At 73.8% G+C, this 55,884-nt stretch carries 49 protein-coding genes, 2 tRNA genes and 1 pseudogene (1 of these 52 running past the window's edge); 18 read left to right on the top strand and 34 right to left on the bottom strand.

The features are described from left to right. The 3 genes in view from purL to purS are tightly spaced (each overlapping or abutting the next) and all read right to left on the bottom strand, a layout consistent with a single transcriptional unit that may run on beyond the window. Window positions 1–2,129 carry the 5' portion of a phosphoribosylformylglycinamidine synthase subunit PurL gene (gene purL, locus ACZ4UX_RS00845; protein WP_329488735.1) on the bottom strand. 127 nt of this gene lie to the left of the window's left edge, so only the first 2,129 of its 2,256 coding nucleotides appear in the window; its start codon is at window positions 2,127–2,129; its stop codon lies beyond the left edge, outside the window. Beyond that, window positions 2,129–2,806: a phosphoribosylformylglycinamidine synthase subunit PurQ gene (gene purQ / locus ACZ4UX_RS00840; protein ID WP_329488736.1), complete on the bottom strand. Its 678-nt coding sequence runs from the start codon at window positions 2,804–2,806 to the stop codon at window positions 2,129–2,131. Before purQ ends, purL begins: the two co-directional genes overlap by 1 nt. Beyond that, window positions 2,803–3,057 carry a phosphoribosylformylglycinamidine synthase subunit PurS gene (gene purS / locus ACZ4UX_RS00835; protein WP_033250393.1) on the bottom strand — a complete coding sequence of 85 codons (255 nt, stop codon included), beginning with the start codon at window positions 3,055–3,057 and terminating at the stop codon, window positions 2,803–2,805. Before purS ends, purQ begins: the two co-directional genes overlap by 4 nt. Before the next feature lie 467 nt (window positions 3,058–3,524). Between purS and ACZ4UX_RS00830 the strand changes: the two genes are divergently transcribed. The 7 genes from ACZ4UX_RS00830 (at window position 3,525) to ACZ4UX_RS00800 (ending at window position 8,175) form a co-directional block, all read left to right on the top strand. Then, the gene (locus ACZ4UX_RS00830; protein WP_238860361.1) at window positions 3,525–3,842 is read left to right on the top strand and encodes a histone-like nucleoid-structuring protein Lsr2; all 318 of its coding nucleotides are present in this window, start codon (window positions 3,525–3,527) and stop codon (window positions 3,840–3,842) included. 130 nt (window positions 3,843–3,972) lie between these two features. Beyond that, window positions 3,973–4,045 (top strand) — tRNA-Gly (locus ACZ4UX_RS00825). Window positions 4,046–4,084: 39 nt separating this feature from the next. Then, window positions 4,085–4,160 (top strand) — tRNA-Gly (locus ACZ4UX_RS00820). Window positions 4,161–4,366: 206 nt separating this feature from the next. Further along, the gene (locus tag ACZ4UX_RS00815; protein ID WP_465704677.1) at window positions 4,367–5,371 is read left to right on the top strand and encodes an ABC transporter ATP-binding protein; all 1,005 of its coding nucleotides are present in this window, start codon (window positions 4,367–4,369) and stop codon (window positions 5,369–5,371) included. After that, on the top strand, window positions 5,368–6,198 hold the full coding sequence (locus ACZ4UX_RS00810) for an ABC transporter permease (protein ID WP_465704675.1): 831 nt from the start codon (window positions 5,368–5,370) through the stop codon (window positions 6,196–6,198). The genes ACZ4UX_RS00815 and ACZ4UX_RS00810 overlap by 4 nt, the downstream gene beginning before the upstream one ends. Window positions 6,199–6,280: 82 nt before the next feature. Next, window positions 6,281–7,558, top strand: coding sequence for a sensor histidine kinase (locus ACZ4UX_RS00805; RefSeq protein WP_465704673.1), 1,278 nt, complete (start codon window positions 6,281–6,283; stop codon window positions 7,556–7,558). Next, window positions 7,555–8,175: a response regulator gene (locus ACZ4UX_RS00800; protein ID WP_465704672.1), complete on the top strand. Its 621-nt coding sequence runs from the start codon at window positions 7,555–7,557 to the stop codon at window positions 8,173–8,175. Before ACZ4UX_RS00805 ends, ACZ4UX_RS00800 begins: the two co-directional genes overlap by 4 nt. A 33-nt stretch (window positions 8,176–8,208) precedes the next feature. On the opposite strand, the gene ACZ4UX_RS00795 is transcribed toward ACZ4UX_RS00800, so the two are convergent. The 4 genes from ACZ4UX_RS00795 to purD form a co-directional block, all read right to left on the bottom strand. Continuing rightward, window positions 8,209–9,108: a phosphoribosylaminoimidazolesuccinocarboxamide synthase gene (locus tag ACZ4UX_RS00795; protein WP_359838594.1), complete on the bottom strand. Its 900-nt coding sequence runs from the start codon at window positions 9,106–9,108 to the stop codon at window positions 8,209–8,211. Between the two features lie 106 nt (window positions 9,109–9,214). Further along, window positions 9,215–10,756 carry a N,N-dimethylformamidase beta subunit family domain-containing protein gene (locus tag ACZ4UX_RS00790; RefSeq protein ID WP_465704671.1) on the bottom strand — a complete coding sequence of 514 codons (1,542 nt, stop codon included), beginning with the start codon at window positions 10,754–10,756 and terminating at the stop codon, window positions 9,215–9,217. Between the two features lie 220 nt (window positions 10,757–10,976). Next, the gene (locus ACZ4UX_RS00785; RefSeq protein WP_465704670.1) at window positions 10,977–12,560 is read right to left on the bottom strand and encodes a hypothetical protein; all 1,584 of its coding nucleotides are present in this window, start codon (window positions 12,558–12,560) and stop codon (window positions 10,977–10,979) included. Between the two features lie 543 nt (window positions 12,561–13,103). Further along, the gene (purD, locus tag ACZ4UX_RS00780) at window positions 13,104–14,351 is read right to left on the bottom strand and encodes a phosphoribosylamine--glycine ligase (protein ID WP_329488745.1); all 1,248 of its coding nucleotides are present in this window, start codon (window positions 14,349–14,351) and stop codon (window positions 13,104–13,106) included. Between the two features lie 473 nt (window positions 14,352–14,824). Between purD and ACZ4UX_RS00775 the strand changes: the two genes are divergently transcribed. Further along, window positions 14,825–15,610, top strand: a complete 786-nt coding sequence (locus ACZ4UX_RS00775) for an SLATT domain-containing protein (RefSeq protein WP_380388881.1) — start codon at window positions 14,825–14,827, stop codon at window positions 15,608–15,610. 144 nt (window positions 15,611–15,754) lie between these two features. On the opposite strand, the gene ACZ4UX_RS00770 is transcribed toward ACZ4UX_RS00775, so the two are convergent. The 3 genes from ACZ4UX_RS00770 to ACZ4UX_RS00760 form a co-directional block, all read right to left on the bottom strand. Next, entirely contained in the window at window positions 15,755–16,402 is a 648-nt protein-coding gene (locus ACZ4UX_RS00770) for a hypothetical protein (protein ID WP_465704669.1), read from the bottom strand. Window positions 16,403–16,516: 114 nt separating this feature from the next. Beyond that, window positions 16,517–17,623, bottom strand: a complete 1,107-nt coding sequence (locus ACZ4UX_RS00765; protein ID WP_465704667.1) for a GntR family transcriptional regulator — start codon at window positions 17,621–17,623, stop codon at window positions 16,517–16,519. 158 nt (window positions 17,624–17,781) lie between these two features. Next, on the bottom strand, window positions 17,782–18,579 hold the full coding sequence (locus ACZ4UX_RS00760; protein ID WP_465704665.1) for a carbon-nitrogen family hydrolase: 798 nt from the start codon (window positions 18,577–18,579) through the stop codon (window positions 17,782–17,784). Between the two features lie 172 nt (window positions 18,580–18,751). Between ACZ4UX_RS00760 and ACZ4UX_RS00755 the strand changes: the two genes are divergently transcribed. Then, the gene (locus ACZ4UX_RS00755; RefSeq protein WP_352288486.1) at window positions 18,752–19,573 is read left to right on the top strand and encodes a maleylpyruvate isomerase family mycothiol-dependent enzyme; all 822 of its coding nucleotides are present in this window, start codon (window positions 18,752–18,754) and stop codon (window positions 19,571–19,573) included. Window positions 19,574–19,648: 75 nt separating this feature from the next. Here the strand turns inward: ACZ4UX_RS00755 and ACZ4UX_RS00750 are convergent, their stop codons facing one another. The 3 genes from ACZ4UX_RS00750 to ACZ4UX_RS00740 form a co-directional block, all read right to left on the bottom strand. Beyond that, complete coding sequence (locus ACZ4UX_RS00750; protein WP_465704662.1) at window positions 19,649–21,094, bottom strand: MFS transporter; 1,446 nt, start codon at window positions 21,092–21,094, stop codon at window positions 19,649–19,651. Window positions 21,095–21,155: 61 nt separating this feature from the next. Next, a complete protein-coding gene (locus ACZ4UX_RS00745; protein ID WP_465704660.1) occupies window positions 21,156–22,388 on the bottom strand; it encodes a M64 family metallopeptidase in 1,233 nt (410 codons plus the stop codon). Window positions 22,389–22,697: 309 nt separating this feature from the next. Next, window positions 22,698–23,930: a benzoate/H(+) symporter BenE family transporter gene (locus tag ACZ4UX_RS00740; protein WP_465704658.1), complete on the bottom strand. Its 1,233-nt coding sequence runs from the start codon at window positions 23,928–23,930 to the stop codon at window positions 22,698–22,700. Between the two features lie 215 nt (window positions 23,931–24,145). Here ACZ4UX_RS00740 and ACZ4UX_RS00735 point away from each other — a divergent pair, with 215 nt between their 5' ends. Then, complete coding sequence (locus ACZ4UX_RS00735) at window positions 24,146–24,535, top strand: hypothetical protein (protein ID WP_465704656.1); 390 nt, start codon at window positions 24,146–24,148, stop codon at window positions 24,533–24,535. Between the two features lie 88 nt (window positions 24,536–24,623). Here ACZ4UX_RS00735 and ACZ4UX_RS00730 read toward each other — a convergent pair whose 3' ends face one another. The 3 genes from ACZ4UX_RS00730 to pdhA are packed head-to-tail and all read right to left on the bottom strand — an operon-like array spanning window position 24,624 to window position 28,182. Continuing rightward, complete coding sequence (locus tag ACZ4UX_RS00730) at window positions 24,624–26,039, bottom strand: dihydrolipoamide acetyltransferase family protein (protein WP_465704654.1); 1,416 nt, start codon at window positions 26,037–26,039, stop codon at window positions 24,624–24,626. A gap of 14 nt (window positions 26,040–26,053) precedes the next feature. Continuing rightward, window positions 26,054–27,028: an alpha-ketoacid dehydrogenase subunit beta gene (locus ACZ4UX_RS00725; RefSeq protein ID WP_329488754.1), complete on the bottom strand. Its 975-nt coding sequence runs from the start codon at window positions 27,026–27,028 to the stop codon at window positions 26,054–26,056. Then, on the bottom strand, window positions 27,028–28,182 hold the full coding sequence (gene pdhA / locus ACZ4UX_RS00720; protein ID WP_380388867.1) for a pyruvate dehydrogenase (acetyl-transferring) E1 component subunit alpha: 1,155 nt from the start codon (window positions 28,180–28,182) through the stop codon (window positions 27,028–27,030). The genes ACZ4UX_RS00725 and pdhA overlap by 1 nt, the downstream gene beginning before the upstream one ends. 379 nt (window positions 28,183–28,561) lie before the next feature. On the opposite strand from pdhA, the gene ACZ4UX_RS00715 reads away from it, so the two are divergent. Together ACZ4UX_RS00715 and ACZ4UX_RS00710 are read left to right on the top strand one after the other, a co-directional pair. Then, on the top strand, window positions 28,562–29,221 hold the full coding sequence (locus ACZ4UX_RS00715; RefSeq protein ID WP_352288504.1) for a response regulator transcription factor: 660 nt from the start codon (window positions 28,562–28,564) through the stop codon (window positions 29,219–29,221). Between the two features lie 67 nt (window positions 29,222–29,288). Next, entirely contained in the window at window positions 29,289–30,377 is a 1,089-nt protein-coding gene (locus ACZ4UX_RS00710) for a phosphotransferase (RefSeq protein ID WP_465704652.1), read from the top strand. 23 nt (window positions 30,378–30,400) lie between these two features. Here ACZ4UX_RS00710 and ACZ4UX_RS00705 read toward each other — a convergent pair whose 3' ends face one another. From ACZ4UX_RS00705 to ACZ4UX_RS00655, 11 genes and pseudogenes are all read right to left on the bottom strand, one after another. Continuing rightward, window positions 30,401–32,146, bottom strand: a complete 1,746-nt coding sequence (locus ACZ4UX_RS00705; protein ID WP_465705388.1) for a protein kinase domain-containing protein — start codon at window positions 32,144–32,146, stop codon at window positions 30,401–30,403. A 183-nt stretch (window positions 32,147–32,329) separates the two neighbouring features. Then, on the bottom strand, window positions 32,330–33,703 hold the full coding sequence (locus ACZ4UX_RS00700; protein ID WP_359808976.1) for a protein kinase domain-containing protein: 1,374 nt from the start codon (window positions 33,701–33,703) through the stop codon (window positions 32,330–32,332). Between the two features lie 322 nt (window positions 33,704–34,025). Beyond that, the gene (locus tag ACZ4UX_RS00695) at window positions 34,026–34,631 is read right to left on the bottom strand and encodes a bacterial proteasome activator family protein (RefSeq protein ID WP_380388862.1); all 606 of its coding nucleotides are present in this window, start codon (window positions 34,629–34,631) and stop codon (window positions 34,026–34,028) included. A gap of 212 nt (window positions 34,632–34,843) precedes the next feature. Beyond that, the gene (locus ACZ4UX_RS00690; protein ID WP_465704649.1) at window positions 34,844–35,740 is read right to left on the bottom strand and encodes a hypothetical protein; all 897 of its coding nucleotides are present in this window, start codon (window positions 35,738–35,740) and stop codon (window positions 34,844–34,846) included. A 162-nt stretch (window positions 35,741–35,902) separates the two neighbouring features. Further along, a complete protein-coding gene (locus ACZ4UX_RS00685) occupies window positions 35,903–36,880 on the bottom strand; it encodes an NAD(P)H-quinone oxidoreductase (protein ID WP_329488761.1) in 978 nt (325 codons plus the stop codon). 112 nt (window positions 36,881–36,992) lie between these two features. Continuing rightward, complete coding sequence (locus ACZ4UX_RS00680) at window positions 36,993–37,556, bottom strand: YbaK/EbsC family protein (protein WP_465704648.1); 564 nt, start codon at window positions 37,554–37,556, stop codon at window positions 36,993–36,995. A 25-nt stretch (window positions 37,557–37,581) separates the two neighbouring features. Continuing rightward, a complete protein-coding gene (locus ACZ4UX_RS00675; protein WP_329488763.1) occupies window positions 37,582–38,634 on the bottom strand; it encodes a potassium channel family protein in 1,053 nt (350 codons plus the stop codon). After that, window positions 38,631–39,839 carry a molybdopterin molybdotransferase MoeA gene (locus tag ACZ4UX_RS00670; protein WP_465704646.1) on the bottom strand — a complete coding sequence of 403 codons (1,209 nt, stop codon included), beginning with the start codon at window positions 39,837–39,839 and terminating at the stop codon, window positions 38,631–38,633. Before ACZ4UX_RS00670 ends, ACZ4UX_RS00675 begins: the two co-directional genes overlap by 4 nt. Further along, window positions 39,836–40,818 (bottom strand): annotated as a pseudogene (locus ACZ4UX_RS00665) (NTP transferase domain-containing protein). The gene ACZ4UX_RS00670 and the pseudogene ACZ4UX_RS00665 overlap by 4 nt, the downstream one beginning before the upstream one ends. 40 nt (window positions 40,819–40,858) lie before the next feature. Next, window positions 40,859–41,836 carry an MBL fold metallo-hydrolase gene (locus ACZ4UX_RS00660; protein WP_465704644.1) on the bottom strand — a complete coding sequence of 326 codons (978 nt, stop codon included), beginning with the start codon at window positions 41,834–41,836 and terminating at the stop codon, window positions 40,859–40,861. A 120-nt stretch (window positions 41,837–41,956) separates the two neighbouring features. Next, window positions 41,957–42,592: an FMN-dependent NADH-azoreductase gene (locus ACZ4UX_RS00655; RefSeq protein ID WP_465704642.1), complete on the bottom strand. Its 636-nt coding sequence runs from the start codon at window positions 42,590–42,592 to the stop codon at window positions 41,957–41,959. Window positions 42,593–42,699: 107 nt separating this feature from the next. Here ACZ4UX_RS00655 and ACZ4UX_RS00650 point away from each other — a divergent pair, with 107 nt between their 5' ends. Beyond that, window positions 42,700–43,107, top strand: a complete 408-nt coding sequence (locus ACZ4UX_RS00650; protein ID WP_329488768.1) for a winged helix-turn-helix transcriptional regulator — start codon at window positions 42,700–42,702, stop codon at window positions 43,105–43,107. Between the two features lie 140 nt (window positions 43,108–43,247). Here ACZ4UX_RS00650 and ACZ4UX_RS00645 read toward each other — a convergent pair whose 3' ends face one another. Then, entirely contained in the window at window positions 43,248–44,012 is a 765-nt protein-coding gene (locus tag ACZ4UX_RS00645; protein ID WP_465704640.1) for a polyprenol monophosphomannose synthase, read from the bottom strand. A 308-nt stretch (window positions 44,013–44,320) separates the two neighbouring features. Between ACZ4UX_RS00645 and manA the strand changes: the two genes are divergently transcribed. Continuing rightward, complete coding sequence (gene manA, locus ACZ4UX_RS00640; RefSeq protein ID WP_465704638.1) at window positions 44,321–45,520, top strand: mannose-6-phosphate isomerase, class I; 1,200 nt, start codon at window positions 44,321–44,323, stop codon at window positions 45,518–45,520. A 94-nt stretch (window positions 45,521–45,614) separates the two neighbouring features. Here the strand turns inward: manA and dnaB are convergent, their stop codons facing one another. After that, window positions 45,615–47,096, bottom strand: a complete 1,482-nt coding sequence (dnaB, locus tag ACZ4UX_RS00635) for a replicative DNA helicase (RefSeq protein ID WP_465705386.1) — start codon at window positions 47,094–47,096, stop codon at window positions 45,615–45,617. Window positions 47,097–47,677: 581 nt separating this feature from the next. Here dnaB and ACZ4UX_RS00630 point away from each other — a divergent pair. Continuing rightward, window positions 47,678–49,006, top strand: coding sequence for an MATE family efflux transporter (locus ACZ4UX_RS00630; RefSeq protein ID WP_465704636.1), 1,329 nt, complete (start codon window positions 47,678–47,680; stop codon window positions 49,004–49,006). Between the two features lie 143 nt (window positions 49,007–49,149). Here the strand turns inward: ACZ4UX_RS00630 and rplI are convergent, their stop codons facing one another. From rplI to rpsF, 4 genes are all read right to left on the bottom strand, one after another. Further along, on the bottom strand, window positions 49,150–49,596 hold the full coding sequence (gene rplI / locus ACZ4UX_RS00625) for a 50S ribosomal protein L9 (protein ID WP_329488772.1): 447 nt from the start codon (window positions 49,594–49,596) through the stop codon (window positions 49,150–49,152). Between the two features lie 17 nt (window positions 49,597–49,613). Then, window positions 49,614–49,850, bottom strand: a complete 237-nt coding sequence (rpsR, locus tag ACZ4UX_RS00620; RefSeq protein ID WP_030304537.1) for a 30S ribosomal protein S18 — start codon at window positions 49,848–49,850, stop codon at window positions 49,614–49,616. 78 nt (window positions 49,851–49,928) lie between these two features. Next, window positions 49,929–50,540 carry a single-stranded DNA-binding protein gene (locus ACZ4UX_RS00615; protein WP_465704634.1) on the bottom strand — a complete coding sequence of 204 codons (612 nt, stop codon included), beginning with the start codon at window positions 50,538–50,540 and terminating at the stop codon, window positions 49,929–49,931. A gap of 96 nt (window positions 50,541–50,636) precedes the next feature. After that, entirely contained in the window at window positions 50,637–50,927 is a 291-nt protein-coding gene (rpsF, locus tag ACZ4UX_RS00610; protein ID WP_329488774.1) for a 30S ribosomal protein S6, read from the bottom strand. 302 nt (window positions 50,928–51,229) lie between these two features. Here rpsF and ACZ4UX_RS00605 point away from each other — a divergent pair, with 302 nt between their 5' ends. From ACZ4UX_RS00605 to ACZ4UX_RS00595, 3 genes are all read left to right on the top strand, one after another. Continuing rightward, a complete protein-coding gene (locus ACZ4UX_RS00605) occupies window positions 51,230–51,529 on the top strand; it encodes a hypothetical protein (protein ID WP_352288535.1) in 300 nt (99 codons plus the stop codon). Between the two features lie 229 nt (window positions 51,530–51,758). Then, window positions 51,759–52,877 (top strand): lipid II:glycine glycyltransferase FemX, encoded by a 1,119-nt coding sequence (locus ACZ4UX_RS00600; protein WP_329488776.1) that lies wholly within the window; start codon window positions 51,759–51,761, stop codon window positions 52,875–52,877. Window positions 52,878–52,920: 43 nt separating this feature from the next. Further along, window positions 52,921–53,955, top strand: a complete 1,035-nt coding sequence (locus ACZ4UX_RS00595) for an alanine racemase (RefSeq protein WP_329488777.1) — start codon at window positions 52,921–52,923, stop codon at window positions 53,953–53,955. Window positions 53,956–54,002: 47 nt separating this feature from the next. Here the strand turns inward: ACZ4UX_RS00595 and ACZ4UX_RS00590 are convergent, their stop codons facing one another. Beyond that, window positions 54,003–55,607, bottom strand: a complete 1,605-nt coding sequence (locus tag ACZ4UX_RS00590) for a glycosyltransferase family 87 protein (RefSeq protein WP_380391151.1) — start codon at window positions 55,605–55,607, stop codon at window positions 54,003–54,005. Window positions 55,608–55,884: the final 277 nt, after the last annotated feature.

Here is a 55,884-nt window from a genome sequence, read left to right as displayed (position 1 = left end):
CGCGCGGTGCACATGTCGTTGAACCGGAGCTCCTCGCTGCGCGGCACCGCGACGACCGCGCGGCCGGCCGACTCGGAGAACAGGAACACGAACGGGTCCTGGCCCTCGGGCACGATGATCCGGGCGCCGTGGCCGCCCTTGAGGCAGCTCTCCACGAGGGCCTGGCCCAGGCCGCCGTCGGAGAGGTCGTGCGCGGCGTCGATCATGCCGTCGCGCGAGGCGGCGATCAGGATGTCGCCGAGCAGCTTCTCGCGGTCCAGGTCGACCTTGGGCGGCAGGCCGCCGAGGTGGTCGTGGACCACCTGCGTCCAGGCCGAGCCACCCAGCTCGTCCTCGGTGTCACCGAGCAGGTAGAGCAGCTGGCCCTCCTCGGCGAAGCCGATCGGGGTGCGGCGGGTGACGTCGTCGATCACGCCGAGCACCGCGACCACGGGGGTCGGGTGGATGGCGGTCTCGCCGGTCTGGTTGTACAGCGAGACGTTGCCGCCGGTGACCGGGGTGCCGAGCGCCAGGCAGGCGTCGGCCAGGCCGCGGGTTGCCTCGGCGAACTGCCACATCACGTCCGGGTCCTCGGGGGAGCCGAAGTTGAGGCAGTCGGAGATCGCGAGCGGCTTGGCACCGCCGGCGGCGACGTTGCGGTACGCCTCGGCGAGGGCCAGCTGGGCGCCGGTGTACGGGTCCAGCTTGGTGTAGCGGCCGTTGCCGTCGGTGGCGACCGAGACGCCGAGGTTGGTCTCCTCGTCGATCCGGATCATGCCGGAGTCCTCGGGCACCGAGAGGACGGTGTTGCCGAGCACGTAGCGGTCGTACTGGTCGGTGATCCAGGACTTGGAGGCCTGGTTCGGGCTGCCGGCGACCTTGAGCAGGTCGGCCTTCAGGCCCTCGCCGGTGGTCGGGCGGGCGAGCCGCTCGGCACTCGGGGCGTCGGCCTGCAGCGCGTCCTGCCAGCTCGGGCGGGCGTACGGGCGCTGGTAGGTCGGGCCCTCGTGGGCGACGGTGCGCGGCGGCACGTCGACCACCAGCTCGCCGTGCCAGAAGATCTCCAGCCGCTCGCCCTCCGTCACCTCACCGATGACGGTGGCGATGACGTCCCACTTCTCGCAGATCTCCAGGAAGCGGTCGACCTTGCCGGGCTCGACGATGGCGCACATGCGCTCCTGCGACTCGCTCATGAGGATCTCCTCCGGCGAGAGCGTCTTGTCGCGCAGCGGCACGGTGTCGAGCTCGATCCGCATGCCGCCCGAACCGGCCGAGGCCAGCTCGGAGGTGGCGCAGGAGAGACCGGCGCCGCCGAGGTCCTGGATGCCCTTGACGAGCTTCTCGGAGAAGATCTCCAGGGTGCACTCGATGAGGAGCTTCTCCTGGAACGGGTCGCCGACCTGGACGGCCGGGCGCTTGGCGGGCCCGGTCGCGTCGAAGGTCTCCGAGGCGAGCACCGAGACACCGCCGATGCCGTCGCCACCGGTGCGGGCTCCGTACAGGATGACCTTGTTGCCGGCGCCGGAGGCCTGCGCGAGGTGGATGTCCTCGTGCTTCATCACGCCCACGCAGAGCGCGTTGACCAGTGGGTTGCCCTGGTAGCAGGAGTCGAAGACGACCTCGCCGCCGATGTTGGGCAGGCCCAGGCAGTTGCCGTAGCCGCCGATGCCCGCGACGATCCCAGGCAGTACGCGCCGGGTGTCCGGGTGGTCGGCGGCGCCGAACCGCAGCGGGTCCATCACGGCGACCGGGCGGGCGCCCATCGCGAGGATGTCGCGCACGATGCCGCCGATGCCGGTGGCCGCGCCCTGGTACGGCTCGATGTACGAGGGGTGGTTGTGCGACTCGACCTTGAAGGTGACCGCGTAGCCCTGGCCGACGTCGACCACACCGGCGTTCTCGCCGATGCCGACGAGCATCGCGTCGTTCGGCGGAACCTTCTCGCCGAACTGCTTCAGGTGCACCTTGGAGCTCTTGTAGGAGCAGTGCTCCGACCACATGACCGAGTACATCGCGAGCTCGGCGCCGGTCGGGCGGCGGCCGAGGATCTCGCGGATGCGGGCGTACTCGTCCTCCTTGAGGCCGAGTTCGGACCACGGCTGGGCGGAGTCCGGGGTCTGCTCGGCGTTCTTGACGGTGTCGAGGCTCATCAGGCGTTCACCAGCTGCTTCAGGACGGAAGTGAAGAAGCCCAGGCCCTCGGTGCTCGGACCGGTGAGCGGCTCCACGGCGTGCTCCGGGTGCGGCATCAGACCGACGACATTGCCGGCGGCGTTGGTGATGCCGGCGATGTCGCGGTACGAACCGTTCGGGTTGACGTCGACGTAGCGGGCGACCACCCGGCCCTCGGCCTCCAGCGCGTCCAGGACGTGCTCGTCGGCGACGAACCGGCCCTCGCCGTTCTTCAGCGGGACGACGATTTCCTGGCCGGCCGAGTAATCCCGGGTCCAGGCGGTGCCGGCGTTCTCGATCCGCAGCTTCTGGTCGCGGCAGACGAAGTGCAGCGAGTCGTTGCGGGTGAGCGCGCCGGGCAGCAGGTGCGATTCGCACAGCACCTGGAAGCCGTTGCAGATACCGAGAACCGGCATTCCCAGCTTCGCCTGCTCGATGATGGTGTCCATCACCGGCGAGAAGCGGGAGATGGCGCCGCAGCGCAGATAGTCGCCGTAACTGAATCCGCCGGGCAGGACGACGGCGTCGACCTGGTGGAGATCCTTGTCACGGTGCCAGAGGGCGACCGGCTCCGCGCCGGCCAGGCGGACCGCGCGCTGGGCGTCGCGGTCGTCGAGGGAACCAGGGAAAGTGACGACGCCGACTCGGGTGGTCACTTGCCCTCCTCCTCGACGCGGACGGTGAAGTCCTCGATCACGGTGTTGGCGAGAAAGGTCTCGGCTGCTTCGCGGATACGGGCGAGCGCGGCGTCGTCGACCGGGCCCTCCAGCTCCAGCTCGAAGCGCTTGCCCTGGCGGACGTCGGCGATCCCGGCGAATCCGAGACGGGGCAGTGCGCGTTGCACCGCCTGTCCCTGGGGGTCGAGGATCTCCGGCTTGAGCATGACGTCGACTACGACGCGTGCCACTGGCACTCCCGGTGGTGTCTTCGTGAAGGCGGGGGAACTCCAGACTACCGGGGGTTTCGGGCGACTTTGCTGGCCGGGGAGGGTGACGCGCGTAGACCCACGACCCTTACGCCACAAGGGCTCCGACTCCCCGGCACCCCCCGGCGGGCACCCCTTTTCATCGGATTCGACGGCCCGAGCGAGAACGGCCGAAGAGCACCCGAATACCGGCACTCCGGACAGATCGGCCAGCCGAGTGCACCGGGTATCCGGCACCCGCCGAAGACACGTGAATATACGGAAAAGAAAGCCGGACTCTTCGATTTCGACCCGCTTCGGGTGCAGAATAGGGCCACCTGTCGCGGCAAGTGCTGCGTATCCGGCACGCCATCGGGCCTGCCCGTATGCGCTTGCGCGAGTGGTGCACATCAGGCCACGGGAGCGCACCCCGCGCCCTTCGGCCGAATTGCCCGAGAGGATTGACACCCATGGCTCAGCGTGTAGTCGTCACGCTCTCCGACGACCTGGACGGCGGCGCAGCCGCGGAAACCGTCCACTTCGGCGTCGACGGGAAGTCGTACGAGATCGACCTGTCCCTGGACAACGCGGAAAAGCTGCGGGAGGCCCTCGCTCCGTTCGTCGCGGCCGGCCGCCGCCAGAGCCGTACCGGTAAGTCCTTCCGCCGCACCGCGCTCACCCCGGACCCGGCCGCCGTGCGCGCCTGGGCCCAGTCGCGCGGCATGGAGCTGCCCGCCCGGGGGCGCATCCCCAAGCACGTGTACGAGGCGTTCGCCGAGGCGAACTGACCCCGCCGGACCCGGTCGTCCCACCTGCCCCGAAAGGGTGGGGCGACCACCCCGACCGATGGGGTAGAGTATTCCTCGTCGCCGCAACGGAGAGATCCGAAGAGGCGGCCGGTGCCCCACCAGGCACCGTGCGGACGTGGCTCAGTTGGTAGAGCATCACCTTGCCAAGGTGAGGGTCGCGAGTTCGAATCTCGTCGTCCGCTCGCAGTGCGCGAGCACAGCACAACTCAATATCTTGACCTGCGGACGTGGCTCAGTTGGTAGAGCATCACCTTGCCAAGGTGAGGGTCGCGAGTTCGAATCTCGTCGTCCGCTCCAGTACGAAGGGCCCCCTCGATCGAGGGGGCCCTTCGGCATTCCCCGCGGTTGTGCCGGGCCCCGCCCGAGCAGCCGTCCCCGCATTCCCGGCCCGCCCCGCCGCCGGAGCGCCGATGACATTTGTCACCGCCGACCCGTGGATCCGCACCGCCTTCTCATGAGGGCCCGCACTGCCCGGGGCGCCCCGGCGGCGGAAGGCTTGAGCCATGGAAACGAGCCAGCCGCGCACCGCGAGCGACCCTGTGATCGAGGTCACCGACCTCCACCGCCACTACGGCTCCGGCGCCACCGGCTTCCACGCGGTGCGCGGGGTCGACCTGACCGTCGGCCACGGTGAGCTCTTCGCGCTGCTCGGCACCAACGGGGCCGGCAAGACCTCCGCCATGGAGCTGATCGAGGGCCTCGCCGCCCCCACCGCCGGTGCGGTCCGGGTGCTCGGCCACGACCCCTACCGCGAGCGCGCCGCGCTCCGCCCCCGGATCGGCATCATGCTCCAGGAGGGCGGCTTCCCCGGCGACCTCACCGTCGCCGAGACCGGCCGCAGCTGGGCCGGGATGACCAGCGGCGCCCGCCCGCTGGAGGAGGCGCTGGAGCTGGTCGGCCTCGCCGACCGCCGGGGCGTCCGGGTCAAGCAGCTCTCCGGCGGCGAGCGGCGCCGGCTCGACCTCGCGATGGCCCTGCTCGGCCGGCCGGAGGTGCTCTTCCTGGACGAGCCGAACACCGGCCTCGATCCCGAGGCCCGGGCCGCCGTCTGGCGGCTGGTCCGCGACCTGCGCGCCCAGGGCACCACCGTGCTGCTCACCACGCACTACCTGGAGGAGGCCGAGGAGCTGGCCGACCGCCTGGCGATCATGCACCGCGGCCGGATCGTCACCACCGGCACCGTCGCCGAGGTCATCGCCGGCCGGCCCGCCCGGATCTCCTTCGAGCTCCCGGAGTTCACCGGAGCCTCGCTCCCGCCGCTGACCGGGGCCACCCTGGTCGCCGACGGCCGCCGGATCACCGTGCAGACCGGGCAGCTCCAGGCCACCCTCACCGACCTGCTCGGCTGGGCCGCCCGGCACGGCATCGCGCTCGGCGCCCTCGACGCCCGCAGCGCCTCGCTGGAGGAGGCCTTCCTCGCCATCGCCTCCGAGGCCGCGCACCAGCCCCCGGCCGACGCCCCGGCCGCCCCCACCGCCCTCCGCCGCCTGATGGGACTCTCCCGATGACCACCGCCACCGCCCGTCCCGCCGCCGGCCCGCGGACCACCGCCGTCCGCCGGCTGCTCGCCCTCGGCCGGGCCGAGGCCACCCTGCTGCTGCGCAACCGGACCGCGATGTTCACGGCCCTGCTGCTGCCGCTGATGCTCATCGGCGCCCTGCGGGGCGTGCTCGAACAGCAGGCCGAGACCCACCCCGGCCTCGACGTCGACTCGCTGCTGGTCAACGGGGCGATCGGGATGGTGCTCGCCTTCGTCGTCTACTACAACCTGACCGGCGCCTACGTGGCCCGCCGCGGCGAGCTGGTGCTCAAGCGGCTGCGCACCGGCGAGGCGCGGGACGTCGAGATCCTGGCCGGCACCGCGGTGCCCTCGGTCGCCCTGGCCCTGCTGATGTGCCTCGTGGTCGCCGTCGGCGGCGGCGTCGCCCTGGACCTCAGCGCGCCGGTCAACCCGCTGCTGATGGCCGCCGGGCTGGTCCTGGTGATCGGCACCCTGATGGCGCTGGCCGCCCTCTCCAGCGCCTTCACCAGGACGGTCGAGAGCGCCGGCATCACCACCATGCCGGTCCTGCTGGTCTCCCAGTTCGGCTCCGGCCTGTTCATCCCGCTGGAGGTCATGCCCGACCGGATGGCCGACGTCTGCCGGCTGCTGCCGACCACCCCGGCCTTCCAGCTGATCCGCCTCGGCTGGTTCGGCACCGACGGCTCCGCCGCCGCCACCGGCTTCGCCGGCACCTGGGCCCCCGCCGCCCCGCACCTGGTCACCGGCATGGTCTGGCTCGCCCTGGCCGCTTGGGGCGCCGTCCGCTGGTTCCGCTGGGAGCCCCGCCGCTGACCGGAGCCGGGCCGCCCCGGCACCCGCTCCCCACCTGATAGGAAGGGCACAGCACGATCATGATCGAAGGGGGGGCGGGGAGATGAGCGTCCTGACGCCGAGACGGCGCTGGAAGGGGTCCAGCAAACCCCAGCGCACCGAGCTGTACCTCCGCTGGTCGCTCTACTTCATCCCGCTGATCCTGCTCCCGATGATCGTGCTGGCCATCGCCGCCCCCACCGGCCGGGAGGACACCCGCGGCAGCGCCCAGGTCTGCGTGGTCGTCGGCCTGGCCACCACCCTGCTGACCCTGCGGGCCCTGCGCACCTCGCTCGACCACTACCTGAACCGGCCGACCGACCACCTGCGCTGGCTCCTCACCCTCGGCGTCGTGACGATCGCCGGCTCCTGGGCGGTCCTGCTGCTCGGCCCGGCCGACGGCGGACCGGACAGCCCGGGCGCGCCGCCGTTCACCGTCGTGGTCGTCTCCCTCCTGCTGGCCGCCGCCTTCTGCCCGGTGAGCGTCGGCCTGCCGGTGCGCCGGGCCTGCCTCACCGGGGTGACGGCCCAGCTCCTGGTCGCCCCCGCGGCCCTGCTCGCCGGGCTCGACGGCGCGACCACGGCCGGTCTGCTGGTCGGCAACCTGATCGCGCTCACCTTCATCGGGTCCAGCTGCCGCAGCTTCGCCTGGCTGCAGTCCGTGGTCTGGGAGCTGGACGCCGCCCGCGAGGCCCAGTCCAGGCTGGCGGTGGCCGAGGAGCGGCTGCGGTTCTCCCGGGACCTGCACGACGTGATGGGCCGCAACCTCACCACCATCGCGCTGAAGAGCGAACTCGCCGCCCAACTGGCCCGCCGCGGCCGGCCGGAGGCCGCCGACCAGATGTCCGAGGTGCAGCGGATCGCCCAGGAGTCCCAGCGCGAGGTCCGCGACGTCGTCCGCGGCTACCGCACGGCGGACCTGCACGCCGAGGCGATCGGCGCCCGCGCCGTGCTCCGCGCCGCCGACGTGGCCTGCGAGATCGACCTGGGCGAGGAGCCGCACGAACTGCCGCTGCCGGTGCAGTCGGTGCTCGGCTGGGTGATCCGCGAGGCCACCACCAACACGCTGCGCCACAGCGAGGCCGCGCACTGCTCGATCCGGCTGCGCCGCGAGGACGGCCGGGTGGTGCTGGAGCTGGAGAATGACGGGGTGCCGGCCGTGCCGATCCCGTCCCAGGGCAGCGGGACGGGCCTGCACGGGCTGCGCGAGCGCCTCGCCGCCCACGACGGCGAGCTGACCCTCCCGGAGGCCGGGCCGGGCCGGTTCCGGGTGCTCGCCAGCGTCCCGCTCCGGCCCCCGTCCGCCACCGCACCGCTCCCGTCCGGAAGAAGGCCCCGATGACCGAGACCGACCCCGTGCGCGTGCTGCTCGCGGACGACGAGCACCTGATCCGGGGGGCGCTGGCCGCGCTGCTCTCCCTGGAGGACGACATCACCGTGGTCGCCCAGGCCGCCTCCGGCCCGGAGGCGGTGGCGATGGCGCAGGCGCACCGCCCGGACATCGCGGTGCTGGACCTCCAGATGCCCGGGCTGGACGGCATCGAGGTGGCCACCGAACTGCGCCGGCTGCTGCCGGACTGCCGCTCCATGATCGTCACCGGATACGGCCGACCCGGCTACCTGAAGCGGGCGCTGGAGGTCGGCGTGCGCGGCTTCCTGCCGAAGACCGTCTCGGCGGCGGACCTCGCCGGAATCATCCGCACGGTGCGCGCGGGCGGCCGCTACGTGGACCCGGAGCTGGCGGCGGACGCGATCAGCGCGGGCGAGACCCCGCTGACCCCGCGCGAGACGGACGTCCTCGAACTGGCCGCCGACGGCACCTCGATCGCCGGGATCGCCGAGCGCGCGGCACTCTCCCAGGGCACCGTCCGCAACTACCTCTCCTCGGCCGCCGGCAAGCTGGGCGCCGAGAACCGCCACGCGGCGGTGCGGATCGCGCGCGAGCACGGCTGGATCTGAGGACCCGGCCGTGCCCGCGCGGACAGGGACCCCCTAGGCCCAGGAGGTACTGGTCAGCCGCTCGTAGACCTCGATGTACTTGGCCCTGGTCTGCTCGACGACCTCGGCCGGGAGCTCCGGCGGCGGCAGCTCACTGGCGCGGTCCCAGCCGGAGGCCGGCGAGACCAGCCAGTCGCGGATGAGCTGCTTGTCGAAGGACGGCTGCGAGCGGCCGGGCTGCCAGTCGTCGGCGGGCCAGAAGCGGGAGGAGTCCGGGGTGAGCACCTCGTCGCCGATCACCAGCTCGCCGTCGACCAGGCCGAACTCGAACTTGGTGTCCGCCAGGATGATGCCGCGCGACCGGGCGATGTCCCGGGCCCGGGCGTAGACGTCCAGGGTGGTGCGGCGCAGCTGGGAGGCGAGTTCCGCGCCGATCCGGCGGGCGGTCTCCTCGTAGGAGACGTTCTCGTCGTGCTCGCCGACGTCGGCCTTGAGGGCGGGGGTGTAGATCGGGGCGGGCAGCTCGGAGCTGTTCACCAGGCCCTCGGGCAGCGCGATGCCGCAGACCGTGCGGTCCGCCTCGTACTCCGTCAGGCCGGAGCCGGCCAGGTAGCCGCGGGCCACGCACTCGACCGGGATCATCTCCAGGCTGCGGCAGACCAGCGTGCGGCCCTTCCAGTCGGCGGGGGCGCCGGCCGGGACCTCGGTGGAGATCACGTGGTTGGGCACGATGTCGGCGATCCGCTCGAACCACCACAGCGAGAGCTGGGTGAGGATGCGGCCCTTGTCGGGGATCTCGTTGGGCAGGACCCAGTCGTGCGCCGACATGCGGTCGCTGGCGACCATCACGAGGTCGCCCGACTCGGCGCGGTAGAGGTCGCGCACCTTGCCGGTGTGCAGGTGGACCAGGCCGGGCACCTGGACCGGCTCGGGCTTGGTGACAAATCCGCTCAAGGTTGTCTCAGTCCTCAGGGGTCGTTCGCGGGCGTGCGGCGCGAAAGGGGAGGTCAGTGGACCCGAGTCTGTCACGAACGCCCGTCGGGGCCCCGGCCGGGCGCCCTCAGGCGTTCTTGCAGAGGCGGTCCAGCAGGTTGGCGGTGGCCCGCTGGATCCGCTCGTCGGTGAGTCCGGGCCGGTCCAGCGCGGGCGACCACGCGAACGTCCCGGCGGCGAAGACGTACGCGCCGCTCGGCGCCCGGTACAGCGAGGTCTCCTGGTACCGGGTGCGGCCGGCGAGGTCCCGGTACGGGGAGTGCGCGAGCAGCACCCGCTCGGTGTGCCGGGGCAGCGCCACCTTGGGGTAGTACCGGTCGGCCTCGCCGGCGACCAGCCCGGGCAGCTCGTCGCCCTCCTGGACGCCGGTGCCGTCCCAGAGCCAGTGCGCGGTGTGCCGGGCGACCAGCGGGACGGGGGAGGCGACCCGGCCGGAGTACTGCAGGCCGAGCAGGTGCTGCTCCGGTTCGCCGGCGTCCCGCCAGAGCGCGCTGGCGGCGCCGCCCACTCCGGTGGCCGGGCTGCCGGGCTCGACCTTCTGCCGCTTGCGGCAGTTGAGCAGCCGGTTGGGCTCGCCGGACGGCGCGGGGCTCAGCTCGACCCGCCAGTACATGGTGTTGGCGGAGAGGAAGACCAGCGAGGTGCCGCCGTCGCGGGCCCGCTCGACCGTCCGGCGCATCGGCTCCGACCAGTACTCGTCGTGGCCTGGGAAGACCAGCGCCCGGTGCCGGGCCGGGTCGACCAGGCCGGCGTGCAGGTCGGTGGCGGTGGCGTAGGAGAGGTCGTAGCCGTAGCGCTCGGCCCAGCGGATGAAGTCGTAGGCGTGGCCGACGTGCAGCGGCAGGCCCGCGGTGGCGTGCGGGCGGTCGAAGGAGACGGTGACGGCCGCCTCCCGCTCGCCGACCAGCCGTCCCCGGTCGTCCCAGGCGTGGTACAGGCTGGCGCCGCTGCGGCCGTCCTCGGGGAAGAGGTTGTAGGCCTGCCAGGTCACGTCCGGGATCACCAGGAGCAGCTCGGCGGCGTGCGCCTGGTCCTCGAAGTCCCGCACGGTGAACGGGATGTGGCTGCGGTGCAGCATGTCCGCGGTGGTCAGGACGGCGACGTAGGCGCCGGGGCGCCAGTGGGTCGGGATCTGCAGCCGCCAGGAGTGCCACCAGTGGTGGCAGGAGACCGTTCGCCCGGCCACCAGCGGGGCCGGCTGGGCCAGTCCGGCGATCAGCGGGCTGGACGTCATGTGGTGCGCACCGTCGCCGCTGTAGTGGCCGATCCGGTAGACGTCGACGGTGAACTCGCGGGGCGGGTTGACGGTGACCCGGAAGTCCACCGAGCCGCCGGGGCGGACCACGCCCGCCGAGGCGAACCCCTTGATCTGCTGCACCACGTCGTTGGCGCCCTGCGGGGTGCCGACCGGCGGCTTCGGTCTGGCACCCCCGGCCAGCGGCTGCTGGCCCGGTGCGTCCACCGAGACGTACCAGGGGACGGCGCCCTCGGCCCCGGCCAGGTACTGGTCCGGGCTGCGGAGCCAGGGCAGCGGGCCCTGGCCGAAGGGGTCGGAGACGCTGTACGCGTGCGTTCCGGACTCCCAGCGGCGGTTGAGTTCCGTCCCCACGCGCCCCTCCCACAAGGTGCACCCTCCGCCGGTCGGCATGTGCCTCCCGGATGTGCGTGCGGTCAAATACACCACAGAGTGCTGGCGCTGCGTCACCCATCGGTAGCAACTGGTGTCCGGGAATCTTCCGGTCCGCCGGTGGAGGGGCTCCGGCCTGCGAAGACCTGCCGCCGGGGACCGGCCCGGGGGCGCGAGCCCCGGTACCGAGCGCCCTCCGGGCTCAGAGTCGGACCGGCTTCTCCAGCCGGACGTCGGCGGCGTCCAGCCAGGCCCGCAGCGGGCCGTCCTTGCCCTGCTCGACGGCCTGGGCGATCGGCCCGGCCAGATCGGTGCGGCGCACCCCGCCGATCAGCAGCACCGGCCCGTCCAGCCAGTCCAGGCCCGGGGTGGCCCCGGCGGTGTCGACGGCGGCGCAGCAGACCATCGCGGTGACGTGGTCGACCAGCAGGTCCCGCCCGGTGCGGACGGGTTCGAGCAGCGGGGCGGGCGCCGTGGTCCGGGCCAGCTCGGCGGTGAGCGCGGCCGCCAGCTGCTCGCCGCCGCCCTCGGCGAGCCGGCCGAGCAGCCTGGTCACCGTCGGGGCGCCGGGGCGGGCCTGCGGGGCCAGCCGGTCCAGCGCGGACTGCAGCGCGGTGGCGCGGGCCCGCCAGCCGGCGTCCACCACCTCGGCCGGGTAGTCGGTCCACTCGACCTCGCGCCAGGCGCCGGAGGCGGGGCGGCCGAAGAACAGCTCGGCGGCGAGCAGCGAGACCGCCTCGTCCACCGTGCCCGGCTCCTCCAGCAGGTCGCAGGCGGGGCGGTCGCCGAGGCGGCTGCCGTACCCGTCGGCCAGCCGGTCGCGCCGGGACAGCTCGGTGAGCGCGGCGACCACCCCGGCGTTGAGGTGCGCGGGGTGCCGGCCGAGCCGCCAGGCGGGCAGCGCGACCCGGGTGAGCAGCCGGTCCCAGCCGGCGTAGGCCAGGCCGACCTGCTCCTGGGCGGCGATCCGCAGGCCGTAGTCGACCGCCCGGGCCTGCTCGGAGGCCCAGCCGGCGACGGCCCGCTCCAGCTCGGCGGAGTGCGCCCGGCAGGCGCGGAGCAGCCGGCGGGTGATCCGGTCGGTCAGCGCGGCCGGGCCGCGGCGCCCGCGCGGGGCGGCGGGCGCGGGGGCGCCGACCACGCCGGGCCCGGGGGCGGCGTCCAGGCTGGCGTCCAGACCGCGCAGGAAGCGGCGGGCGGCGGCGATGTCCGGGTCGGCGGCGGCCCCGGTACCGGCCACCACCGGGGCGAGCAGCGCCCGCAGCTCGCCGGCCCGCATCCACCAGAGGAACGGCGAGCCGATCACCAGCACCGGCGCGGGCGGGTCCTGCTCGTGGCGCGGCGAGTGGCGCGACGAGCGGCCGGTGCCGGCCGGTCGGCCCGGCGGGACGTCCTCCAGCCAGCTGTCGCAGTCCGGGGTGAGGGCGATCGCCGAGGGCGCGGGGACCGCCAGCCGGTCGGCCAGCTCGTCGATCAGCCGGTACAGCTCGGGGGCCTGGGCCCGGTCGAGCGGGACGACCGGGGTCTGCGGCGGGACGGCCCTGCGGTGGGCGCGGGCGGCCAGGCCCGCGACCAGCAGGGTGGCGGCGGCGACCGCGCAGACCACCCAGCGGACGGCGTCCCAGGCGGCGGCGTCGGCGGAGCCCGGCGCACCGAGCCGGCCGGTGAACCGGCCCGCGAGCAGGACCACCGCCGCGGCGGCGGGCAGTACGGCGGTGGCCAGGGCGATCCCCCGGACCCGCAGGACCGCTTGGGCGTGAGCGCGCGCGGTGTCGACAGCGGCCATACGGTGCGGCACCCCCTTCGGAGCCCTCGGACACCCGGCGACGGGGCCCTGAGCCGACTCGAAACGATCAGTTCCGACCGGGAATCGGCGGCGTCCGATCCCGGTAGTACATGCTGCGTGGCGCTTCTGACATTCTTGACGCCCTTGTCCGGGTGGGTGTTCCGGATCGCCCCGGTTTCCACTCGTCCCGGTGACGGTGCCCGGATTCCGGACGACCGCGCCGCGCGCCGTGCAATGCGGCCCGGGCGCGCCGGTCCGGCCGGACGCCGTCCAGCATCCCCCCGCACGACCGCCGCTACCCGGTGCGGCCGCGCACGACACGGCCCCCGGGACCGCGGACCAGCGCACCATAAGGCCGGGCGGCCGGTTGCGTCAGCCGGATGCGGCCGCTGTCACTCGATGGGCTGGATTCCGGCCGCCGAACGGTGCGGCGGCCCCGGAGCCGCTCCCGTGCCACCCGGCCCGGAAACGCCGCGGGGCGCTGCGTCCATGGGGGTTGTTTCCCCTCGGACGCAGCGCCCCGGAACGCGGCGAAAAGGCCTGCTACTGGGCGGCCTTGAGCGCGATGTCGGTGCGGTGCTGACCACCCTTGAGGCTGATCCGGTCGACCGCCGCGTACGCCCGGCCGCGCGCCTCGGCGAGGTCGACGCCGGTGGCGGTGACGGAGAGGACCCGGCCACCGGCGCTGAGCACCCGGCCGTCCTCGTCCGCCGCGGTGCCGGCGTGCAGGACGAACGCGGTGCCGTCGGCGGCCTCGGCCTCCGCCAGGCCCTCGATCACGTCGCCGGTGCGCGGCGCCGCCGGGTAGCCCTCGGAGGCGATCACCACGGTGACGGCGGCGCCGTCGTCCCAGCGCAGCGGCTCCAGCTGGTCCAGCGCGCCGGTGGCCGCGCCGTGCAGGACGGCCGCCAGCGGCGTGCGCAGGCGGGCCAGCACGACCTGGGTCTCCGGGTCGCCGAAGCGGGCGTTGAACTCGATCACCCGGGTGCCGCGCGAGGTCAGCGCCAGGCCGGCGTAGAGCAGGCCGGAGAACTCGGTGCCCCGGCGGCGCAGCTCGTCCACGGTGGGCTGCAGGACGGTCTCCAGGACCTCCTCGACCAGGCCCTCGGGCGCCCACGGCAGCGGCGAGTAGGCGCCCATGCCGCCGGTGTTCGGGCCCTCGTCGCCGTCCAGCGCGCGCTTGAAGTCCTGCGCGGGCTGGAGCGGGAGGACGGTGGTGCCGTCGGTGATCGCGAACAGCGAGACCTCGGGGCCGTCCAGGTACTCCTCGATGACCACGCGCTCGCAGGAGGCGGCGTGGGCCAGCGCGGCCTCGCGGTCGGAGGTGACCACGACGCCCTTGCCGGCGGCCAGGCCGTCGTCCTTGACCACGTACGGCGCGCCGAAGGCGTCCAGCGCCTCGGCGGCCTCGGCGGGGGTGGTGCAGAGGTAGGAGCGGGCGGTGGGCACCCCGGCGGCGGCCATGACGTCCTTGGCGAACGCCTTGGAGCCCTCCAGCCGGGCGGCCTCGCCGGACGGGCCGAAGACCGGGATGCCGGCCGCGCGCACGGCGTCGGCGACGCCCGCGACGAGCGGGGCCTCCGGGCCGACCACGACCAGGTCGGCGTCGAGCCGCCGGGCGAGCGCAGCGACCTGCGCACCGTCCAGCTGGTCGACGGGGTGGACCGTCGCCACCTGCGCGATCCCGGCGTTACCCGGGGCACAGTGCAGCTCGGTGACGGCGGAATCTTGGGACAGGGAGCGGCACAGGGCGTGTTCGCGGGCGCCGCCGCCGATGACGAGGACCTTCACGGTTGGCAAGGGTAGTCGGTGGCCGGTTCGCGCCGTCCTCCGGTCCCGTCGGAACCTCCAGGCGGAGCCGTCCGTGCGCCGCCCGTCTCAGAGGATCCTCCAAGCCGGGACGGGGCCGGTGCACCCGGGGTGCCCGGGTCAGGACAGCGGGTCACCGGGGGCTCGCTCGGACGGGTGAAATCTCGCCGACCGCCGCAACCCCCTCACCTCGGCATCCGGGCCCCGAATCCGGTAACGATCATTGGTGAAGCGCCCCCACGGTCAGCCATTTGGCGGTAAGAAGTGCTGATGGACAACCGCCGGCCACCGGCCGGTACGCCGTCCCGGGGCACCCACACTCGCCCGGGGGCGCCGTGTGTTCCGATCCGTCGTCCGGCGTTTCACGGCCCATCAGGTCGATGACTTGTCAGGAGGACGCGTTGGAGGACGCGATGTCAGACCCAGCAGTCCGCCCGCCACAGGGAGCCCCACAGGTGAGCCAGCCGGAAATGCAGCCCGAGGAGAGTGCCTGGGGCAAGGAGATCGGCGAGGAGGACCCGCCCCCCGCCGCAGTCGCGCCCCGGGCCGACACGCGTCGCCGGGCCGATCTGAGCGCCCGCCAGTTCCCCCTCGGGGACTGGGGCGAGCCCGCCGAGCGGCTGGAGGAGCTCTACCGCTGGTCCGAGGAGCGGGCGGTCGAGGCGATCGACTGGTACCGCCGGGACCGGGTCTGGAAGCGCCGCTGGGCACGTCTGCTGAGGTTCGGCACGGCCGGCTTCGTGGTGGGCGGCGTCACCGCGCCGCTGGTGGACCTCACCGGCACCGTCGCGAACGCCACCAGCTGGGGCTACGTCGGCCTGGCGCTCGCCGCGGCCTGCTACGGGGCCGACCGGGCGTTCGGGCTGACCTCCGGCTGGATGCGGGACGTCTCCACCGCGCAGGCGCTGCAACGCCGCCTGGAGGCCTTCCAGTTCGACTGGGCGTCGGAGTGCGTGCGGGAGGTGCTCGGCCCCACCGAGGGCACCGCGGGCGAGGCGGCCGAACGCTGCCTCGGGGTGCTGCGGCGGTTCTGCGAGGACGTCTCGGACATGGTCCGCACCGAGACCTCGGAGTGGATGCTGGAGTTCCGCGCGGGCATGACCCAGCTGCCCACCCAGGCCTCCGGCAGCTGGGGCGGCCGCAGCGAGTCGGGGATCGGCGCCCAGGTGCGGATCCTGCCCCCGCCGGGCACCCGGCCCACCATGCCGCGCCAGCGGCCGCCGGAGGGCCCGCTGCGGTAGCGGGGGCGGCGCGCGGAGGCCTTCGAGGCCCGGACGCTCGCGGGCCGGACGTTCTTCGCGGGCCCGGACGTTGGCGGGCCCGCAGACCGACGGGCCCGCAGACCGACGGGCCCGCGGAGCCGGGTGGCTCGCGGGCCCGTCGGCTCAGGCGAAGACAATCATCGAGCCCTGGGTGAGGCTGCGGGTGGCCGCCGCGTACAGGCCCGCCCAGGCGTGCCGCTCCCGGGCGAAGGGGTGCAGGTCGTCCAGCGGCGGGCCGAACGGCTGCTCCAGGCCGGTCGGGCCGAGCGGCCGGGTCGGGTCCGGCGGGCTGGCCGGGTCGATGTCCAGCGCCGGGGCGATGGCCTGGAGTTCGCGCAGCAGCCCGTGGCTGGAGCCCAGCGGACCGCCGGAGGCGAGCAGCGCGTCGTCCACCAGCGGAGCCGCGAACTCGATCGGCACGTAGGCCCCGGCGTGGTCGAAGTGCCAGACCAGGTGCGAGTGTTCCGCGCTGCTCTCGAACATCTCCAGCAGCTGCTCGTAGTCGCCGCCGAGCGCGTCCACCGGCGTGATGTCCAGGCCGGTCAGGCCCAGCAGGTAGGCGCGGCGCAGGAAGTGCAGCGAGTCGTAGTCGAAGGCGGCTATCGGCTCGACCGCCCCGCTTATCCCCGGGACGAACTGGTAGACCGGCACCTCGGGCAGCCCGTGCGCGGTCAACACGGCGTTGTACAGCGCGAGATCGTCCCGGAAGGGGTTGTCGGGGCTGTGGCTCAGCACGTCCACGAGCGGGACGAGCCAGAGGTCGCAGGCCATGGGCCGGCTCTTCCTCTCCGGGCGGCGGAGTCGCCCGCGCGAGCGGGTGACGGATGGGCGGGTCGGGGTCCGGACGGTCGGTACGGGGACCGCCCGGGGCGACGACCGCCCACCCTACCGGCCCGGCGCGCGGTGCGGGCCGGGCCGCCCCTCGGACAGTTGGCCGGCCGACGGGTCGGCCGGCCGGCGGCCGAAGCGCCCGTGCGGCACCGAACGCGGCTGCGGCACCAAGCCGAGGCCCAGCCCCAGCTCGCGGCCGAGCTCCCGGCCCAGCTCCCGGCCCAGCTCCCGTTCGCGGCCGCGGCCGCCCTCCGCCGCCCGTTGCGGCTCCGGTCTGCGGCCCGCCTCCGGACCCGCCGACACCGGCGAAGGGACCGAAGGGACGGAAGGAACGGAAGACCTGCCGGCCGGCACCGGTGAGGGAGCCGGTCCGGACGGCCCCGGCCCACCCGACCGGGCGGCCGGCGGCGCGGCCACCGGCACCGCGTCGAGCCCGGCGGTCAGCAGCGGCAGCACCCCCACCGACTCCTCCGACTCCCCGGTCAGCCCGGCCAGCGCCCGCACGGTGAACAGGTTGTACTCGCAGACGATCCGGTGCGCGCCCGCGAGGTCCTCCCGCTCGATCGCCTCGACCAACTCGACGTGGCGGTCCCAGCAGAACCCGCCCAGCGTCGGCATCGCCCGCAGGTACGGCGCGGCGAACATCCAGGACTGCACCCGGAGCCAGTCCAGGTAGTCCCCGATCCGGCGGTTGCCGAGCAGGCCGGCGACCTCCTGCCAGAACCGGCGGTCGCAGCCCACCATGACGTCCAGGTTGCCCGCCCGGACCGCACCGACCGCCGCGTCCGCCCGGCGGCGCAGCGAGGGCAGCCGGGCGGCGTCCGGCGTCGCCGGGCGGACCGCGAGCTGGCGGAAGCAGCTGTCGGTGAGCAGCACCCGGGACTCGAAGATCTCCAGGAAGTCGGCCCAGCCGAACTCGGGCACCGTGAAGCCCCGGTGGTGCTCGGCCCGGAGCAGCCCCTGCGCGCCGAGGTCCACCAGCGCCTCGCGGGCCGGGGTCGCGGAGACGCCGTACAGCTCGGCGATCTCCTTGACGGTGAAGTTGCGGCCGGCCGCCAGCCGGCCGGCCATCATCTCCTCGCGCAGCGCGCCGGCGATCTGCTCGCGCAGGCTGTTGCGCTGGATCACGGTGCTGGTGTCGCCTGCGCCGGTGCCGTACATGCGCGCGACCTCCTCGGGCAGGCTCGACGGTCTGCCTCGGGACAGGCCGGCTGAAGAACGGCGGGTAACACGACGAAGGCTCATCTTCTCAAAAATGCCGCCGCCCCGTACAAGCCTCCCGTATGCCCCGGAAAGCCCCGCTCACCCGGCCGGGGGCGTCACCGCTGGACGGGGGCCGGGATGCCCAGCAGCCGGTCCCGGTGGACCGGGAACTCGGCGCGGGCCTTGCCCACCTCGGCGGGGTCGAAGTCCACGGTCAGCACCTCCTCGCCGGCCCCCGCCTCGGCCAGCACCCGGCCCCACGGGTCCACCACGATGCTGTGGCCGGCCTGCTCGACCCCGCCGTGCGTCCCGGCGGTGTTGCAGGCCAGGACGTAGGCCTGCTCCTCGACCGCGCGGGCCCGGCTCAGCAGCGTCCAGTGCTCGCGCCGCCGCGCCGGCCAGGCCGCCGGCACCACCAGCAGCTGGGCGCCCGCGTCCAGCAGCGCCCGGAACAGCTCGGGGAACCGCAGGTCGTAGCAGGTCGCCAGGCCGAGCGTGGCGAAGTCGGTGGCGGCGGTGACGATCTCCTGCCCGGCGCCCATCACCACCGCCTCGCCGCTGTCGAAGCCGAAGCGGTGGATCTTGCGGTAGGTGTGCACCAGCTCGCCGTCCGGGGCGAACAGCAGCGAGGTGTTGTAGATCGGCCCGTCCGGGTCGCGCTCGACGATGGAACCGGCGTGCAGCCAGACCCCGGCCGCCTTCGCGGCGGCGGCCATCGCGTCCGAGGTGGGCCCGTCCAGCGCCTCGGCGCCGTCCGACCAGAGGTCGTACGCGAAACCGCCCAGCGCCCACAGCTCCGGCAGGACCACCAGGTCGGCCCCCTGCTGGGCACGGACCAGGGCCGCCGCGCGGGCCCGCCGCTCGGCGGGCGGCTCGGCGTCGGAGACCGCGAGTTGGATCAATGAAGCGCGCACAGTACCACCGTCCACGGCAAGAGTCCTACGATCGTCACTCGAAAGCGCTGCCCTGTTCTCACCCGGCAGCGTAACGTGCGGTTAGCGTGTGCGCCCGGAAGCCGGACTTTCCCGTCCGACCCGAAAACAGGGCGCGCGTGGCAAGGCAGCTGACGGAGGGCCGGAGATTCCCGTGACGGACAACCAGACCGTGCAGGCTTACACCGAGGCGTGGACGCAGTCCATCGAATCGATATCGGAGCTGGTGGCCCCTCTCCCGGAGGGCTCCTGGAACCGGGCCACCGAGTGCCCCGGCTGGTCGGTCCGGGACATCGTCTCGCACGTCATCGCCGTCGAGTCCGAGCTGCTCGGCGACCCGCGCCCGATCCACTCGCTCCCCCGCGACCTGCGCCACGTCACCACCGAGTTCGCCCGCTACATCGAGCTGCCGGTCGACAAGCGCCGCTGCCACACCGCGCTGGAGATGACCGGCGAGCTGGAGTACACGATCATCCGCCGCTCCCGGGCGCTGCGCAACGCCCGGCAGACCCCGTCCGAGCCGGTCCGCTTCCCGGGCGGCCCGCTCAGCCGCGACGTGCCGTACCACGAGCTGTTGCGCCACCGGGCCTTCGACGTCTGGGTGCACGAGCAGGACCTCCGCCGGGCCCTCGCGGTGCCGGGCAACCTGGCCTCCCCGGCCGCGCTGCTCGCCCGGGACGTGCTGCTGGAGTCGCTGCCCAAGGCCGTCGCCCACCGGGCCGGCGCCCCGGCCGGGACGGCCCTGGTGCTGGACGTCACCGGCCCGGTCGAGTTCCTGCGCACCGTCCGGGTCGACGCCGCCGGCCGCGGCACGGTCGACGAGTCGATCAGCCTCGCCCCCGACGTACAGCTCACGATGGACTGGGAGACGTACGCCCGGCTCGCCTGCGGCCGCGGCCGCCCGGGCCCGGTCACCGTGGAGGGCGACCAGGAGCTGGCCTCGCGGGTGCTGGCCAACTTCGCCGTCACGGTCTGACGACCCGGCGCGGCCCGCACGGCCCCGGCCGCGCGGGCCGCGCCGAACGGTCGGCCGGCTGTCGGAGGCGGGCCGTCAGACGCCCGCCGCCGCGCCCCGCTCCCGCTCGGCGACCTTGCGCCGCAGCCGCAGGATCATCAGGGTGCCCGCCGCGAGCGGCACGTAGAGCCAGCAGAAGGCCCAGCGGAAGGCGTCGGCGGAGTAGCCGCCGGTGCCGGCCGGGGTGAGGGCGTCCAGGAGGACGCCGATGCCGAACAGGGTGATCATCGTGCCGATGAAGCCGCCCATGTTGACGATCCCGGAGGCGGTGCCGAGCCGCTCCACGGGGTTGCGCGCACGGGCGTAGTCCAGACCGACCAGCGAGGCCGGGCCGTTGCTGCCCATCACCAGGATGATCCCGACCAGCAGCCAGAGCGGCGGGTGCCCGCCCGGCCAGGCCAGCACCAGCGCCCAGCCGACCGCGGTGGCGGCGATCACGGTGAGCACGATCGGCATCCGGGCCCGGGCGGTGCGCGAGAGCACCCGGCCGAAGAGGAGGCCGAAGGACATGTTGGCGAGCACCAGCAGGGTCAGCAGCCCGCCCGCCGCGGTGCGCGACATGCCCTGGGCCTCCACCAGGTAGGGCATCCCCCAGAGCAGGCCGAAGGCGTTGCCGGGGAACTGGGTGGTGAAGTGCACCCAGAGGCCGAGCCTGGTGCCGGGCTCCGACCACGCCAGCCGGACCTGCCGGCCCACGCCCGGCCGGAGCGGCGCGCCCCCCGGCCCGACGCCCCCCGGCCCGACGCCCCCCGGCCCGGCGGCCGCGGCCCGCTGCGGCGCGCCCGCCGGAGCCTCCCGCAGGAAGAGCGCGACCAGCGCGAACACCGCCACTCCGAGCAGCGCGATCGCGGTGAAGGTCGGGGTCCAGCCCTCCCGGTGCAGGGCGTCGGCGAGGACGACGGTGGTGACCAGGTTCCCGCCCATCCCGGCGAGGCCGGTCAGCTGGGCGACGAACGGGTTCTTCGCGGCCGGGAACCAGCGCGCGGCGATCCGCAGCACGCTGATGAAGGTCATCGCGTCACCGCAGCCGAGCACCGCCCGGGAGGCCAGCGCCGGCCCGAAGGAGGAGGAGAACGCGAAGGCGAGCTGCCCGGCGCTCAGCAGCAGGACGCCGAGCAGCAGCACCCGGCGCGGGCCGAACCGGTCGACCAGCAGGCCGACCGGTATCTGCATCGCCGCGTAGACCAGCACCTGGAGGATCGAGAAGGTGGAGAGCGCGGAGGCGCCGATCGCGAAGCGGTCGGCGGCGTCCAGCCCGGCCACCCCGAGACTGGTCCGGTGGATCACCGCGAGGACGTACACGCTGACGCCGATGGACCAGGCCAGCCAGGCGGCCCGGCCGCCGGGCGGCGCCGGGATCCCGGTGGCCGGGGGCACCAGGGCCGCCGGGGGCGCGGGGGCCACCGGGGGCGTCGGCCCGGCGGTGGCCGGGGGAGCGGGAACGGACAGGGGGCGGGCTGAACTGGCGGGCTCCACGGACATAGTGTCCCCAGATTAGTCATCCCATCATTCGACCCTCGGTCCGGGGCGGGGCGGGCCCGGCTCAGCCGGTGACCGTCCAGGAGACCGTCCTGGTCATGTAGCGGTCGCGGAAGGCCTCGTCCCGGACCCAGTCGGTGGTGTCCCGGACGGTGGCCGTGACGGTGGCGCTCTGCCCCGGGAACAGGTTCAGCGCGGCGGTGTCCAGCCAGCTGCGGTCCGGCGCCTGCGGCTCCACCGCGGCGCCGTCCACCTTCCAGTCCACCTGCAGCGCGCGGGTCCCGACCAGCGGCAGCGGCCGGACCTCCAGCCGGGGGCGGCCGGTCACCTCGCCCGGGGCGGGCACGGGTGTGTCGGTCGGCCGGATCCGGCGGTAGATCTCCTCGATGATCGCCTCCCGCGAGGGCAGGTTGTAGGCCCCGCCGAGGGTGCGCATCACCGAGTCCTGGGTGGGCCGGTAGATCCCGTTGGCGCTGCGGTAGGCGCCGATCGTGCCGCCGCCGTCCGGGGACTCCGCGCCCAGCCAGCGCCACCACTTGGTCTGCTTGCGGCGCATGTCGTCGGCGTTCTCGGTGGAGAGGTTGGGGTAGTCGGCGTCGTCCGGCGCGCTGTCGTACTCGTCACCGAGGTCGCCCACGGTGTGCCCTATCTCGTGCTGGATGATCCGCCCCGCGTCCGGGCTGCCGCCGGCCAGGGTGGTCACCCCGGTGCCGCCGGCACCCCCGTACTCGCTGGAGTTGGCCAGCGCGATCAGGTACTGCGGGCCGTCGCCCTCGCCGGCGTAGCGCGCGGTGGCGGCCTCGTCGGCGCAGAGCAGCCGCGCGGTGCCCTCGCACCAGAAGTGCATGCCGAGCGGGGTCCCGGGGTTGCGGCCCCGGCTCTCGGTCTCGGCGATGCCGGAGTCCGCCGAGACGACCTCGACCCGCCTTATGTTGAAGAACCCCTGGTAGCTGCGGAACGGCTCGATCTCCATCAGCGCCCGCCAGGCCCGGTCGGCCTGGGCGCGGAAGAGCTCCTGCTCGTCCGCGCTGTAGCCGTCGCCGAGCAGCACCAGCGTGATCCGGTTCGCCGGGTCCCCGGTCCGCCTTATGTCGACGGTCGGGGCGGCGCCGGCCGCGCGGAGGTCGGCCCGCTGGGCGGTGTGCGGCGGCACCGCCCGGTCGGCGGGGGCACCCGGCCCGATCACCCCGAAGGGCGAGGGACCGGCCAGCTCCAGGGCGGCGGGCAGTACGGCGGTGGACACCAGCACGAGCGCGGCCAGACTCCGGACGAGCCGGCCAGGGTTGCCAGGCGGCATACGGGTGCGTCCTCGGGGATCCGGTCACCCGGCGTCGCCCGGGTGGTGGACGCGAAGACGTACCCGGACCGGCGTGTCACCCTCACCGTCCGGCGAAAATGTCACCGCCCTGGCCGAACGACCCGGATCACCCCGGTCATACCTATGAGTCCAATCAGGTGGATGATCCGGATGGCCCGTGACCCACCAGCGCCGCCTCCGGCGGAGCCGGCCCACCCCGTCGCTCCCGGGCCCACCCCGTCGCTCCCGGCCGAGCACTCCACCGGCCGAGCACACCACCGGCCAGGGGCGCCCCGACCGCGCAACGCCTCAGCCGCGCCGCTTCGGCCCCGCCCGGAGCACCAGATGGGTGCCCAGCCCGAGCAGCAGCCCCCAGAACGCCGAGCCGATGCCGAGCAGGCTCATCCCGGAGGCCGAGGCCAGGAAGGTCACCACCGCCGCGTCCCGGCCGCCCTCGTCGGCGACGGCCGCGGCCAGGCTGCCCTGGAGCGAGGCCAGCAGGGCGACCCCGGCGATCACCGCGATCAGCTCCTTCGGCAGACCCGTGAACAGGCTCACCAGCAGCCCACCGAAACTGCCCACCAGCACGTAGAGCAGACCCGCCGACATCCCGGCGACGTAGCGGCGCCGCGGATCGGGGTGGCTCTCCGGCCCGGCGCAGATCGCCGCGGTGATCGCGGCCAGGTTCACCCCGGGCGAGCCGAACGGCGCCAGCAGGACGGAGACCCCGCCGGTGGCCCCGATCAGCAGCCGGTCGTCCGGCTGGTAGCCGAAGGCCCGCATCACGCCCAGCCCGGGGGCGTTCTGCGAGGCCAGCGCCACGATGGTGAGCGGCAGCGCCAGCCCCACCATGGCCGGCCCGGAGAAGGCCGGCACGGTGAACACCGGCGTGGTCGGCCCGCCGGACCCGAGGTGCACCGGCAGCCCGACGGTGACCGCCGCCAGCACCCCGCCGGCCAGCAGCGCGACCGGTACGGCGTACCGCGGCGCCAGCCGCTTCGCCAGCAGGAAGGCCGCGAAGCTGCCGAGCACCAGGGCGGGCGCGCCGTGGACGGCGCCGAAGATGCCGGCGCCGAAGGAGAACAGGATGCCCGCCAGCATCGCGTTGACGATCCCGGCCGGGATCGCGGCGATCAGCCGGCCGAACAGCCCGGTGACACCGAACAGGGTCACCAGCACCCCGCTCACCAGGAAGGCGCCGACCGCCTCCCGGTAGGGGTACGCGCCGAGGCTGGTGACCAGCAGCGCGGCGCCCGGCGTGGACCAGGCGGTGATCACCGGCGTCCTGGTCCACCAGCTGAGCAGCAGACCGGGCAGCCCGCTGCCGATGGCCACCGCCCAGATCCAGGAGGCCGTGTGCGCCTCGTCCAGCCGCCCGGCCGCGGCCGCCGCGAGCACCACCACCAGCGGGCCGGAGAACGACACCGCGATGCACACCAGCCCGGCCAGGAGGGCGGGGAGGGAGACGTCCCGCCGCAGCGAGCGGCGCTCCTCGGGGTCGGTCCGACTGTCCGCCGAACGGGTTATCAGCTCCTCTGCCATGGCGGCAGTATCGCGGAGCGGGCACCGGCGGCGGGCCTTTCGAAGAATCCCGGAGGACTTCCGGATCCACCCGCAACCTCCGGCGGGGCCGCGCGTCCTTGGAAGTGGAGGGCTGGAGAGCGAGCCGGGAAGCGCCGGGGGGCGCTACCGGCCGACGGGGGCAGGACCGGCCACCTCCACCCACCATCAGCTTCATGACTGCGGGGAGTCACGTCGTGCGCATGCCTGTTTTCTCCACTTCTGCGAAGAACGCCCACCCGCGCTCCACCCGCCGCCGGCTCGCGACCGTCGCCGTCGCCGTCGCCCTGGCCGGCTCCGTGCACCTGCTCGCCACCGACACCGCCTGGGCCCACGGGCCCGGCCCCGGAACGTCGGCCGTCCGGCAGGTGTCCGGACCGCCCGCCCCGACGACGACCCTCGGCGCTCCCGGGGCCGCCGTCGGCGCGCCCGCCTTCGGCCCCACCGCCGGCGGGCCGACCGGCATGCCGGAGCAGGCCCCGACCGGCACCGCCGTCGGGATCCTGACGGCCGGTCTCGGCGCCGTGCTGCTCGTGCTCGGCCTGGGCGTCCGGTACGCCGGGCGGCGGCTGCGCGCCACGCGCTGAGGCTTCTCCGGAGTCCGGTGTCCGGAAAGGCCGAAGGGCCCTGCTCCGCACTGTCGTGCGGAGCAGGGCCCTTCCTCGGTCCGACCGGTCAGCCCCAGGTGATCAGGCGCTTGGGGTACTCCAGCAGCGCGGCGACGTCGGCCAGCACCCTGGAACCCAGCTCGCCGTCCACCAGACGGTGGTCGAAGGAGAGGGCCAGCGTGGTGACCTGGCGCGGCACCACCTTGCCCTTGTGCACCCACGGCAGCTCCCGGACCGCGCCGAAGGCGAGGATCGCGGCCTCGCCCGGGTTGAGGATCGGGGTGCCGGTGTCGACGCCGAAGACGCCGACGTTGGTGATGGTGACCGTGCCGCCCTGCATGTCGTTCGGCGAGGTCTTGCCCAGCCGGGCGGTGTCGATCAGCTCGCCGAGCGCGGCCGCCAGACCGGACAGCGTGCGGCCGCCCGCGTCCTTGATGTTGGGGACGATCAGGCCGCGCGGGGTGGCCGCGGCGATGCCGAGGTTCACCTGGCCCTTGATGACGATCTCCTGGGCCGCCTCGTCCCACTGGGCGTTGATCTCGGGGTGCCGCTTGATCGCGGTCAGCAGCGCCTTGGCGACCAGCAGCAGCGGGCTGACCCGGATGTCCCGGCCCAGCTCGCCGCTCTCCTTGAGCCGGCGGACGAACTTCATCGTGCGGGTGACGTCGACCTGGACGAACTCGGTGACGTGCGGGGCGGTGAAGGCCGAGGCCACCATCGCCTGCGCGGTCGCCTTGCGGACGCCCTTGATCGGCACCCGGACGTCCCCGGTGCCGGCGGTCGCCACGACCACCGGCTCCACCGGTGCCACCGCGGCCGGCTCGGCCGGGGGCGCCGTGACGGCGGCCGCCGCGGCGGCGTGCGCGTGCACGTCCTCGCGGGTGACCACGCCGTCCGGGCCGGTCGGTGTGACGGCCCGCAGGTCGACGCCGAGGTCCTTGGCGAGCTTGCGCACCGGCGGCTTGGCCAACGGCCGGTCACCGGTGGGCTGGGCCGGTACCACGGACGGCGCAGCCACCGGCGCGGCGGCCACCGGCGCGGGAGCGGCCGGAGCCGGAGCCGGGGCGACCACGGTGGTCGTGGTGGTCCGGCGGGCCCGGCGCTGGGTACCGCCGGTCCGCGGACCGTAGCCGACCAGCACCTCGCGCCGGGCCGGCTCGGCCTCGGCGGGAGCGGCCACCGGGGCGACCGGGGCGGCCGCGGCCGGAGCGGCGGCGCCCGCCTCCCCCGCCACCGCGACCGAGATGATCACGGTGCCGACGTCGACCGTCGCGCCCTCGGGGAAGAACAGCCGCTCCACCACCCCGTTGAACGGGATCGGCAGCTCCACGGCGGCCTTGGCGGTCTCCACCTCGCAGACGACCTGGCCGTCCGTCACGGTGTCACCGGGCTTCACGGACCAGCTGAGGATCTCGGCCTCGGTGAGGCCCTCGCCCACGTCGGGCATCTTGAACTCGCGGAGCGAGCGAACTTCGGTGGTCATCTTCGCTCCCCGGTTCAGTACGCGAGCGCGCGGTCGACGGCGTCGAGCACGCGGTCCAGGTCCGGCAGGAAGGCTTCCTCGACCCGGGACGGCGGGTACGGCGCGTGGTAGCCGCCGACCCGCAGGATCGGCGCCTCCAGGTGGTAGAAGCACCGCTCCGTCAGCCGGGCGGCCAGCTCGGCGCCCATGCCCAGGAAGACCGGCGCCTCGTGCACCACGATGCCGCGGCCGGTCCGCTTGACCGACTCCTCCAGGGCGGCGAAGTCCACCGGGGAGAGCGAGCGCAGGTCGACGACCTCCAGCCGGCGGCCGTCCTCCTCGGCGGCCGCGGCGGCCTCCAGGCAGACCTTGACCATCGGGCCGTAGGCGATCAGCGTCGCGTCCGTGCCGGGGCGCACGATCCGGGCGTCGTACAGGCCCAGGTCGGCGGCGTCGCCGACCTCGCCCTTGTCCCAGTAGCGGCGCTTGGGCTCCAGGAAGATCACCGGGTCGTCCGACTCGATGGCCTGGCGCAGCATCCAGTGCGCGTCGTGCGCGCTGGACGGCGAGACCACCCGCAGACCGGCGGTGTGCGCGAAGTACGCCTCGTGCGACTCGCTGTGGTGCTCGACCGCGCCGATGCCGCCCGCGTACGGGATGCGGATGGTGACCGGCATCTTGACGTGCCCGAGCGCGCGGGCGTGCATCTTGGCCAGCTGGGAGACGATCTGGTCGAAGGCCGGGTAGACGAACCCGTCGAACTGGATCTCCACCACCGGGCGGTAGCCGCGCAGCGCGAGGCCGATCGCGGTGCCGACGATGCCGGACTCGGCGAGCGGGGAGTCGATCACCCGGCTGTCGCCGAAGTCCTTCTGCAGGCCGTCGGTGATCCGGAAGACGCCACCGAGCTTGCCGATGTCCTCGCCCATCAGGAGCGTCTTCGGGTCGTTCTCCAGCGACTTGCGCAGCGCCTCGTTGAGCGCCTTCGCGATGCTGAGCTGAGCGGCCATCAGAGGTTCTCCCCCGCCTCGAAGGAGGCCGCGTACTCGACGTACTCGGCCCGTTCCTCATCGACCAGTGTGTGCGGCTCGGCGTAGACGTGGTCGAAGATCAGGGTCGGGTCCGGGTCCGGCATGGTGCGCACGCCCTCGCGCACCCGCAGCCCCAGCTGCTCGCTCTCGGCCTCGATCGAGGCGAAGAACTCCTCCTCGGCCAGGCCCTCCTTCTCCAGGAGCGCCCGGAGCCGGGTGATCGGGTCCTTGGCCTTCCAGGCCTCGGTCTCCTCGGAGGGGCGGTAGCGGGTGGGGTCGTCGGAGGTGGTGTGCGCGCCCATCCGGTAGGTGAACGCCTCGATCAGCACCGGGCCGTTGCCGCTGCGGGCGTGGTCGAGCGCCCAGCGGGTGACCGCCAGGCAGGCCAGCACGTCGTTGCCGTCGACCCGGACGCCGGGGAAGCCGAAGCCGGAGGCGCGGCGGTACAGCGGGATCTTGGTCTGGGTGGTGGTGGGCTCGGAGATCGCCCACTGGTTGTTCTGGCAGAAGAAGACCACCGGGGCGTTGTAGACCGAGGCGAAGGTGAAGGCCTCGTTGACGTCGCCCTGGCTGGAGGCGCCGTCGCCGAAGTAGGCGATCACCGCGTCGTCCGCGCCGTCCTTGGTGATGCCCATCGCGTAGCCGGTGGCGTGCAGGGTCTGCGCGCCGATCACGATGGTGTACAGGTGGAAGTTCTTCTCATTCGGGTCCCAGCCGCCGTGGTTCACGCCGCGGAACATGCCGAGCAGGTTCAGCGGGTCCACGTCGCGGCACCAGGCCACGCCGTGCTCGCGGTAGGTGGGGAAGGCGTAGTCACCGGTGCGCATGGCCCGCCCGGAGCCGACCTGGGCGGCTTCCTGGCCGAGCAGCGAGGCCCACAGGCCCAGCTCGCCCTGGCGCTGCAGCGCGGTGGCCTCGGCGTCGAACCGGCGCACCAGCACCAGGTCGCGGTAGAGGGCGCGCAGCTCGTCCGGGGTGGTGGTGAGCGGGTAGTCCGGGTGCTCGATCCGCTCGCCTTCCGGGGTGAGCAGCTGTACGAGCTCCGGCTGGGCGTCCGTACCCGTGGCGCGGAGGGTGTCAGGGACGCCGGGGGCCGCCTTCTTGCGGGCCCTCGCCGTGCTTTTGACGGTCACGTTCACTCCTCGGTCTGTCCGGCCGCCCGGGGTCGCCGGTGACCGGTCCGGTCACCGCCTCGCGGGGCGCGCGTGGGTGTGCGCACCGACTGCAAGGCAGGTGGTGATCCTGTTCCGACGGCGTCCCTCACGAGAACGTTACCCAGCGGCAGCCCTTGGCGCGCTTGCGCTAGGACGTCCTACTTGTTCAGGGCCTACAACTGCGGGTGTGGCGCAGCTCTCAATTCGGTCGCCTTCAGGACACCTGCGCACGTTATCCGGGCGGAGCCCCGTTCGTAAGGGGGTTACCGGCATCGCTTTCGACTGATCTGGCCGGATAGCGTTCCGGGGGCGGTGCGGGCAATAGGTCGCTCCTGCGGCGATATGGGAGGCTTTACACGTGACTGATAACGGACAAATCAGGGTATTTCTGCTCGACGACCACGAGGTGGTCCGGCGGGGCGTCCACGATCTCCTCTCGGTCGAGGACGACATCGAGGTGGTCGGCGAGGCCGGGACGGCCGCCGAGGCGATCACCCGGATCACCGCCGTGCACCCCGACGTCGCGGTCCTCGACGTCCGGCTGCCGGACGGGAACGGCGTCGAGGTCTGCCGGGAGGTCCGCTCCCGGCTGCCGGAGATCAAGTGCCTGATGCTGACCTCGTTCTCGGACGACGAGGCGCTGTTCGACTCGATCATGGCGGGCGCCTCCGGCTACGTCCTGAAGGCGATCCGCGGCACCGACCTGATCACCGCCGTCCGGGACGTCGCGGCCGGCAAGTCGCTGCTCGACCCGGTGGCCACCAGCCGGGTGCTGGCCCGGCTGCGCGACGGCGGCGAGAAGGAGGACGAGCGACTGTCCCAGCTCACCAAGCAGGAGCGGCGGATCCTCGATCTGATCGGCGAGGGGATGACCAACCGTCAGATCGGCAACGAGCTGCACCTGGCCGAGAAAACGGTCAAGAACTACGTCTCCAGTCTGCTCGCCAAGATGGGCATGGAGCGGCGCACCCAGGCAGCCGCCTTCGTGGCACGGCACCAGGCCGACCAGCAGCACTGAAAGCGCCGGGGATCACAGTTCTGACGGTTTGTCAAGGACCCCCGTCAGGGGGCCCTAACCTCAGCCTGTGACTTTCAGCCAGACCCTCGCCTGTGCCCCGGCCCGCCCCGATCTCACCGCACCCCCGATAGGGACCCTCAGCCCGCCCGTTCCCCACCTCGTCCTGGCCGAGGTCCTGCGCCGCTACCGGGTGGGGCGGCTGCTCACCGCCGAGCCGGTCGCCGAGGGCCTGTTGAACCGGGGCTACCGGGTCACCACCGAGGCCGGGACGTACTTCCTGAAGTGCTACGTCGACGCCGCCACCGCACACCGCGAATCGATCGCCGGGCACCACCGCGCGATGGCCGCGCTGGAGACCCTCGGACTGCCCGTCGCTCCCCCGCTGGCGTGTGCCGAACGCTCCGGCACGGTGGCCTCCTTCGGCAGCCGGCTGTTCGCGCTCTTCCCCTGGGTGGATGGCCGGCACCGGCACGGCAGCGACCTCTCCCTGACGCAGTGCGGCGCGCTCGGAGCGCTGCTCGGCCGGCTGCACGGCGCGCTCGACGACGTCTGCGCCCCCCTCGCACAACCCGCCGGCTACCACAGTGCCGACCCGCTGGACAGCGCCCGGCTGGCCCGCGAACTCCGGCTCAGCGCCCGCGAGCAGCGCCCGTACGGCGCGCTGGACGCGCTGGTCGAGCGGCGCCTCACCGAACGGCTCGACCTGCTCGCCGAGTACGCCCACCGCCGGCCCGTCCCGCAGGCCGCCCCGCCCACCGGCTGGACGCACGGCGACTTCCACGGGCTCAACCTGCTGCACGCGGGCGACCGGATCGCGGCCGTCCTGGACTGGGACAAGCTCGGCCCGCAGCCGCGCGCCGAGGAGGCCGTCCGGTCGGCCACCCTGGTCTTCAACGACCGGACGTCGGGCACGCTCGACCTCGTCCGGGTCCGGACCTACTCGCAGGCGTACCGGGCCACCGGGGCGGCCACCGCGGAACACCTGGCGGCGGCCGTCCACCGGGTCTGGTGGGAGCGGCTCAACGACTTCTGGATGCTCCAGTGGCGCTACCAGCGGGCCGACCACCGGGCCGACCCGCTCTACCCCGCCTCGGCCGGCCAGCTGGCGTGGTGGTGCCAGGAGTACGAGCAGGTCCTGGACGCCTTCGCCAACTGACCGTCACCGGTCGTCGCCGCCGGTCAGCCGCCGGCCCCGGGCGCGGTGGTCGGGGCCCCCGTCGGCTGGGTGGCCGGCTTGGTCGGCGGCGGCTGGGTGCCCGTCGCGCCGTTGGTCGGCGTCCCGCTCGCGCCGCCGGTCGGCGTCCCGGTGCCCCCGCCGGTCGGCGTGCCGGTGGACGACGGGGTCGTCGACGACGGCTTGGTACCGGTGGGCGTCGGGGTCATGCTCGGCGAGTGCTTGGGCACGGTGGCCGGCGGGCTCTGGTTGTTGTTGTTGTTGTTCGTGTCGGTCGGCTGGTTCGGCTTCCGGCTGGTCTGGCTGGGCGCCACCGTGGTCGGGGAGATCCCCCCGCCGGTGGGCGTACCGGCGTCGGAGGAGGAGACCACCGAGACGGACGGGGCGGGCGTCTGGCCGGGGTCCTTCGTCCCGCCGCCGCCACCGCCACCGCTGAGCGCGAGCGCGATCCCGACACCGGACGCGACGAACACCGCCGCGGCGCCGGCCACCCAGGCCCAGGGCCCGCGCCGCCGGCGGCGGTCGTCGTCCCCGTCGCCGCCGTCGCCGCCCGGGCCGCCGTGACCGCCGTCGTACGAGCCACCGTCGTACGAGCCGCCGCCGTACGGGCCGCCGGCCCCGGGGTAGGGCGAGGACGGCGTGTGCGGGCCGCCGGGCACCTGGTACGGCAGCACCGTCGTCGAATCGCTCGGGCCGCCCAGGCCGAACGGCGCGGTGACGGCCGTCTCGCCGTCCGCCCCGAGCACCGGGGTGGCACCGCTGTGCCCCTGGCCGGCCGCCGCCAGCCCGGCCGCCGCGGCACCCGTCGCCCAGGCCCCGCCGTGCATCTCGCGCAGGGCGTGCTGGAGGTGGGCGCGGAACTCGTCGGCGTCCTGGAAGCGGTCGTCCGGGTTCTTGGCGAGCGAGCGCAGCACCAGCGGGTCGAGCGCCGCCGGGACCCGCGCGTTGACCTGCGCCGGCGGCACCGGCGGGTCCTGCACGTGCTGGTAGACCACCGAGAGCGGGGTGTCACCGGTGAACGGCGGGCGCAGCGTGAGCAGCTCGTAGAGCATGCAGCCGGCCGCGTACAGGTCGGAGCGGTGGTCGACCGGCTTGCCGAGGGCCTGCTCGGGCGAGAGGTACTGGGGGGTGCCCATGACCATGCCGGTCTGGGTCATGGTGCTGGCGGTGCCGGTCAGCGCGCGGGCGATGCCGAAGTCCATCACCTTGACCGCGCCGGTGGTGGTGATGATGACGTTGGCGGGCTTGATGTCCCGGTGCACGATGCCGTGCCGGTGGCTGTAGGCGAGCGCCTCCAGCACCCCGGCGATGATGATGAGCGCCTGGTCGACCGGCGGCTCCTCCTCGTCCACCAGCAGCTCGCGGACGGTCCGGCCCTCGACCAGCTCCATCACGATGTAGGGCGTCGACTCGTCGCCGACGTACTCCTCGCCGGTGTCGTAGACCGCGACGATCGAGTGGTGGTTGAGCGCCGCGACGGCGTGTGCCTCGCGGGTGAAGCGCAGCCGGGCGATGTCGTCCTGGGCGAGTTCGGGGCGCAGCAGCTTGACGGCGACGGTCCGGCCGAGCCGGACGTCCTGGGCGGCGAACACCTCGGCCATGCCGCCGCGGCCGAGCCGGTGGGTCAGCCGGTAGCGGCCGTCACCCACCGTGCCGAGCGGGGCCGCGGTGCCGCGGCCGGGGGTCTGCGGGCCGCCGCCGTACGGCGGGAGTGCGGAGGTGGCGGCGCTGTCGCTGCCGGGCTCGGGCATCCTCCGGGCCCCACCGGTCGAACCGGCCGCCCGGGCACCCTCGTCGTCGTCCGGCCGCTGCGTCTGTGCCATCGCTCCTCGCCCCGGGCCTTCGCTCGGATCGCGGTGCCCTGTCGCTTCGTGTCCCCGAACGCTACCGCCTCCGGACTTCCCCCGTAGCACGCCCGATCCGGGCGCACCGCGTCAGAGCAGGCCATTCCGGTCGGGCAGGTCGTCCAGGTGCAGGACGGTCGCGGGCCGCTCGACGGACCGGGAGGTGCTGGTCTTCTCCGCCTTGGTCACCACGATGGCGATGATGATGATCGCGAGGACGATCACGCCGATGATGATGCCGACGATCACGAGCGCGGTGGAGCAGCCGCCGCTGTTCGACGCGGGGGCCGGCTGGAACTGCGTCGGCATCGGCATCGGCTGGGGCGGCGGGGTGTGCGCCTGCGGCGGGAAGTGCTGCGGGGCCTGGAAGGCCGGCGGCGGGGTCTGGTACTGCTGCGGGAAGGGCTGCGGCGTCTGCGGGTGCTGCGGCGGCGGGGTCTGGAAGGCCGGCGGCGGCGTCCGGTACTGCTGCTGGAACGGCGGCGGGGTCTGCGGGGCCTGCGGCCCGGCGTGCACCGAGCGCGGACCGTCGGTGATCACCAGCGGCGAGCTCGCGGCCAGCTGGTTGCCGTTGCCGCCGCCCTTCTCCGCCGCGATCAGCCGCTCCGCCTCGTCGCGCATCGCCGCCGCGCTCGGGAAGCGGTGCGCCGGGTCCTTGCGCAGCGCCTGGGCGACGAAGGCGTCCACCGCCGGGCTGACCGCCCGGTTGACGGTGGACGGCGCCGAGGGCTCCTCCTGGACGTGCTTGTAGGCGATCGAGAACGCCGAGTCGCCGTCGAAGACCAGCTGCCCGGTGAGCATCTCGAAGAGCATCACGCCGACCGAGTAGAGGTCGGAGCGGGCGTCCACCGGCTTGCCGAGCGCCTGCTCGGGCGAGAGGTACTGCGGGGTGCCGACCACCATGCCGGTCTGGGTCATCGAGGTGACCCCGGACTCCAGCGCGCGGGCGATGCCGAAGTCCATGACCTTGATGTTGCCCTTGCGGTCGAACATCACGTTGCCGGGCTTGATGTCGCGGTGGACCAGCCCCTGGTCGTGCGAGGCCTCCAACGCGTTCAGCACGCCGACGGTGACCCGCAGCGCCTCCTCGGTGGGCATCGCGCCGTACTGCGCGACCGCGTCGTTGATCGCCTCGCGCAGGCCCTTGCCGTCGACCAGCTGCATCACGATGTACGGGGTGGTGGAGCCGTCGGCGGCGACGTCCTCGCCGCTGTCGTAGACCGTGACGATGTTGGCGTGTTCCAGCCGGGCCACGGCCTGCGCCTCGCGCCGGAACCGCTCCTTGAAGGACTCGTCCCGGCCGAGCTCGGCGTGCATGCTCTTCAGCGCGACCGAGCGGCCGAGCACGTTGTCGTAGGCGAGGTGCACGGAGGCCATGCCGCCCTCGCCCAGCACCCGCTGCAGCACGTACCTGCCGTTGCCCAGGGAGTGGCCCTCGACCGCCGCGTTGCCGTGCTCGCTCATGGTCCTCTGCTCCCCCTCGGCGCGGTCGTGCCGCCGCAACCGTGACGTTCGGTCTCGTCCGTGCGTGGTCGGGCCCGGTTTGGTGGCCCACCCGACCCCTGTCGCGGCGCTCGCCCGGCCTGCGACAGGGGCTCAGGGTATCGGCTCACGGCGACAGTGATCGGCGCAGGGCCGACACTGTGTCCGAGCCGCGACCCACGACCGGACGGTAGTGGGTCGGTCGTGCGTTCGGCACCGGATCGTGGCGGTACGTCCGATACCGGGCGGTCGCCGCGGGGTCCGCGGCGCCGACCGGGGCGGCTGCGCCGGGCCGGTGGCGGGCCTACAGGTACGGGCCGGAGCGGATGCCGCGGCCCTCGCCGGGCTCGTCGTCCTCCTGCTCGGCGCCGTGCAGACCCGGCGGCAGCGCCCGCCGCATCTGCTCCAACTGCGCCCGGGCGGCCATCTGCTGGGCGAAGAGCGCGGTCTGGATGCCGTGGAACAGCCCCTCCAGCCAGCCCACCAGCTGCGCCTGCGCGATCCGCAGTTCGGCCTCGGTCGGGATGGTGTCCTCGGTGAACGGCAGCGAGAGCCGCTCCAGCTCCGCGACCAGCTCGGGCGCCAGGCCGAGCTCCAGCTCCTTGATGGAGCTGGCGTGGATGTCCTTCAGCCGGACCCGGCTGGCCTCGTCGAGAGGAGCCGCCCGGACCTCCTCCAGCAGCTGCTTGATCATGCTGCCGATCCGCATGACCTTGGCCGGCTGCTCCACCATCTCGGTCACCGGGAGCTCGCGCGGCCCTTCACCGTCGTCGTGCGTCGAGCCGGCGAACCCCTGGCCCACGGGCAGCCCGTCCGGTCCGACGATCAGCACCTTCTGGCCGTCCTGCGACTGCCCGCCCATGGCCTGGTACAGGTCCTGCGGCGAGCGCTCGTTCATCGGATTCGTCATGAACAACATTCTTCCTCACTGGGGTTGGCCGGGTGGTTGGCCGGGTGGAACCCCCGCCCGCACCGCCGCCCCGCACCACGGTCACCGGTCACCGGCACCGCGGTCACCGCACCCGCTTCCGCTGACGACGCTACGCCCCCGCGCGGCGGCCCGGCATCCGTACGGATACTCAGGTCGCGCGGGGGCGCGGCGCCGGCGCCGGCCGCCGCGACTCAGCCCTTGCGCAGGCGCAGACCGATCAGCCCGAGGCCGCAGCCGATCAGGCCGAGGCCGGCGCCCAGCGGCAGCTGGAGCGTGGAGGCGTCGCGCCAGCGGGCGGGCAGCACGGCCGGGACGGCCCCGGCGGCCTGCTGGGTCGCTCCGGCCGCCACCGTGGCGCCGTCCGGCACGGCGTCCTCGGCCGGTGCGGCGCCGTCCGGCGTGCCGGGGTCCGCGTCCGGGACGGCCTGCGTGGCCTCGACGGACTGCTCCGGCCCCCGCTGCGACCGGTCGGGCACCCGCTCGGCACGCTCGGGGGCCGAGGCCGGGCGGTGCCGGTGACCGGCCCGGGGGCCGGCGGGCGCCGGGCCGGGCCGCGGGTGCCAGTCCTGGTGCGACGGCGGCGCGGCGGCTGCCGAGAGGGCGGCCGGCGGCGGCTGGGTGGCGGCCGGGGCCGGCGGCGTGCTCGGGGGCGCGGCCGCCGACGGCTCCGCCGAGGGTGCGGCGGAGGGCGGGGGCGAGGCCTCGGGGGACGCCGGACCGGCGTCGGCGGAGGGCGAACCGGACCACCCGGGGCCACCGGGCTGCGGTCCGTCCGCCGCCGGAGCGCCGGGCTCGGAGGCAGTGGACGGCTCGGCGGGCACGGTGGGCGGGTCCGATGCGGCGGGCCCGGCGACCGCCTCCCACGGGCCGGACGGCCGCTGCGGACCGGCGGCCGCCGCCGGGGGCACGACGGTCAGCGGCAGGGCGAGGCCGAGTACCGCCATCGTCAGCAGCCGCCGCACCCGGTGGTCGCCCCGATCACGGGGGGTACCGGTACCGGCCCGGCCCCGGGTGCGGGTACGGCCGTGGGGCGGCGCGGCGGGCAGCGGCCCGAGGAGCGCGTTCGAGGGGGTCGAAGGTGCGGCCACGGTCGAGGTCCTTCCGACGGCCGACCGCGCACGGGCGGGGTCGGCGGCGGGACAGCTCCGGACCAGCGTCACACAATCCGACATTCCGGGCATTTCGAACGGCTGTGCACCAACCGCCCCGCCGGGCCACCGGCTCCCCGGGCCCGCCGGCCCCGCCCCGCCTCAGGCCCGCAGCACCACCTTGCCGACCTGATCGCCGGCCTCCAGCGCCCGGTGCCCGTCGGCCGCCGCGGTCAGCGGCAGCACCCGGTCGATCACCGGCCGCACCAGGCCCTGCTCGACCAGCGGCCAGACGTGCTCGCGCACCGCCGCCACGATCGCGGCCTTCTCCGCCAGCGGCCGCCCGCGCAGATTGGTCGCGATCACCGCGCCGCGCTTGCGCAGCAGCGTGTTCAGGTTGATCTCGCCCTGCACGCCGCCCTGCAGCCCGATGATCACCAGTCGGCCGTTGACCGCCAGCGCGTCGACGTTGCGCTGCAGGTACGCGGCGCCCATCAGGTCCAGGATCACGTCCGCCCCGGCGCCGCCGGTGGCCTCCCTGAGCACCTCGACGAAGTCCTGCTCGCGGTAGTTGATCGTGATGTCGGCGCCGAGCTCGGCGCACCGGGCCAGCTTCTCCGCGCTGCCCGCCGTCACCGCCACCCGGGCACCGACCGCCTTGGCCAGCTGGATCGCCATCGTGCCGATGCCGCTCGCCCCGCCGTGCAGCAGCACCGTCTCCCCCGGGCGCAGGTGCGCGACCAGGAAGACGTTGGACCACACCGTCGAGGCGACCTCCGGCAGCGCGGCGGCCTGCTCCAGGTCGAGCCCCTTGGGCACCGGCAGCAGCTGCCCCGCCGGCACCGCGACCCGCTGCGCGTAGCCGCCGCCCGCCAGCAGCGCGCAGACCTCGTCGCCGACCGCCCAGCCGGCCACGCCGGCCCCCAGGGCGACGATCCGGCCCGAGCACTCCAGACCGGGGTAGGGCGGGCTGCCGGGGGGCGGGTTGTAGAAGCCCTGGCGCTGGAGCAGGTCGGCCCGGTTCACGGCGGTCGCCGCCACCTCGACCAGGACCTCGCCGTCACCGGGCACCGGGTCCGGCACCTCGGCCCAGACCAGCGCGTCGGGACCGCCGGGTTCGGGAATCGTCATCGCATGCATGACCCGAAGCTACTGCGTCCTGACGGGGCGGCGGGGGCGCCCCGCGCAGTCCGCGGGAGCGCCGGCCGAACCCGGTCCGCGCTCCCGGCCGGCCCGCCGGGAGCGCCCCTGTTCAGCCGGCCAGCCCGGCCAGCACCTCGGCGCCCGGCAGGGCCGCCAACGCCCGGCCCGGCAGGATCAGCTTGCCCCGCCGCCGCCCGCTGCCCACCAGGACGTACGGCGCCCGGGCCACCGCCTCGTCGATCAGCAGCGGCCAGTCGGCGGGCAGCCCGACCGGCGTGATGCCGCCGTACTCCATCCCGGTCAGCTCGACCGCCGCGTCCATCGGCGCGAACGAGGCCTTGCGCGCCTCCAGGCGCTTGCGGACGGCCCGGTTGACGTCCACCCGGGTGTGGGCGAGCGCCAGGCAGGCGGCCCGCGTGGTCTCCCCGCCGCGCTTGGCGGCCACCACCACGCAGTTCGCCGAGGCCTCCAGCGGCACCCCGTAGGTTTCGCAGAACACCGCGGTGTCCGCCTTCTCCGGGTCGGTGTCCACGTAGAGCACGGACCGCGCGGCCTCCTGGTCCGCCCAGGCCGCGAGGGCGTCGGCCACCGGCCCGGCCAGCAGGTCGCGGACGTCGAGGGCCGGCGCGACCGTCTCGAACGTGCCGAAGGGGAGCTGCGGTTGATTGTTCATGACACGAACTGTAGTCACCGGAGGATCACTTGATGACGATCACCCGGTCGGTGAGCTGGAGCACCTGGGCCTCCGGCTCGGTGTAGTTGAGCACCCGGCGGCCGCGGACCACCGCCACCACGAGGTCCTCGCACTCGCGCGGGCCGTGCCCGGCCTCGGCCCGGGTCACCGGGCGCTCGATCACGTCCAGGCCGTTGCCGTAGGTGAGCAGGTCCTCCATCACCGCGCCGGCGTGCGGGCTGAGCATCGACATGCCGAGCAGCCGGCCCGCCGAACTGGAGCTGGTCACCACCACGTCGGCGCCGCTCTGCCGCAGCAGCGGGGCGTTCTCGTCCTCCCGCACGGCCGCGACCACGGTGGCCGCCTTGGTCAGCTGACGCGCGGTCAGCGTGATCAGGACGGCGGTGTCGTCCCGCTCCGGCGCCACCACCACCCGCGCGGCCGCGGGCAGTCCGGCGCGCAGCAGGGTGTCGGTCCGGGTGGCGTCGCCGACCACTCCCACCAGGCCGTGCTGGGCGGCCTGGTCGATCACCTTGCGCTGCGGGTCGACCACCACGATCTCCTCCTTGCGCACCCCCTGGCCGAGCAGGGTGTCGACGGCGCTGCGCCCCTTGGTGCCGTAGCCGATCACGACGGTGTGCTCGCGCACGGTGGACCTCCAGCGGTTCAACCGCCACTGCTGACGGGTGCGTTCGGTGAGCACTTCGAGCGTGGTGCCGACCAGGATGATCAGGAAGACCACGCGCAGCGGTGTGATCACGAAGATGTTGGTCAGCCGGGCGCTGTCGCTGAACGGGGTGATGTCGCCGTACCCGGTGGTGGAGAGCGTGACGGTGGCGTAGTACGCCGCGTCGAGGAAGCTCACCCCGCCGCCGGCGTTGTCGTTGTAGCCGGCCCGGTCCAGCCAGACGATCACGGTGGTGGCCACCAGCACGCCGAGGGCCACCAGCAGCCGTGAACCGACCTGCTGGAAGGCGGGCGCGGTCCGCCGGGCGGGCAGCACGATGCCGGCGTCCGCCCACGGCTCGGTGCCGGGGGTCACCGGGCGCAGCGGCGACTCACGGCGGCGGGCACTCACGGGACCTCCAGGAGTTCGACGGTGGCGCCCTGCGCCGCGCCGCCGGGCGGCACCACGGCGAGCGCCTCGGCCCGGGCCAGGCCGCGCAGCATCGCCGGGCCGTCGAAGGCCAGCGGGACGACGCCGTGCGCGGTGCGGCGCACCGGCAGCAGCCGGGTGTCCGCGGGATGGCCGGCGAGGTCCACGGCGGCGAGCGCGAGCGCCGGCTCGCCGGCGGACCGGCCGCCCCGGGCGTGCAGCAGCGGCAGGGCGAGGGTGACGGCGCCGGCCACCGCGGCCAGCGGGTTGCCCGGCAGACCCACCAGGTGGCGGCCGCCCGGGAGTTCGGCGAGCAGCATCGGGTGGCCGGGGCGGACGGCGACGCCGTCCACCAGCAGCCGGGCGCCGGCCTCGGTCAGGGCCCGGTGCAGGAAGTCGACCGGACCGGCGGCCGTGCCGCCGGTGGTGACCACCACGTCGGCGGTGGAGTGCCGGACGGCGTCCCGGAGCAGGCCGAAGTCGTCCCGGACGGCCCGCGGCTCACCCACCTCGGCACCGGCCGCCCGGAGCCAGGGCGGCAGCAGCGGGCCGAGCGCGTCCCGGACCAGGCCGGGCCGCGGGACCCCGGCGCAGAGCAGTTCGTCACCGAGGACGAGGAGTTCGACGACCGGACGGCGGCGGACCGCCAGCCCGTCGTGGCCGCAGGCCGCCGCGAGGCCCAGCACGGCCGGGCCGACCGGGGTGCCGGCGGCCAGCAGCGCCTCGCCCCGGCGGCACTCCTGACCGCGCGGGCGGACGTCCTGGCCGGTGGTCAGCGAGCCCGGGCCCCGGTCGTGCAGCAGGGCGCCGATCCGCTCGCCGTGCTCGCGCCGGAGCACCGCGGTGGCACCGCGCGGCAGCTGGGCGCCGGTGGCGATCTCGGCGGCCGCGCCGTCCTCCAGCGGCGGCACCCCCGACTGCCCGGCCAGTATCCGCCCGGCGACCCGCCAGGGGCCCGGCCCGGCGACGGCCCAGCCGTCCATCGCCGAGGTGTCGAAGGCCGGCAGGTCGGTGAGGGCGGTGAGCGGCTCGGCCAGGGTCCGGCCGAGCGCCTCGGCCAGGTCCAGGCGCTGCGGCGGGAGCGGGTGCAGACCGGCCCGGCGGGCGGCCGCCCGGGCCTGCGGCCAGGTCAGCGGGCCGACGGCGGAGCGTCCACCGGGCACCGCGGCCTCCTCGACCGTGCTCACGGGTGCTCCGGCCCGGCCGCCGCCGTCCAGCGCTCGGCGAGTTCAGCGGTGCGCCGGGACGCCTCGGTGACGGCCTCCGGGCCGCCGCCGCGCTGCGCGGCCGCGTAGCCGACCAGGAAGGCGGTCAGCGGCGCGGCGGGCCGGGCCACCCCGTGCGCGACCACCCGGGCGAGGTCGAGCAGTCCGGGGACGTCGACGTCCAGGTCGATCCCCAGCTCGGCCCGGACCTCGGCCATCCAGTCATCCAGCGTGCGCTCCATGGGCCCCATGCTGCCTGATCGGCGGTTTCCCCGGGATGTTTCCCCGATGAGCGCCGCGCGTCGTCTCCCGCACGGCGGGCCGCCGGCCCCCGTGAACCGGCCGGCCGGGGCCCCACGAGAGGGGGCGGCGGGCGTCAGCGGGAGCGGTCCCGTTCCCGGGCCAGCTCCAGCTCCTCCCAGGTGTCGCAGTCGTGGCTCACGTCGTCGGTGTCGGCCAGCCGCAGGGTGCGCAGGCCGCCGGTCAGCCGGCGCAGCGGCAGCCCGGCCGGCTCCCCGGCGGCGGCCAGCGCGGCGCGCAGGGCGGCGGTGCGGTAGGCGGCGGCGAGCGGCTGGTCGCGGCCGGCGGCGTCGACCAGGACGACCGCCCCGGTCTCCGGCCCCGCCCCGGCGAGGGCCCCGGCCAGCCGGCCGACGGTCCGCGCGTCCAGGAACGGCAGGTCGGCGGCGAGCAGCAGCACCACCTCGGCCGTCACCTCGGCCAGACCGGCCGCGACGGCCGCCACCGGTCCGCCGCCGGGCGGCCGCTCGCGGGTCCAGCGGATCCCGGTCCGGGCGGTGGGCCGGGCCGGGCCGACCACCACGGTGGTGCGGGCACCGGCGGCGGCGGCGAGCACCCGGTCGAGCAGGGCCGTCCCGCCGACGGTCAGCCCGGGCTTGTCCGCTCCCCCGAGCCGGCGGGCGGCGCCACCGGCGGGCACGATCACGTCGTACGGCGTCATGCCGCCAGTATCCGCGCCGCGGCGCCCGGTCCGCCCCGGCTCAGTCCTCGGGGTCCTCGTCGACCAGTTCGGCGTCGACGATCCCGTCCTCGTCCGGCAGGGGGCGGGGGCGGGGACGGGCGAGGTTGGCGGCGACGCTCAGCTCCAGGATGGCCGGCAGGGTCAGCTCCCCGTACCGCTCGCCCACCGCGGCGACCAGCGCCTCCGCGTCGTCCGGGTGGGCGGCCAGCAGCCGGTCGAAGTCCTGGAGGTACTCACCGGTGAAGGCGAGCACCCGGCCCGCGTCGTCGTCCTGCTCGGGCGCCCGGTGCCCGGCGATCACGCGTTCGGCACCGAGTTCGGCGATCCGGCCGAGGTTGCGCACCCACGCGGTGCGCTGTTCCGGGGTGGTGTCGGCCGTCCAGACGTGGGTGCCGTTGTAGACGAAGTCACCGGCGAGCACGGTGCGGATACTGGGCACGTGGACCACCGTGGACCCCTCGCAGTCGCCCTGGCCGAACAGCAGCACCGGAATCACCTGGCGGTCGACCATCAGCGGCTGGGGCAGCAGCGGCGCGGGCACCAGCGGGTGGTCGGGGATGTCGTCGCCGTACACCGGCTTCCACTGGGCGACCTTCGCGGCCGCGGTGCGCAGGATGCCGTCCACCACCGGCGGCGCGGCCAGCAGCTGCGCCTCCGGGAAGAGCTTCAGCACCTCCTCGGCACCGAAGTAGTGGTCGGGGTGCTGGTGGGTGATCACGATGGCCAGCAGCCGTCGGTTCTTGCCGGCCACCCACTCGGCCAGCTCGCGGCCGGCGCTGCGGGTGAGCTGGGCGTCGACCAGGATCGCGGTCCGCTCGCCGAGGATCAGGGTCGAGGTGGCGAAGAAGGCCGACTCGGGACCGGTGAACACGGCGATCTCCAGCGGCCGGACACCGGCCGTCCCGGCCGCGTCCGCCCCGTCCGCCCCGGCCCGGTCGCCGTCCGCGACGCCCGCGCGTTCCGCGGCGGCGCTCCCCTCGGGCGAGGACGACGTCACTGGCTGCTCCCTCCGGTCGGCGCTCGGACTCCCTGCGCCCTACAGCATGGGAGCACGGCCCGCCGATTGCGCGGAAGGCGCGCCCGGCGGGGCACGCCTTCCGCGCGGGGTACGGCGCCGTCAGGCGGCCGAGGCCTTCGCCAGGCGCGCCGCGTCCTCCAGCGCCCGGGCCTTGGAGTCGGCGGCGTGCTGCACGAAGTCCGCCATCGCCGGCACCGTCGCCGCCAGGGTGAACTCGGGGACGATGAACTCGACCTCCAGCCCGAGCATCCCGGTCAGCACCTTCTCCAGGTAGGTGGTGACGAACTCGTAGGGCTCGCGCGGGGCGCCGGGCGCGTAGGAGCCGCCGCGGGCCGCGACCACCGTCACCGGGGTCCCGGCCGCCGAGGGGGTGTCCCCCGCCGTGCGGCCCATCAGGATCACCTGGTCCAGCCAGGCCTTGAGGCTGGACGGGATCGTGAAGTTGTACATCGGGGTGCCGATCACGATCGCGTCGGCCCGCTCCAGCTCCGCCATCAGCTCCTCGCGCAGCGCGAAGGCCGCCGCCTGCTCGGCGCTGCGTCCCTCCGCCGGGGTGAAGGCCGCGGAGATGCCGTGGGCGTCCAGGTGCGGCACCGGCAGGGCGGCGAGGTCGCGGTGGATCACCGTGCCGTCGGGGTGCTGGGCCTGCCAGGCGGCCCGGTAGGCGGCCGAGACCTCGCGGGAGACCGAGCTGTCGGTGAACGCGGACGAGTCGATGTGCAGCAGAGTGGGCATGGCGAACCTCCATCAAAGTAAGCAGCTGCTCTTTCCGCCGCAGCTATCAGTACCGTAGCAGCTTACTTTTCTGCAGTCACTAGTGGACAGACCGGTACGCTGTACCCATGGCCCAGCAAGAGGTGACCGAGCAGGTCCACGCCACCCCCGGGGAACACGGGGCGGCGGTGGTCGCCTGCACCGGCACGGAGATCGCGCTGACCCGGGTGTTCACCCTGCTCGGCAAGCGCTGGACCGGCCTGATCGTGGCCACGCTCACCAACAACGGGCCCGGCTACTTCTCCGAACTGCGCCGGGCCGTCCCCGGCATCAGCGAACGCATGCTCTCCGACCGCCTCACCGAACTGGCCGAGGCCGGACTCGTACTGCGCCAGGTCGACGAGGGCCCGCCGCTGCGCGTCAGCTACCGGCTCACCGAGGCGGGCGCCGCGCTGCGCCCGGCCCTGACCGAGCTGGCCGTCTGGGCCGACCGCTACCTGCCGGACAGCGCCCTCAAGCAGCCCGGCTCCTGCTGACCCGCCCGCGCCGCACCCCGCCCGCCCCGCCAGGCGGGCCCCCCCCGGACAGCACGAAGCGCCCGGGCCCGCCTGTTCTCACAGGCGGGCCCGGGCGCGGTCGGTCTCTTCGGCCGCCGGTCAGCCCTTCGCGCGGGCGGTCAGCCCTTCGCGCGGCCGGTCAGCTTGGCGACCCGGTCGGCGACACCCCAGGAGGTGACGCGCCAGAGCGCCTCCAGCACGATGTGGCGGCTCATCTTGGAGGCACCCAGCTCGCGCTCCACGAAGGTGATCGGCACCTCGGCCACCTTGAAGCCGGCCTTCACCGTGCGCCAGGCCAGGTCGACCTGGAAGCAGTAGCCGGCCGAGGCGACCTCGTCCATGCCCAGGCCGAGCAGGGTCTCCTTGCGGAAGGCCCGGTAGCCGCCGGTGACGTCCCGGATCGGCACGTTCAGCATCAGCCGCGAGTACGTCGAGCCGCCGCGCGAGAGCAGCAGGCGCGACTTCGGCCAGTTCACCACCCGGCCGCCCGGCACCCAGCGCGAGCCGAGCACCAGGTCGGCGCCGCGCAGCGCGCCCAGCAGCCGGTCGAGCTCCTCGGGCTGGTGCGAGCCGTCCGCGTCCATCTCGACCAGGACGTCGTAGCCGTTGTCGATGCCCCAGCGGAAGCCCGCCAGGTAGGCGGCGCCCAGCCCCTCCTTGCCCCGGCGGTGCATGACCTGCACGTTCGGGTCCTCGGCGGCCAGCTTGTCGGCCAGCTCGCCGGTCCCGTCAGGGCTGTTGTCATCGGCGACCAGGACATGGGCCTCGGGCACGGCCGCACGGACCCGTCCGACGATCCGCTCGACGTTCTCCGCCTCGTTGAACGTCGGGATGATCACCAGCACCCTGCCGAGATCAGCAAAACTCTGCTGGTTCACGGTCACGTACAAACCTCTCGGCCGGTGGCGGGAAGTGCCAGTCACCGTTGCCCGCACTCTGAGACGCAGTCCCCGTCGGCATCCCGCCGACCTGGAAACCACTGTGGAAATTACTGCGTCCTGGCATCCTACTACCGCGTCCTCGAACAGCCGGTACGGCTCTGGCACTCCCGGCCGACCCCGGCCGTTTCCCTTCCGACGGCACCGGTCGGCTAGGGTCGATGCCCAGCCTTTGCCCGGACCACCCGCCCGCCGGGCCGTCTCCCGGCGATCCGGCACACCAGCCACAGCAGCAGAGGAGCAGGACCGCGCGCATGGACAGGCTCGTCAACACTGTCCGCCCGTACGCCTGGGGGTCGCACACCGCGCTCCCCGAGCTGCTCGGGCAGGAACCGACCGGGGAACCGCAGGCCGAGCTGTGGATGGGGGCCCACCCCGGAGCGCCCTCCCGCGCCGACCGGGGCGACGGGCTCCGCCCGCTGGACGAGCTCATCGCCGCCGACCCCGAGGGCGAGCTGGGCGCCGCCACCGTGGCCCGGTTCGGCCCCGCCCTGCCGTTCCTGTTCAAGGTCCTGGCCGCCGGCATCCCGCTCTCCATCCAGGCGCACCCCACCCTGGACCAGGCCCGCGCCGGGTACGCCGCCGAGAACGCCCTGGGCGTGCCGCTCGACGCCCCGCACCGCAGCTACCGAGACGCCAACCACAAGCCCGAACTCATCTGCGCGCTCGACGAGTTCGACGGTCTCTGCGGCTTCCGGACACCGGCCGCGGCGGCCGCCCTGATGGCCGGGCTGCGGGTGCCGGCACTCGACCCGCTGATCACGCTGCTCGGCGCCGAGGACGAGGCCGAGGCCCTGCGCACCACACTGGCCGCCATCCTCACCATGGACGAGGCCACGGCCGCCGCGACCGTCCGGGAGACCGCCGACGCGGTGGACAAGGCCGCCGCCGGCGACCCCGACGGCCCCTACGCGCTCTACGGCCGGATCACCCGCGAGTTCCCCGGCGACCGCGGCCTGATCGGCGGCCTGCTGCTCAACGCCGTCCGGCTCCGGCCCGGCCAGGCTCTCTACCTCGGCGCGGGCGTGCCGCACGCCTATCTGCACGGCGTCTGCGTCGAGCTGCAGGCCAACTCCGACAACGTCCTGCGGGCCGGGCTGACGCCCAAGCACATCGATGTGCCGGAGCTCCTGAAGGTGGTGGACTTCACCCCCGGAGCACCGGAGCTGCTGCTGCCGACCGCCGTCGACACCACCCCCGGGGAGGAGCTCTTCCCCGTCCCGATCGACGAGTTCCGGCTCTCCCGCTTCGTGCTGACCGGCCGGGAGCGCGAACTCGACGGCCGCGCCCCGCAGATCCTGCTCTGCACCGCCGGCCGGGCCCGGCTCACCGCCGCCGACGGCACCGTGCTGGACCTCGCCCGCGGCGGGTCGGTCTTCCTCCCCGCGACCGGCACCGCCACCCGCCTCGACGGCGACGACGCCACCGTCTTCCGCGCCACCGTGACGCTCTGACGCCCCGCCACCCCGGCGCGCCGTCGCGAGCCGGCGACGCGAAGGGCCCGTACCCCACCGGGTACGGGCCCTTCGCACGGCCGGAGCGACGCGGTCAGTCCCGCGTCATGTCGACGAAGCGCGAGTAGTGGCCCTGGAAGGCCACCGTGATGGTGGCGGTCGGACCGTTACGGTGCTTGGCGACGATCAGGTCGGCCTCGCCGGCGCGCGGGGACTCCTTCTCGTAGGCGTCCTCGCGGTGGAGCAGGATGACCATGTCGGCGTCCTGCTCGATCGAGCCGGACTCACGCAGGTCGGAGACCATCGGCCGCTTGTCGGTGCGCTGTTCGGGACCACGGTTCAGCTGGGAGAGCGCGATCACCGGCACCTCCAGCTCCTTGGCCAGCAGCTTGAGGTTTCGCGACATGTCCGAGACCTCCTGCTGGCGGTTCTCGGCCCGGCGGGAGCCGCCGGACTGCATCAGCTGGAGGTAGTCGATGACGACCAGCTTGATGTCGTTGCGCTGCTTGAGCCGGCGGCACTTGGCGCGGATCTCCATCATCGACAGGTTCGGCGAGTCGTCGATGAACAGCGGCGCCTCGCTGACGTCCGGCATCCGCCGGGCGACCCGCGTCCAGTCGTCGTCCGTCATGTTCCCCGAGCGCATGTGGTGCAGCGCCACCCGGGCCTCCGCCGAGAGCAGACGCATGGCGATCTCGTTGCGCCCCATTTCGAGCGAGAAGATCACGCTCGGCAACTTGTGCTGGATCGAGCAGGCCCGCGCAAAATCCAAGGCCAGGGTCGATTTCCCCATGGCCGGACGGGCCGCGATGACGATCATCTGGCCGGGGTGGAGGCCGTTGGTGAGCTGGTCGAAGTCGGCGAAGCCGGTCGGGACGCCGGACATCTGGCCGTTGCGGGAGCCGATCGCCTCGATCTCGTCGAGGGCGCCCTCCATGATGTCGGAGAGCGGCGCGTAGTCCTCGTTGGTCCGCTGCTCGGTGACGGCGTAGATCTCCGCCTGGGCCGCGTTGACGATCTCGTCGACGTCGCCCTCGGCGGCGTAGCCCATGCCCGCGATCCGGGTGCCGGCCTCGACCAGCCGGCGCAGCACCGCCCGCTCGTGGACGATCTCGGCGTAGTACTCGGCGTTGGCGGCGGTCGGGACGGAGTTGACCAGGGTGTGCAGGTAGCCGGGGCCGCCGACCCGGACGAGCTCGCCGCGCTTGGTCAGCTCGCCGGCCACGGTGATCGGGTCGGCCGGCTCGCCGCGGGCGTAGAGGTCGAGGATGGCGCCGTGGATCAGCTCGTGCGCGGGCCGGTAGTAGTCGGCCGGCTTCAGCACCTCGACCACGTCGGCGATGGCGTCCTTGGACAGCAGCATGCCGCCGAGGACGGACTGCTCGGCGGCGAGGTCCTGCGGGGGCACCCGCTCGAAGCCGTCGGCCGCGGAGCGCTCGTCCTCGTCGTCCTGGCGCCGCTTGCCGCCGTCGCGCTGGAAGCCGCCCGAGCCCTTGCCGCCCTTCTGGAACCCGCCGGAACCGGAGCCGGAGCCCGAACCCTGGCCGCCCTGGCCGCGCCCGCGCGCGACCGGCAGCCGGTCGCCGGGACCGTCCGGGAAGGGGGCGTCGGCGAAGGCACCGACCGGGAACGGGTCGTCCGCGGTCTGCCAGTCCTCCTCCGGCGGCGGGGCGTCGTGGTCGTCGTACTGGGGGCCGGTCACGCGTGTTCCCCGATCAGCGAGTGGTGCGAGTTGGAGCGGGCCTTGCCGGTGGCTGGGTGGAGCGGAGCCGCGCCCCTCTTTCTACCTCCACCGCACCGACAAATCGGACGCCGGGGCGGGTGGGAGTGTCGGGCGGAGAGCCCACGCTAAGGCGCCGGAAGCCCTTCAGCCAAGGCGGTTATCCACAGGGGGTGTGGACGAGCGGCCGGAGGCTGTGGAGAAGTACCGCAAACCTGTGGACGCCCCTGTGGAAAGCCCTGTGGATAACCGGACCATCGATCCACTGTCAACCCGATGACCTGGTATTACCTCGTTCGAGGGCTGTGCATGAGAAATTCTTCACACGCAGCCGAGTGGCCGTGGACACACAGCACCGCGGACTCGTCGCTCAGGATTTCGAGTAACACTCCAAACCGGCTGACGGTCATTACCTGTGGATGAGTAGCCTTGACCCCATGACCGCCCCCACCACCGACCGCCGCCGGCACGACCGGGAGATCCTCGCCCTGGCCGTCCCGGCCTTCGGCGCCCTGGTCGCCGAGCCGCTGTTCCTGCTGGCCGACTCGGCCATCGTGGGCCACCTCGGCACCCCCCAGCTGGCCGGTGTGGGTGTCGCCTCGGCCGCGCTCACCACCGCCACCGGGGTCTTCGTCTTCCTCGCCTACGCCACCACCGCCGCGGTCGCCCGCCGGATCGGCGCCGGCGACCGCCGGGCCGCCGTCCAGCAGGGCATCGACGGCATCTGGCTCGCCCTCGCGCTGTCGCTCGGCGTGGTCGCCCTGGCCCTGCTGCTGGCGCCCTGGGCGGCCGACCTGCTGGGCGCCTCGGCCACCGCCGCGCCCTACGCCGTGACGTATCTGCGGATCAGCGCGCTCGGCATCCCCGCGATGCTGATGGTGATGGCCGCCACGGGCGTGCTGCGCGGCCTCCAGGACACCCGCACCCCGCTGCTGGTGGCGGTCGCGGGCTTCGCCGCCAACATCGGCCTGAACGTCGGCCTGGTGTACGGCGCCGGGCTGGGGGTGGCCGGCTCCGCCTGGGGCACCGTGCTGGCCCAGACCGGGATGGCCGCCGCCTACCTGGTCGTGGTGGTCCGCGGGGCTCGCCGGGAGCGCGCCTCGCTGCGGCCGGACGCGGCGGGAATCCGGGCCTGCGCCCGGGCCGGCGGACCGCTGATGGTCCGCACGCTGAGCCTGCGCGCCATCCTGATGATCGCCACCGCGGTCGCCGCCGGGCTCGGCGACGACGCGATAGCCGCGCACCAGGTCGCCATGACGGTCTTCCTCTTCATCGCCTTCGCCCTGGACGCCATCGCCATCGCCGGGCAGGCGATCATCGGCCGCCACCTGGGCGCCGCGGACGTCGCCGGGGCGCGGGCGGCCACCCGGCGGATGATCGAGTGGGGCATCGGCTCCGGACTGCTGCTCGGCCTGCTGGTGGTGGTGGCCCGGCCGCTGTACGTCCCGCTGTTCACGCCCGACCCGGCGGTGCAGGCCCAGCTGAACACCGTGCTGCTGCTGCTCGCCCTCTGCCAGCCGGTCTCCGGCCTGGTCTACGTCCTGGACGGGGTGCTGATGGGCGCCGGCGACGGCCCGTACCTGGCCTGGGCGATGCTGGCCACGCTGGCGGTCTTCGCCCCGGTGGCCCTCGCGGTGCCGGCCCTCGGCGCCGGACTGGCCGGGCTCTGGTGGGCGATGAACCTGTTCATGCTGGTCCGCGCGGCGTTCCTGGCCCGGCGCGCCCTGAGCGGCAAGTGGCTGGTCACCGGCGCGGTGCGGGCCTGAGCCCGGGCGCCGGTGCGGCGGCTGCGCCCGGCCCCGGTGCGAGCCTGAACCCGGGCCCCGGTGCGGCGCCGGGCCCCGGGAACGACCGAGGGCCGGCCACCCCCCGGAAGGGGTGACCGGCCCTCGGGCCACAGCTACGGAGCTCAGGCAGCGACGACGGCGACGTCGAGGTTGGCCTGGACGTCGGAGTGCAGCTTGACCGAGACCTTGTGGGTGCCCACGGTCTTGATCGGCGAGGCGATCGCGACGGCGCGCTTGTCCACGGCCGGGCCGCCGGCGGCCTTGATGGCCTCCACGACGTCGGCCTGGGTCACCGAACCGAACAGACGGCCGGCCTCGCCCGAGCGAACGGCCAGCTTGACCTGGACGCCTTCGAGCTTGCCCTTGACCTCGTTGGCGGCCTCGAGGGTCTGGATCTCGTGGATCTTGCGGGCGCGACGGATGGCGTCGACATCCTTCTGGCCGCCCTTGGTCCAGCGGATGGCGAAGCCACGCGGGACCAGGTAGTTGCGGGCGTAGCCGTCCTTGACCTCGACGACCTCGCCGGCGGAGCCGAGACCCGGCACCTCGTGCGTGAGGATGATCTTCATTACTTGGTCACCCTCTCTTAGCGCGCGGTGCTGGTGTAGGGCAGCAGCGCCATCTCACGGCTGTTCTTCACGGCCGTGGCGACGTCACGCTGGTGCTGGGTGCAGTTGCCGGTCACCCGGCGGGCACGGATCTTGCCGCGGTCGGAGATGAACTTCCGCAGCAGGTTCGTGTCCTTGTAGTCAACGTAGTTGACCTTGTCCTTGCAGAAGACGCAAACCTTCTTCTTCGGCTTGCGAGCAGGCGGCTTCGCCATTGTGTGCTCCATTTGGGGTTCACGGCCCGGCAGGCGTCTCACGACGCCGGCGCCGGGCCGCACGAAATCTGTCAGCTCTTAGAACGGGGGCTCTTCCGAGAAGCCGCCACCGGACGGAGCGCCCCAGCTGCCGCCACTCTGGTTGCTGTTGCCACCAGAGGGAGCGCTGGACGCCCACGGGTCGTCGGACGGGCCGGACTGGCCACCGGAGTTTCCACCCCAGTTGCCGCCCTGCTGGCCGCCACCGCCGCCCCAGTTACCGCCGCCCTGGCCGCCGCCGCCCTGCTGGCCGCCGCCGAAGCCGCTGCCGCCGGGAGCGCCGGACCGGTTGGCCCGGGTGACCTTCGCGGTCGCCGAACGCAGGCTCGGGCCCACCTCGTCGACCTCGACCTCGAAGACCGTCCGCTTCTCGCCTTCCTTGGTCTCGTAAGACCGCTGGCGCAGTCGGCCCTGCACGATGACGCGCATGCCGCGCTGCAGCGACTCGGCGACGTTCTCCGCCGGCTGCCGCCAGACGTTGCACGTGAGGAAGAGGCTCTCGCCGTCCTTCCACTCGTTCGTCTGACGGTCGAAGGTGCGGGGAGTGGACGCGATGCGGAACTTCGCGACCGCCGCACCCGACGGGGTGAAGCGCAGCTCGGGGTCGTCGACGAGATTGCCGACGAGGGTGATGACGGTCTCGCCTGCCATGGTGGTGATGACCTCTCCGGAAGAGTTCCGTTCACCGCTGTTTCACGTGAAACAGCGGACGCGAGCTACCCGAGGCCCGAAGGCCTCAGAGGTGGCTCAGTGGGTGTCCGGGCGCAGGACCTTGGTCCGCAGAACCGACTCGCTCAGGCCAAGCTGGCGGTCGAGCTCCTTGACGACCTCAGGCGTGGCCTTGAGGTCGATGACCGAGTAGATGCCCTCGGACTGCTTGTTGATCTCGTAAGCCAGACGGCGACGACCCCAGGTGTCGACCTTCTCCACCTTGCCGCCGCCGTTGCGGACGACAGTGAGGAAGTTCTCGATCAGGGGGGAGACAGCGCGCTCCTCGACCGAGGGGTCGAGGATGACCATCAGCTCGTAGTGACGCATGTGTAACCCACCTCCTTTGGACTCAGCGGCCACGGTCTCTCCGTGGCAGGAGGGTTGTGCAGCGTCGGCACCGGAGTCAGTGACGACACCGGCCCACCGTAGTGGTCCGGTCCGACACTCGACCCCCGTCCACCCGGAAGAGGGCGCAAGGGGGCACAACTACACCAGTGCAGACGGCACAGCCTACCCGCACCCGGACGGCCGAACAAAATGCATAGGGGTTGTGATCCGCGCCCCAACCACCGCAATCTGGACGGAACGGGTTTCCTGCTCGTTCGTCTCTCCGCCAGGAGGTGGGACACATGGCCCAGACCTTCCACCGGTTCCCCGCCCTCACCCTGAACACCGACGGCAACCGGCACCCCCGCGAGAACACCCTGGTCGGCATCACCCTGCTGTTGGGCGTGCTGGCCTTCACGACGTCGTTCTTCCACAACCTCCATCTGCTGAGCTCGTGGACCGGACTCCTCGGCATCGTCACCGGCCTCTGGGGGCAGTTCGTCTCCGTCACCACGGCCGAGCGCTTCGTCCTGGTCATCAGCCTCACCGCCTCGGCCTTCGGCTTCTACCTGGGCGTGGCCCACGGCGGCCTCTGGGGCTAGCCCCGCGAACCGCCCCGAGCGTCCCGACCCACCCAGACCCGCCCAGACCACCCCGACCCCTCCGGCGCCGCCGGAACTCTCGGCGCCCCCGTCACGTACCTCATCAGTGAGACAGGTAGGTGACGGGGGCGCCGCCACGCCCGCAGCCGTGGGCGCCGGTGCCCCGGACGATAGGGTCAGCCCGAGAACCTGGGGCCGCCCGCAGCCCGACCGACGAGGAGCACCGAGCATGAGCCTGCGCCTGAGGACGATCACCCGCGAGGAGCACCTCGCCTTCATCAGGAGCCGCGCCTCTGCCAGCCACATGCAGGTGCCGTCCTGGGGCGACGTGAAGGCGGAGTGGCGTTCGGAGTCGATCGGCTGGATCGACGAGTCCAACCAGATCGTCGGCGCCGGGCTGGTGCTCTACCGCCAGCTGCCGAAGGTCAAGCGCTACCTGGCGTACCTGCCCGAGGGTCCGGTGATCGACTGGTTCGACCGCGACATCGAGCGCTGGCTCTCCCCGATGCTGGCGCACCTCAAGTCGCAGGGCGCCTTCTCGGTGAAGATGGGCCCGCCGGTGGTGATCCGCCGGTGGAACGCGCCGACCATCAAGGAGGCCATCGCCGCCAAGCAGGCCAAGCGCCTGCGCGACATCGAGGCCGACTGGTACGAGCCGCGCGCCTTCGAGGTGGCCGACCGGCTCCGCAAGGCCGGCTGGCTGCAGGGCGAGGACGGCGGCGCCGGCTTCGGCGACGTCCAGCCGCGCTACGTCTTCCAGGTGCCGCTGGCCAACCGCTCGCTGGACGACATCCAGAAGGGCTTCAACCAGCTCTGGCGCCGCAACATCAAGAAGGCCGAGAAGAGCGGCGTCGAGGTGGTCCAGGGCGGCTACGACGAGCTGCCGATCTTCCACCAGCTGTACCTGGTGACCGCCGAGCGCGACCGCTTCACCCCGCGCCCGCTGGCCTACTTCCAGCGCATGTGGAAGGCCCTCACCTCCGAGGACCCGAACCGCATGCGGCTCTACATCGCCTACCACGAGGGCGAGCCGCTGGCCGCGACCACGATGCTCGTGGTCGGCGAGCACGTCTGGTACTCCTACGGTGCCTCGGCCAACCACAAGCGCGAGGTCAAGCCGTCCAACGCGATCCAGTGGCGGATGATGCGCGACTCGTACGCGCTCGGCGGCGGGGTGTACGACCTGCGCGGCATCAGCGACACGCTGGACGAGAACGACCACCTGTTCGGCCTGATCCAGTTCAAGGTCGGCACCGGCGGCCAGGCCGCCGAGTACCTCGGCGAGTGGGACTTCCCGCTCAACAAGCTGCTGCACAAGGCGCTCGACCTCTACATGTCGCGCCGCTGAGCCGCTTGCCCGCCGTGCCCAACACCCCCTGGGAGATGACCCGATGACGCTGTCGCTCTACCTCGACACCGAACGCTGGCGCACCCACCAGCGCTCCGTCCTGGCCGAGTTCCCCGGCCTGGTGCCGGTGGCGAAGGGCAACGGCTACGGCCTGGGCAACCACCGGCTCGCCGAGGAGGCGACCCTGCTCGGCACCGGCGTGATGGCCGTCGGCACCGCCTACGAGGCGGCCGACGCGGCCGACTGGTACGGCGGCGAGCTGCTGGTGCTCACCCCGTACCGGGTCGGCGAGGAGGTGCTGCCGCTGCCGCACGCCCGGGTGATCCGGACGGTGGCGAGCCTGGACGGGCTGCGCGCGCTACACGGCGCCCGGGTGGTGGTGGAGTGCATGACCACCATGCGTCGGCACGGGGTGAGCGCGGCCGACCTGCCGGCGGTCGCCGCCGAGCTGGACGGCGTCTCCTTCGAGGGCCTGGCGCTGCACCTGCCGATGGACCGGCCGGACGGCTCCGACCCGGTGGACGAGGTCGCGCACTGGGTGGACACCGCCCGGGCGGCCGGCATCCCCGTGCACACCGTGTTCGTCAGCCACCTCGGCGCGGCCGGCATGGAGAAGCTGGCCCAGCGCTACCCCGGCACCGTCTTCCGCGCCCGGATCGGCACCCGGCTCTGGCTCGGCGACCACGGCGCGCTGGAGGTCCGGGCCACGGTGCTGGACGTCACCCCGGTCGCGAAGGGCGACCGCTACGGCTACCGCCAGCACCCGGCGCCCACCGACGGCCACCTGCTGGTGGTCGCCGGCGGCACCGCGCACGGCATCGGCCTGGAGGCGCCCAAGTACGTCCAGGGCATGTCCTCGCGGGCCAAGGGCATCGCCCGGGCCGGTCTGGCGACGGTCAACAAGACCAAGTCGCCGTTCAACTGGGCCGGCAAGCAGCTCTGGTTCGCCGAGCCGCCGCACATGCAGGTCTCGCTGCTCCTGCTGGACAACGAGACCAAGCCGCCGGTGGTCGGCGACGAACTCGTCCTTCAGGTCCGGCACACCACCACGCACTTCGACCGCGTGGTGGACCGCTAGAGCACGCGGCGGGGAGCCCGTCCGGGCGGGCGGGCTCCCCGCCCGCCCTACGGCTTGGCGCTGCCGGCGGTCTCCGGCGCGTGCGGCTCGTCGTCGAGCCACAGCTCGGGGCCGGCCGGCGCGTAGCCGGCGTAGCTCGCCGCCTCCCGCAGCTGTCGGGCGGTGCCGACCACGAAGACGTCCGGGGCGTGGTCGAGCACCCCGCCGGACGGGTCGTCGGTGCCGTCCCAGCGCACCGGGTCGCGGTCGGGCAGCAGGATGTCGCGGATCACCATGCCGCACAGGTACAGCGTTCCGAGCAGGTGCAGCACGATGGCGAAGTGGTACCAGGACTCGCCGATCCCGTGCTGCTTGGGCCCGGTGACGAAGCCCAGGTGGGACCAGATGCCCAGGGTGTAGAGCACCTCGCAGGCCTGCCAGATCAGGAAGTCCCGCCAGCGCGGCCGGGCCAGCACCGCCAGCGGCAGCAGCCAGAGCGCGTACTGCGGCGAGTAGACCTTGTTGACCAGGATGAACGCGGCCACCACCAGGAAGGCCAGCTGGGCGAAGCGCGGGCGGCGGGGCGCCGAGAGGGCCAGCCAGGCGATCCCCAGGCAGGCGAGCACCATCAGGATGCCGATGAAGAGGTCGAGGTTGGCCAGCCCGACGCCGCGGCTCTGCATCAGGATCAGCCAGAACGAGCCGTAGTCCTCGGTGCGGTGCTCGCTGAAGACGTAGAAGGTCGACCAGCCCCGCCAGTTGGCGAGCATGATCGGCAGGTTGACCAGCAGCCAGGCACCGACCGCGCCGCCGAGCATCGCCCGGAACTCGCGCCAGCGCCCGGCCCGCCAGCAGAGCAGCAGCAGCGGACCGATCAGCAGCAGCGGGTAGAGCTTGGCGGCGGTGGCCAGGCCGATGAAGACACCGGCCCAGACCGGCCGCGAACCGGACCACCAGGCCATCGCGACGGCGGCCAGCGCGACCGCCAGCAGGTCCCAGTTGACGGTGGCGTTCAGCAGCAGGCAGGGCGCCAGCGCGAACATCAGCGCGTCCCACGGGCGGCGCCGGTGGGTGCGGGAGAGCGCGACCACGGCGACCACCGCGCAGGCCATCAGCAGGCCCGCGTTGATCGCCCAGAACCACTGCTCCTGCTGCTGGCTCGAGCCGCCGCCGGGCGTCAGCCAGGCCGCGATCTGCATGAAGAACCCGGTCAGCACCGGGTACTCCAGGTACTGCAGATCACCCGAGGTGCCCGGGATCCGGTCCACGTAGGGGTGCAGGCCGGCCGCGAAACCGCGCCCGGAGAACAGGTGCGGGATGTCGCTGTAACAGGCGTGGATGTACTGCGGCGACCCCGGCTGGAACCAGGCGGCGTCGTAGCAGGGCAGCTTCTGCGCCATGCCCAGCACCGAGACCACGATCACCACGAGCGCCAGGAAGCGCGCCGGGATCCACCAGGAGACGCCCAGCAGCGCGCGGCGGCCGGGCGGGCCGCCGAACACCTCGCTGCCGGCCGCGGCCACCGGGTCCTCGTCCGCCGGGACGACCACGGTGTTGGCGGGCGGGGCGACCGTGGCGGGCGGCGCGACCTTCGCGGGCGCCGCCGGAGCCGGCCCGGAATCCTCGATGGGCCCGATGTGGCCGACGGGTTCGTCACGATCGCTCGACGTCATGCCGGACATCCTGCCGCACCTCCCCCGGCTGGACGAGGAGGCCCCCTGAGCGGCCCGGGGCCGATCCGGCGATTCATGGCCAAATGACGAGAATGCCGGTGCCGGCGGGGCGGGGCAGGGCAGCGCGGGGCAGGGCAGCGGGACCCCCGGCCGGGAACGACGGAACGGCGGTGGGGGGGGGGGGGGGGGGGGGGGGGGGGGGGGGGGGGGGGGGGTGGGGGTTGTGGGGGGGGGGGGGGGGGGGGGGGGGGGGGGGGGTTGGGTGGTTGGGTTGGGG

This window comes from Kitasatospora sp. NPDC028961 (assembly GCF_055564815.1).
The sequence above is the reverse complement of the archived record's forward strand: the minus strand, read 5'-3'. Positions and strand labels throughout refer to the sequence as shown.

What these genes read in the sequence shown, in the direction of transcription:
- ACZ4UX_RS00830 (WP_238860361.1), top strand. Translation starts at nt 3,525, where the DNA reads ATGGCTCAGCGTGTAGTCGTCACGCTCTCCGACGACCTGGACGGCGGC.
- ACZ4UX_RS00815 (WP_465704677.1), top strand. Translation starts at nt 4,367, where the DNA reads ATGGAAACGAGCCAGCCGCGCACCGCGAGCGACCCTGTGATCGAGGTC.
- ACZ4UX_RS00810 (WP_465704675.1), top strand. Translation starts at nt 5,368, where the DNA reads ATGACCACCGCCACCGCCCGTCCCGCCGCCGGCCCGCGGACCACCGCC.
- ACZ4UX_RS00805 (WP_465704673.1), top strand. Translation starts at nt 6,281, where the DNA reads ATGAGCGTCCTGACGCCGAGACGGCGCTGGAAGGGGTCCAGCAAACCC.
- ACZ4UX_RS00800 (WP_465704672.1), top strand. Translation starts at nt 7,555, where the DNA reads ATGACCGAGACCGACCCCGTGCGCGTGCTGCTCGCGGACGACGAGCAC.
- ACZ4UX_RS00785 (WP_465704670.1), bottom strand. Translation starts at nt 12,560, where the DNA reads ATGGCCGCTGTCGACACCGCGCGCGCTCACGCCCAAGCGGTCCTGCGG.
- ACZ4UX_RS00770 (WP_465704669.1), bottom strand. Translation starts at nt 16,402, where the DNA reads ATGGCCTGCGACCTCTGGCTCGTCCCGCTCGTGGACGTGCTGAGCCAC.
- ACZ4UX_RS00765 (WP_465704667.1), bottom strand. Translation starts at nt 17,623, where the DNA reads ATGTACGGCACCGGCGCAGGCGACACCAGCACCGTGATCCAGCGCAAC.
- ACZ4UX_RS00750 (WP_465704662.1), bottom strand. Translation starts at nt 21,094, where the DNA reads ATGTCCGTGGAGCCCGCCAGTTCAGCCCGCCCCCTGTCCGTTCCCGCT.
- ACZ4UX_RS00745 (WP_465704660.1), bottom strand. Translation starts at nt 22,388, where the DNA reads ATGCCGCCTGGCAACCCTGGCCGGCTCGTCCGGAGTCTGGCCGCGCTC.
- ACZ4UX_RS00740 (WP_465704658.1), bottom strand. Translation starts at nt 23,930, where the DNA reads ATGGCAGAGGAGCTGATAACCCGTTCGGCGGACAGTCGGACCGACCCC.
- ACZ4UX_RS00730 (WP_465704654.1), bottom strand. Translation starts at nt 26,039, where the DNA reads ATGACCACCGAAGTTCGCTCGCTCCGCGAGTTCAAGATGCCCGACGTG.
- ACZ4UX_RS00725 (WP_329488754.1), bottom strand. Translation starts at nt 27,028, where the DNA reads ATGGCCGCTCAGCTCAGCATCGCGAAGGCGCTCAACGAGGCGCTGCGC.
- ACZ4UX_RS00705 (WP_465705388.1), bottom strand. Translation starts at nt 32,146, where the DNA reads ATGCCCGAGCCCGGCAGCGACAGCGCCGCCACCTCCGCACTCCCGCCG.
- ACZ4UX_RS00700 (WP_359808976.1), bottom strand. Translation starts at nt 33,703, where the DNA reads ATGAGCGAGCACGGCAACGCGGCGGTCGAGGGCCACTCCCTGGGCAAC.
- ACZ4UX_RS00695 (WP_380388862.1), bottom strand. Translation starts at nt 34,631, where the DNA reads ATGACGAATCCGATGAACGAGCGCTCGCCGCAGGACCTGTACCAGGCC.
- ACZ4UX_RS00685 (WP_329488761.1), bottom strand. Translation starts at nt 36,880, where the DNA reads ATGCATGCGATGACGATTCCCGAACCCGGCGGTCCCGACGCGCTGGTC.
- ACZ4UX_RS00680 (WP_465704648.1), bottom strand. Translation starts at nt 37,556, where the DNA reads ATGAACAATCAACCGCAGCTCCCCTTCGGCACGTTCGAGACGGTCGCG.
- ACZ4UX_RS00655 (WP_465704642.1), bottom strand. Translation starts at nt 42,592, where the DNA reads ATGCCCACTCTGCTGCACATCGACTCGTCCGCGTTCACCGACAGCTCG.
- ACZ4UX_RS00650 (WP_329488768.1), top strand. Translation starts at nt 42,700, where the DNA reads ATGGCCCAGCAAGAGGTGACCGAGCAGGTCCACGCCACCCCCGGGGAA.
- manA (WP_465704638.1), top strand. Translation starts at nt 44,321, where the DNA reads ATGGACAGGCTCGTCAACACTGTCCGCCCGTACGCCTGGGGGTCGCAC.
- ACZ4UX_RS00630 (WP_465704636.1), top strand. Translation starts at nt 47,678, where the DNA reads ATGACCGCCCCCACCACCGACCGCCGCCGGCACGACCGGGAGATCCTC.
- rplI (WP_329488772.1), bottom strand. Translation starts at nt 49,596, where the DNA reads ATGAAGATCATCCTCACGCACGAGGTGCCGGGTCTCGGCTCCGCCGGC.
- rpsR (WP_030304537.1), bottom strand. Translation starts at nt 49,850, where the DNA reads ATGGCGAAGCCGCCTGCTCGCAAGCCGAAGAAGAAGGTTTGCGTCTTC.
- ACZ4UX_RS00615 (WP_465704634.1), bottom strand. Translation starts at nt 50,540, where the DNA reads ATGGCAGGCGAGACCGTCATCACCCTCGTCGGCAATCTCGTCGACGAC.
- rpsF (WP_329488774.1), bottom strand. Translation starts at nt 50,927, where the DNA reads ATGCGTCACTACGAGCTGATGGTCATCCTCGACCCCTCGGTCGAGGAG.
- ACZ4UX_RS00605 (WP_352288535.1), top strand. Translation starts at nt 51,230, where the DNA reads ATGGCCCAGACCTTCCACCGGTTCCCCGCCCTCACCCTGAACACCGAC.
- ACZ4UX_RS00600 (WP_329488776.1), top strand. Translation starts at nt 51,759, where the DNA reads ATGAGCCTGCGCCTGAGGACGATCACCCGCGAGGAGCACCTCGCCTTC.
- ACZ4UX_RS00595 (WP_329488777.1), top strand. Translation starts at nt 52,921, where the DNA reads ATGACGCTGTCGCTCTACCTCGACACCGAACGCTGGCGCACCCACCAG.
- ACZ4UX_RS00590 (WP_380391151.1), bottom strand. Translation starts at nt 55,607, where the DNA reads ATGACGTCGAGCGATCGTGACGAACCCGTCGGCCACATCGGGCCCATC.